Annotated in this window: 53 protein-coding genes and 3 pseudogenes (1 of these 56 running past the window's edge); 23 read left to right on the plus strand and 33 right to left on the minus strand. The window is 72.4% G+C overall.

The window, feature by feature from the left end; translation table 11 throughout:
- Window positions 1-1,785: pseudogene (locus tag AB0I79_RS33310) on the minus strand (serine/threonine protein kinase); the annotation flags it as partial.
- Between the two features lie 119 nt (window positions 1,786-1,904).
- Window positions 1,905-2,075, minus strand: a complete 171-nt coding sequence (locus tag AB0I79_RS33315) for a hypothetical protein (RefSeq protein WP_357881541.1) — start codon at window positions 2,073-2,075, stop codon at window positions 1,905-1,907.
- A 312-nt stretch (window positions 2,076-2,387) separates the two neighbouring features.
- Here AB0I79_RS33315 and AB0I79_RS33320 point away from each other — a divergent pair, with 312 nt between their 5' ends.
- From AB0I79_RS33320 to AB0I79_RS33340, 5 genes are all read left to right on the plus strand, one after another.
- Complete coding sequence (locus tag AB0I79_RS33320; protein WP_357881544.1) at window positions 2,388-4,265, plus strand: ABC transporter ATP-binding protein; 1,878 nt, start codon at window positions 2,388-2,390, stop codon at window positions 4,263-4,265.
- A complete protein-coding gene (locus AB0I79_RS33325; RefSeq protein ID WP_357881547.1) occupies window positions 4,262-5,263 on the plus strand; it encodes a MauE/DoxX family redox-associated membrane protein in 1,002 nt (333 codons plus the stop codon). The genes AB0I79_RS33320 and AB0I79_RS33325 overlap by 4 nt, the downstream gene beginning before the upstream one ends.
- Before the next feature lie 269 nt (window positions 5,264-5,532).
- The gene (locus AB0I79_RS33330) at window positions 5,533-5,955 is read left to right on the plus strand and encodes a helix-turn-helix domain-containing protein (RefSeq protein ID WP_357881550.1); all 423 of its coding nucleotides are present in this window, start codon (window positions 5,533-5,535) and stop codon (window positions 5,953-5,955) included.
- Window positions 5,956-5,989: 34 nt separating this feature from the next.
- Entirely contained in the window at window positions 5,990-6,472 is a 483-nt protein-coding gene (locus tag AB0I79_RS33335) for an isochorismatase family cysteine hydrolase (protein WP_357881553.1), read from the plus strand.
- A gap of 189 nt (window positions 6,473-6,661) precedes the next feature.
- Complete coding sequence (locus tag AB0I79_RS33340) at window positions 6,662-7,168, plus strand: STAS domain-containing protein (RefSeq protein ID WP_357881556.1); 507 nt, start codon at window positions 6,662-6,664, stop codon at window positions 7,166-7,168.
- Between the two features lie 105 nt (window positions 7,169-7,273).
- Here the strand turns inward: AB0I79_RS33340 and AB0I79_RS33345 are convergent, their stop codons facing one another.
- A complete protein-coding gene (locus AB0I79_RS33345) occupies window positions 7,274-8,536 on the minus strand; it encodes an MFS transporter (RefSeq protein WP_357881915.1) in 1,263 nt (420 codons plus the stop codon).
- A gap of 148 nt (window positions 8,537-8,684) precedes the next feature.
- Window positions 8,685-9,473 carry an MBL fold metallo-hydrolase gene (locus tag AB0I79_RS33350; RefSeq protein WP_357881559.1) on the minus strand — a complete coding sequence of 263 codons (789 nt, stop codon included), beginning with the start codon at window positions 9,471-9,473 and terminating at the stop codon, window positions 8,685-8,687.
- Window positions 9,474-9,559: 86 nt separating this feature from the next.
- Between AB0I79_RS33350 and AB0I79_RS33355 the strand changes: the two genes are divergently transcribed.
- Window positions 9,560-10,159 (plus strand): ABATE domain-containing protein, encoded by a 600-nt coding sequence (locus AB0I79_RS33355; protein WP_357881562.1) that lies wholly within the window; start codon window positions 9,560-9,562, stop codon window positions 10,157-10,159.
- 138 nt (window positions 10,160-10,297) lie between these two features.
- On the opposite strand, the gene AB0I79_RS33360 is transcribed toward AB0I79_RS33355, so the two are convergent.
- Complete coding sequence (locus tag AB0I79_RS33360; RefSeq protein WP_357881565.1) at window positions 10,298-10,705, minus strand: cupin domain-containing protein; 408 nt, start codon at window positions 10,703-10,705, stop codon at window positions 10,298-10,300.
- 52 nt (window positions 10,706-10,757) lie between these two features.
- On the opposite strand from AB0I79_RS33360, the gene AB0I79_RS33365 reads away from it, so the two are divergent.
- Both AB0I79_RS33365 and AB0I79_RS33370 read left to right on the plus strand, forming a co-directional pair.
- Window positions 10,758-11,735: a helix-turn-helix domain-containing protein gene (locus tag AB0I79_RS33365; protein WP_357881568.1), complete on the plus strand. Its 978-nt coding sequence runs from the start codon at window positions 10,758-10,760 to the stop codon at window positions 11,733-11,735.
- 166 nt (window positions 11,736-11,901) lie between these two features.
- Window positions 11,902-12,666 carry a PASTA domain-containing protein gene (locus AB0I79_RS33370; RefSeq protein ID WP_357881570.1) on the plus strand — a complete coding sequence of 255 codons (765 nt, stop codon included), beginning with the start codon at window positions 11,902-11,904 and terminating at the stop codon, window positions 12,664-12,666.
- A gap of 134 nt (window positions 12,667-12,800) precedes the next feature.
- Here the strand turns inward: AB0I79_RS33370 and AB0I79_RS33375 are convergent, their stop codons facing one another.
- A complete protein-coding gene (locus AB0I79_RS33375) occupies window positions 12,801-15,527 on the minus strand; it encodes an AAA family ATPase (RefSeq protein ID WP_357881573.1) in 2,727 nt (908 codons plus the stop codon).
- 150 nt (window positions 15,528-15,677) lie between these two features.
- On the opposite strand from AB0I79_RS33375, the gene AB0I79_RS33380 reads away from it, so the two are divergent.
- The 3 genes from AB0I79_RS33380 to AB0I79_RS33390 all read left to right on the plus strand — a co-directional run bounded on the left by AB0I79_RS33380 (window position 15,678) and on the right by AB0I79_RS33390 (window position 21,934).
- Entirely contained in the window at window positions 15,678-16,772 is a 1,095-nt protein-coding gene (locus AB0I79_RS33380; protein ID WP_357881576.1) for an alkene reductase, read from the plus strand.
- Window positions 16,769-17,980 (plus strand): MFS transporter, encoded by a 1,212-nt coding sequence (locus tag AB0I79_RS33385; RefSeq protein ID WP_357881579.1) that lies wholly within the window; start codon window positions 16,769-16,771, stop codon window positions 17,978-17,980. The genes AB0I79_RS33380 and AB0I79_RS33385 overlap by 4 nt, the downstream gene beginning before the upstream one ends.
- 189 nt (window positions 17,981-18,169) lie before the next feature.
- Complete coding sequence (locus tag AB0I79_RS33390) at window positions 18,170-21,934, plus strand: hypothetical protein (RefSeq protein WP_357881582.1); 3,765 nt, start codon at window positions 18,170-18,172, stop codon at window positions 21,932-21,934.
- A gap of 22 nt (window positions 21,935-21,956) precedes the next feature.
- Here the strand turns inward: AB0I79_RS33390 and AB0I79_RS33395 are convergent, their stop codons facing one another.
- From AB0I79_RS33395 to AB0I79_RS33420, 6 genes are all read right to left on the minus strand, one after another.
- Entirely contained in the window at window positions 21,957-22,478 is a 522-nt protein-coding gene (locus tag AB0I79_RS33395) for a hypothetical protein (protein WP_357881585.1), read from the minus strand.
- 78 nt (window positions 22,479-22,556) lie between these two features.
- Entirely contained in the window at window positions 22,557-23,444 is an 888-nt protein-coding gene (locus AB0I79_RS33400; RefSeq protein WP_357881588.1) for a hypothetical protein, read from the minus strand.
- A 480-nt stretch (window positions 23,445-23,924) separates the two neighbouring features.
- Entirely contained in the window at window positions 23,925-24,341 is a 417-nt protein-coding gene (locus AB0I79_RS33405; protein ID WP_357881591.1) for a hypothetical protein, read from the minus strand.
- Window positions 24,342-24,368: 27 nt separating this feature from the next.
- On the minus strand, window positions 24,369-24,755 hold the full coding sequence (locus AB0I79_RS33410) for a hypothetical protein (protein ID WP_357881594.1): 387 nt from the start codon (window positions 24,753-24,755) through the stop codon (window positions 24,369-24,371).
- A 206-nt stretch (window positions 24,756-24,961) separates the two neighbouring features.
- On the minus strand, window positions 24,962-25,141 hold the full coding sequence (locus AB0I79_RS33415; protein ID WP_357881597.1) for an FAD-dependent oxidoreductase: 180 nt from the start codon (window positions 25,139-25,141) through the stop codon (window positions 24,962-24,964).
- 6 nt (window positions 25,142-25,147) lie between these two features.
- Complete coding sequence (locus AB0I79_RS33420; protein ID WP_357881600.1) at window positions 25,148-26,227, minus strand: NAD(P)/FAD-dependent oxidoreductase; 1,080 nt, start codon at window positions 26,225-26,227, stop codon at window positions 25,148-25,150.
- A 65-nt stretch (window positions 26,228-26,292) separates the two neighbouring features.
- On the opposite strand from AB0I79_RS33420, the gene AB0I79_RS33425 reads away from it, so the two are divergent.
- Window positions 26,293-26,631, plus strand: coding sequence for a metalloregulator ArsR/SmtB family transcription factor (locus tag AB0I79_RS33425; protein ID WP_357881603.1), 339 nt, complete (start codon window positions 26,293-26,295; stop codon window positions 26,629-26,631).
- 477 nt (window positions 26,632-27,108) lie between these two features.
- On the opposite strand, the gene AB0I79_RS33430 is transcribed toward AB0I79_RS33425, so the two are convergent.
- The 11 genes from AB0I79_RS33430 to AB0I79_RS33480 form a co-directional block, all read right to left on the minus strand.
- Window positions 27,109-27,753: a cadmium resistance transporter gene (locus tag AB0I79_RS33430; RefSeq protein WP_357881606.1), complete on the minus strand. Its 645-nt coding sequence runs from the start codon at window positions 27,751-27,753 to the stop codon at window positions 27,109-27,111.
- A 99-nt stretch (window positions 27,754-27,852) separates the two neighbouring features.
- Window positions 27,853-28,254 carry an arsenate reductase ArsC gene (locus AB0I79_RS33435; RefSeq protein ID WP_357881609.1) on the minus strand — a complete coding sequence of 134 codons (402 nt, stop codon included), beginning with the start codon at window positions 28,252-28,254 and terminating at the stop codon, window positions 27,853-27,855.
- On the minus strand, window positions 28,251-29,357 hold the full coding sequence (gene arsB / locus AB0I79_RS33440) for an ACR3 family arsenite efflux transporter (protein WP_357881612.1): 1,107 nt from the start codon (window positions 29,355-29,357) through the stop codon (window positions 28,251-28,253). Before arsB ends, AB0I79_RS33435 begins: the two co-directional genes overlap by 4 nt.
- Window positions 29,358-29,383: 26 nt before the next feature.
- Window positions 29,384-29,725, minus strand: coding sequence for a metalloregulator ArsR/SmtB family transcription factor (locus AB0I79_RS33445; protein WP_357881615.1), 342 nt, complete (start codon window positions 29,723-29,725; stop codon window positions 29,384-29,386).
- A 226-nt stretch (window positions 29,726-29,951) separates the two neighbouring features.
- Complete coding sequence (locus AB0I79_RS33450; RefSeq protein ID WP_357881618.1) at window positions 29,952-30,887, minus strand: NAD(P)-binding domain-containing protein; 936 nt, start codon at window positions 30,885-30,887, stop codon at window positions 29,952-29,954.
- Window positions 30,884-31,261, minus strand: a complete 378-nt coding sequence (locus AB0I79_RS33455) for a metalloregulator ArsR/SmtB family transcription factor (RefSeq protein WP_357881621.1) — start codon at window positions 31,259-31,261, stop codon at window positions 30,884-30,886. Before AB0I79_RS33455 ends, AB0I79_RS33450 begins: the two co-directional genes overlap by 4 nt.
- Window positions 31,262-31,307: 46 nt before the next feature.
- Window positions 31,308-31,436 carry a hypothetical protein gene (locus AB0I79_RS33460; RefSeq protein WP_357881624.1) on the minus strand — a complete coding sequence of 43 codons (129 nt, stop codon included), beginning with the start codon at window positions 31,434-31,436 and terminating at the stop codon, window positions 31,308-31,310.
- A complete protein-coding gene (locus AB0I79_RS33465) occupies window positions 31,433-31,705 on the minus strand; it encodes a hypothetical protein (RefSeq protein WP_357881628.1) in 273 nt (90 codons plus the stop codon). The genes AB0I79_RS33460 and AB0I79_RS33465 overlap by 4 nt, the downstream gene beginning before the upstream one ends.
- Window positions 31,706-31,720: 15 nt before the next feature.
- The gene (locus AB0I79_RS33470) at window positions 31,721-33,118 is read right to left on the minus strand and encodes an FAD-dependent oxidoreductase (protein WP_357881631.1); all 1,398 of its coding nucleotides are present in this window, start codon (window positions 33,116-33,118) and stop codon (window positions 31,721-31,723) included.
- Window positions 33,119-33,404: 286 nt separating this feature from the next.
- A complete protein-coding gene (locus tag AB0I79_RS33475; RefSeq protein ID WP_357881634.1) occupies window positions 33,405-33,791 on the minus strand; it encodes a helix-turn-helix domain-containing protein in 387 nt (128 codons plus the stop codon).
- Window positions 33,792-33,920: 129 nt separating this feature from the next.
- Complete coding sequence (locus tag AB0I79_RS33480; RefSeq protein WP_357881637.1) at window positions 33,921-34,886, minus strand: AraC family transcriptional regulator; 966 nt, start codon at window positions 34,884-34,886, stop codon at window positions 33,921-33,923.
- 82 nt (window positions 34,887-34,968) lie between these two features.
- On the opposite strand from AB0I79_RS33480, the gene AB0I79_RS33485 reads away from it, so the two are divergent.
- Together AB0I79_RS33485 and AB0I79_RS33490 are read left to right on the plus strand one after the other, a co-directional pair.
- A complete protein-coding gene (locus tag AB0I79_RS33485) occupies window positions 34,969-35,811 on the plus strand; it encodes an NAD(P)H-binding protein (RefSeq protein ID WP_357881640.1) in 843 nt (280 codons plus the stop codon).
- Window positions 35,799-35,993: a hypothetical protein gene (locus AB0I79_RS33490; protein WP_357881643.1), complete on the plus strand. Its 195-nt coding sequence runs from the start codon at window positions 35,799-35,801 to the stop codon at window positions 35,991-35,993. Before AB0I79_RS33485 ends, AB0I79_RS33490 begins: the two co-directional genes overlap by 13 nt.
- Window positions 35,994-36,197: 204 nt before the next feature.
- Here the strand turns inward: AB0I79_RS33490 and AB0I79_RS33495 are convergent, their stop codons facing one another.
- Window positions 36,198-36,503 (minus strand): hypothetical protein, encoded by a 306-nt coding sequence (locus AB0I79_RS33495; protein ID WP_357881646.1) that lies wholly within the window; start codon window positions 36,501-36,503, stop codon window positions 36,198-36,200.
- A gap of 652 nt (window positions 36,504-37,155) precedes the next feature.
- On the opposite strand from AB0I79_RS33495, the gene AB0I79_RS33500 reads away from it, so the two are divergent.
- The 5 genes and pseudogenes from AB0I79_RS33500 to AB0I79_RS33520 all read left to right on the plus strand — a co-directional run.
- Complete coding sequence (locus AB0I79_RS33500) at window positions 37,156-38,118, plus strand: NADP-dependent oxidoreductase (RefSeq protein ID WP_357881649.1); 963 nt, start codon at window positions 37,156-37,158, stop codon at window positions 38,116-38,118.
- 57 nt (window positions 38,119-38,175) lie between these two features.
- The gene (locus AB0I79_RS33505; protein ID WP_357881652.1) at window positions 38,176-38,940 is read left to right on the plus strand and encodes an SDR family oxidoreductase; all 765 of its coding nucleotides are present in this window, start codon (window positions 38,176-38,178) and stop codon (window positions 38,938-38,940) included.
- 286 nt (window positions 38,941-39,226) lie between these two features.
- Entirely contained in the window at window positions 39,227-39,805 is a 579-nt protein-coding gene (locus AB0I79_RS33510; RefSeq protein WP_357881655.1) for a DUF6230 family protein, read from the plus strand.
- A 64-nt stretch (window positions 39,806-39,869) separates the two neighbouring features.
- A complete protein-coding gene (locus AB0I79_RS33515) occupies window positions 39,870-40,445 on the plus strand; it encodes a DUF6114 domain-containing protein (protein ID WP_357881658.1) in 576 nt (191 codons plus the stop codon).
- Window positions 40,442-40,690, plus strand: a pseudogene (locus AB0I79_RS33520) (hypothetical protein); the annotation flags it as partial. The gene AB0I79_RS33515 and the pseudogene AB0I79_RS33520, both read left to right, overlap by 4 nt.
- An 81-nt stretch (window positions 40,691-40,771) precedes the next feature.
- Here the strand turns inward: AB0I79_RS33520 and AB0I79_RS33525 are convergent.
- Both AB0I79_RS33525 and AB0I79_RS33530 read right to left on the minus strand, forming a co-directional pair.
- A complete protein-coding gene (locus tag AB0I79_RS33525) occupies window positions 40,772-42,568 on the minus strand; it encodes an alkyl sulfatase dimerization domain-containing protein (protein ID WP_357881661.1) in 1,797 nt (598 codons plus the stop codon).
- A gap of 248 nt (window positions 42,569-42,816) precedes the next feature.
- The gene (locus AB0I79_RS33530) at window positions 42,817-44,658 is read right to left on the minus strand and encodes an alpha/beta fold hydrolase (RefSeq protein ID WP_357881663.1); all 1,842 of its coding nucleotides are present in this window, start codon (window positions 44,656-44,658) and stop codon (window positions 42,817-42,819) included.
- Between the two features lie 113 nt (window positions 44,659-44,771).
- Here AB0I79_RS33530 and AB0I79_RS33535 point away from each other — a divergent pair, with 113 nt between their 5' ends.
- Together AB0I79_RS33535 and AB0I79_RS33540 are read left to right on the plus strand one after the other, a co-directional pair.
- Complete coding sequence (locus tag AB0I79_RS33535; RefSeq protein ID WP_357881665.1) at window positions 44,772-45,182, plus strand: GntR family transcriptional regulator; 411 nt, start codon at window positions 44,772-44,774, stop codon at window positions 45,180-45,182.
- Window positions 45,179-46,294, plus strand: a complete 1,116-nt coding sequence (locus AB0I79_RS33540; protein WP_357881669.1) for a hypothetical protein — start codon at window positions 45,179-45,181, stop codon at window positions 46,292-46,294. Before AB0I79_RS33535 ends, AB0I79_RS33540 begins: the two co-directional genes overlap by 4 nt.
- A gap of 85 nt (window positions 46,295-46,379) precedes the next feature.
- On the opposite strand, the gene AB0I79_RS33545 is transcribed toward AB0I79_RS33540, so the two are convergent.
- The 3 genes from AB0I79_RS33545 to AB0I79_RS33555 all read right to left on the minus strand — a co-directional run bounded on the left by AB0I79_RS33545 (window position 46,380) and on the right by AB0I79_RS33555 (window position 50,672).
- Window positions 46,380-47,237, minus strand: coding sequence for a hypothetical protein (locus AB0I79_RS33545; protein WP_357881671.1), 858 nt, complete (start codon window positions 47,235-47,237; stop codon window positions 46,380-46,382).
- 68 nt (window positions 47,238-47,305) lie between these two features.
- The gene (locus tag AB0I79_RS33550; RefSeq protein ID WP_357881674.1) at window positions 47,306-49,915 is read right to left on the minus strand and encodes an ABC transporter permease; all 2,610 of its coding nucleotides are present in this window, start codon (window positions 49,913-49,915) and stop codon (window positions 47,306-47,308) included.
- Between the two features lies 1 nt (window position 49,916).
- Window positions 49,917-50,672: an ABC transporter ATP-binding protein gene (locus AB0I79_RS33555; protein WP_357881678.1), complete on the minus strand. Its 756-nt coding sequence runs from the start codon at window positions 50,670-50,672 to the stop codon at window positions 49,917-49,919.
- Between the two features lie 141 nt (window positions 50,673-50,813).
- Between AB0I79_RS33555 and AB0I79_RS33560 the strand changes: the two genes are divergently transcribed.
- Together AB0I79_RS33560 and AB0I79_RS33565 are read left to right on the plus strand one after the other, a co-directional pair.
- Window positions 50,814-51,305: a MarR family transcriptional regulator gene (locus tag AB0I79_RS33560; RefSeq protein ID WP_357881681.1), complete on the plus strand. Its 492-nt coding sequence runs from the start codon at window positions 50,814-50,816 to the stop codon at window positions 51,303-51,305.
- A gap of 334 nt (window positions 51,306-51,639) precedes the next feature.
- Window positions 51,640-51,867: a hypothetical protein gene (locus AB0I79_RS33565; RefSeq protein ID WP_357881683.1), complete on the plus strand. Its 228-nt coding sequence runs from the start codon at window positions 51,640-51,642 to the stop codon at window positions 51,865-51,867.
- A 376-nt stretch (window positions 51,868-52,243) separates the two neighbouring features.
- Here the strand turns inward: AB0I79_RS33565 and AB0I79_RS33570 are convergent, their stop codons facing one another.
- The 4 genes and pseudogenes from AB0I79_RS33570 to AB0I79_RS33585 form a co-directional block, all read right to left on the minus strand.
- A complete protein-coding gene (locus AB0I79_RS33570) occupies window positions 52,244-52,684 on the minus strand; it encodes a nuclear transport factor 2 family protein (RefSeq protein WP_357881686.1) in 441 nt (146 codons plus the stop codon).
- 229 nt (window positions 52,685-52,913) lie between these two features.
- The gene (locus AB0I79_RS33575) at window positions 52,914-53,933 is read right to left on the minus strand and encodes a C-terminal binding protein (protein ID WP_357881689.1); all 1,020 of its coding nucleotides are present in this window, start codon (window positions 53,931-53,933) and stop codon (window positions 52,914-52,916) included.
- Complete coding sequence (locus AB0I79_RS33580; RefSeq protein WP_357881692.1) at window positions 53,920-55,689, minus strand: IlvD/Edd family dehydratase; 1,770 nt, start codon at window positions 55,687-55,689, stop codon at window positions 53,920-53,922. The genes AB0I79_RS33575 and AB0I79_RS33580 overlap by 14 nt, the downstream gene beginning before the upstream one ends.
- Window positions 55,689-55,826, minus strand: a pseudogene (locus tag AB0I79_RS33585) (glucose-6-phosphate dehydrogenase); its annotated part runs 744 nt beyond the window's last position; the annotation flags it as partial. The gene AB0I79_RS33580 and the pseudogene AB0I79_RS33585, both read right to left, overlap by 1 nt.

Here is a 55,826-nt window from a genome sequence, read left to right on the forward strand (position 1 = left end):
CAGCTCGGGCACGGCCGCGAGCCGGGCGGTGGCCAGGAACACCTCCGTCCCGGTGCGCCCGAAGTAGAGGCCGGGCGGCAGGACGGCGGCCGGCATGACGCGTGCCGTCCAGCGGGCCAGGTCGGCGGCGACGTCCTTGCTCTCGGTGTGGTGCAGCAGCTCCATCCCGAGGCCGGCCGAGCCGGCGTAGACGTTGGTGACCGGCGGGGTGCCGCGCCGGGCGTCGTCCGGGCCTTCCATGAGGTTCTCGGCGAAGCGGGAACACTCCCGTACGGTGTGCTCCAGCACCCGCGACAGCAGCTCACCGGTGTAACGGACGGACCTCGCCGCCGGCCCGGGACGCCCGGTGAGCTGCCCGTGGAGCTGCCCGGTGAGCCGCCCGGCGCGCAGGTCGGCGGCCGCGGCGGCGCGTGTGTCCGCATCCGGGCTCATCAGCCGTGGCACCAGCCCGACGACTCCCGTCGTGACGCCGGGGAAGATGCGTTCCAGGCACATGAGCGTGCGCTCGGCGTTGGCGGCGGGGTCGGGGTCGATCATGAGCGGGTTCATGCCGGTGCAGGCGAAGAAGAGCGTGGCGCCCAGCGAGAAGTAGTCGTCGGCGGGTTCGGAGTCGCGGCCGGTGTGCTGGTCGGGCACGCTGTAGCCGCGGGTCCAGCCGGGCAGTTGCAGGCCGTCGTACCTGCTGTTGCCGAAGTCGATCAGGGTGCAGCCGCCGTCGTCGCCGAGGACGACGTTCTTGGGCGACAGGTCGCGGACCACGACGCCGCGCGCGTGCACGGCGTCGAGCACGGCCAGCAGCCGCGCGGCGAGCGCGCCGAGATCGCGTGTGGCGCTCCCGTCGGCGAACAGGCCGTTCTCACCGACGTAGCGGTTGAGGTCGAGGCTGCCCGCGTCGGTCATGGCCAGGAACTCGTCCTCGCCGTGCCGGAAGTGGTCGAGCGGTGCCGGCACGCCTTCCAGCCCGCGCAGCGCGCCGAGCACGCGCAGCTCGTTGCGCAGGTACATGCGCAGGTCCCAGCCTTCGGTGTTCTCACCGACGTACGCACGCGCCTCCTTGACGATGACGGGGCGGCCGTCCGGGGCGGTGGCGCGGTAGACGTTGCCGCGCGGGCCGCGCACGACTCCCGAGGTGATCCGGTAGCGGTTGCCGATCAGGCGAGCGGGCTCCGCTGGCCGGTCGCGGGAGGACTCTCCGGGCTGGTCGCGGGAGGGAGCGCGGAACGGGTCGGTGGCCCAGGGCGGGCAGGAGAACTCCGGGCCGGCGGCGCCGGGCACCCGTTCGCCGTCCGGGCCGACCACGACGAGCTCGAAGTCGCCGTTCTCGTCGACGCGGTACTGGGGAGCGAAGGGCGCGTACCTGTAGTAGACGGGGGCGTCGGCGCGTACGCGCCGGTCGCTGACGATGCGCGGGGCGGCCAGCCCGGCCAGTGCGTCGGCGAGGGCGTGCCCGAGCGCGACCACCCGGTCCTGGGCAGGGTAGGCGGTGATGGCCTTGCCGACCGCACCCGCGTCGAGGTCACCGGAGTTGAGCTCCCTGAGCGTGTCCGGAGACCGGGCGACCTTGAAATCGCAGCCGTGGGCCAGCAGCACCGGCAGCGCGCGTGCGAGGGTCTCCCCGAGCGTGCCCGGACGGGCCGACACGTGGATCTTCCACCCCTGTGCCGGCATGCCGCCTGCGGGATCGTGCACGCTGATCCAGGTTTCGTCCTGGTGAACGTCGCGGCCGTGCGCGGCGGCGAACTCGGCCAGGACGTCCGGCACATTGACAACGGCGGACGCGCTCATATCTCTCACCCCGGTAACCGGCTCGAACTGAGGTCGACCCAAAGAAATTCGGCCTTTTCCGGCCACGGTGAACGTGCGGTTCCGCATTACCGCGGATCCGCACGCCGGTTACCGAGGGGTCACACGATGGAAGGGCAGCAGGGGAAGCTGCTGCACACCGTGCGCTTGCAGGTGTTGACGCAGGCCTGAGGGCCGTGCAGGAGCTTGGCCAGCTCACCGTCGAAGTCGACGTCGAGGTCCTCGAACTCCAGCACACCGGCGTCGCGGGGCTCCAGAGCCAGTACCGACATGAAGTCTCCTTCCCTGACCGCTGTGAGCGGTCGTAGCAGGTACGGGCATGGCACGTGCACACGATGGGTGCCGTGACCGCTGCCCTGACCATGACTCACGATGAGAGTCACGGCCAAACGGAGGCATTATGAGCATGTCTGCTCTGATATGTCCATAAGCATGCAGCAATGCGTTGTAACAGTGCGAATTGTGTTTGCGGCGCACCTTTACAGGCCCGCAAGGCTGACCTAGATTGACGGGATGATCTGCCCTATTTCGTATGCGGTATGAGGTTTTGGGGAAAAACGCGGCGTAAGGCCTCCGGCCCGCCGATGGGGGACCGGTTGGGGCTGGCGGCGGCGTACTGGGAGAGCCGCGACGAGGAGCTGCTGACCGCGAGCCTCGGCAAGATCGCTCGCCGCCTGCCGTTCCTGGTCGGCTCCGCCCTGCGGCTGGCATGGCAGGCCGCCCCCTTCGACACGGTGGTCGCCCTGGCGGGCAACGTCCTGGCCGGCGTGTTCACCGTCTACGGGCTGGTGGCGACCTCGGACGTGCTCGCCTCGCTGTTCACCGGCGGCCCCACTCCCGAGCGGGTACGGGCCGCGCTGCCCGCCCTGGTCCTCGTGGCCGTCGCGACGGGGCTGCGGGGTGCGCTGCTCGCCGCCGCCGGCTGGGCGCAGGCCCGGCTCAAGCCGCAGGTCGAACGGCTCGCGGAGACCCGGCTGTTCGAGCTGACGACCCGGGTGGAACTGGCCGCGTTCGACGACGACGACTTCCACAACGCGATGCGCCGCGCCCGCGACAGCGGGGTGCCCGACACCGCGACGGTCGTGGAGACCACCGTGTCCGCGCTGACCGGAACGGTCGGCGTGGTGGCGGCGACGGCCGCGCTGGGGTTCCTGCACCCGGCGCTCATGCCGCTGCTGCTGGTCACCGCCGTGCCCGCGGGCTGGGCCGCGATTCGCACCGCCCGGCTCGGCTACCAGGCCTTCTACCGGTTGTCGGTCGCGCGGCGGCGCAAGTTCATGCTCTCCGACCTGATGGCCGAGCGGCAGCCCGCCGCCGAGGTGCGCACGTTCGCGCTGCGCGACTTCCTCCTCGGCGAATACGCCAAGGTGGCGGACCTGGAACAGGACGTTCAGCTCGACGTCGCACGCAGCCGCACCATGGTGAAGGCCGGCGGCGACCTGCTGACCGGCGCGGCCACCCTCGCTGTCTACGGCGCGCTGGCCTGGCTGCTGGCCGCCGGCGTCATCCCGCTCGCCGTCGCGGGCACGGCCGTGCTCGCCCTCAGAACGGGCCAGTCCTCGCTGGCCGGGCTGGTCCAGACGCTGAACCGCCTGTACGAGGCGGGCCTGTACTTCGGCGACTACCTGACCTTCCGCGAGGAGGCCGAGACCCGCACGGTGCCCGCGCCCGCCCTGACCCCATCGGGACTCACCCGCCTGGCCGCCGACGGGGTGACCTTCGCCTACCCCGGGGCCGACCGGCCCGCGCTGCGCGAGGTGAGCGTGACCGTCGCGCGTGGCGAGGTCATCGCGCTGGTCGGCGAGAACGGTTCGGGCAAGACCACGCTGGCCAAGCTGCTGGCGGGGCTGTACCGGCCGCAGTCCGGCACGATCCGCTGGGACGGCCGCGACCTGGCCGGCCTGGATCTGCGCCGGATGGTCTCGGTGATCGCCCAGGACCACACCCGCTGGCCGCTGACCGTCCGCGAGAACATCCTCATGGGCCGCCCCCTGGAGGAGGAGCGGCTGGCCGCGGCCGCCGCCGCGGCGGGGGCGGACGAGGTGGTGTCGACGCTCTCGCTCGGCTACGACGCGCTGCTCGACCGCCGGTTCCGCGGCGGCCACGACCTGTCGGGCGGGCAGTGGCAGCGCATCGCGGTGGCGCGGGGCTTCTACCACGACGCCGAGCTGGTGATCTTCGATGAGCCGACCTCGGCCATGGACGCCCGCGCCGAGCACGCCCTGTTCGAGCGCATCCGGCTGCACGCCGACGGCCGGGCCGTCGTCCTGATCACGCACCGGCTGGCCAGCGTCCGCTACGCCGACCGGATCTACGTCCTGGACCGGGGACGGGTGGCCGAGCAGGGCACGCACGCCGAGCTGATGGCGCTCGACGGGCTCTACGCCGACCTGTACGGCCTGCAGTCCGCCGCCTACCAGCACGACGGGAAGGCGGCGCGACCCCAGGAGGCGGTGCGGTGATCCACGACGGTGTGGCGACGTCGGGCGGTGCAGTGGTCGGGGACGGTGTGGCGACGCAGGTCAGCGGTGCGGTAGTGCCGGACGGTGTGGCCGCAGTGCTCGGAGCCGCGTACCAGGACGCCCTGTCGCCGGGATCGGCCGTCTGCGCCGCCGCGTCCCTGGGCCTTGTCGTGGTGTTGCTGGCCGCCGCGCTGAGCAAGGCCCGGGACGTGCGCGCCTTCGCCCGCGACATCGCCGGCTACCGCCTGCTGTCCGGCCGGCTCGCCACGGCCGCCGCACCCGGCGTGATCGCGGCGGAGGTGGTCACGGCTGCGTTGCTGGGCTTCCCCGGAACCCGGCGCTGGGGCGGGGTGCTGGCCGCGCTGCTGTTCACCACGTTCCTGACCGCGATCGGCTCGGCGCTAGGACGCCGGCTCGACGTCGCGTGCGGCTGTTTCGGTGGCGCGGCAGACCGGGTGAGCGTGCGCACGCTGGTGCGCACAGGGCTGCTGCTGGTCCTCGCCCTGATGGCGGTGCTCGCGGGGGACGCGCCGTTCGAGCCCGTGCACGTGCTGCTGGCGCCCCTGCTCACGGCGGCGGCGCTGCTGGCGCCGGCGCTCCTGCCGGCCCGGATCTCCTCCCCGGCCCTCCCGCCGGGACCGCGCCCGGGTGAGCCCTTCATCCTGTCCGGCCGGCAGGCCGGGCCCCGTCCGGAACCGGTCCTGTACGCGCTGATCTCTCCCGCCTGCGGGTTGTGCACCGGCGTCCTCCCGGCCCTGACCGACGCCGCCCGGCGGATGAACGTGGTGCTGGTCACCGCCGCTGACGCGGAAGAGGCCCGCCCCTATCTGGCTGGACACGGAGTGGACCTGCCGCTGGTCGTCGATGCGGGAGTCTTCGAGGCGAACGGCATCCCGTGGCCGCCCTACGCGGTGGTCACCGGACGGGACGGGCGCGTCCTGGCCGCGGGCGGCGTTCCCGCTCCCGCCGACGTGGCTTCCTTGCTCGCCCGGGCGTAGGTGAAGTCGGCCGGCGGGGGAGCAAGACGGACGCGCCGACCCGCGGTGGCCGGCACTCCCGAAGAGCGCCGGCGGCTACGCGCCCGCCGGCGGGTGGCCATGGGGACCTGAGAGTCATCCCGGGGAAGACGCGGACATCAGGCCGAGGTCTGACAACGGGCATGGTGCACCTCCTTGCGAGTTACTTTTGGTCACCGATGTACTCTTCGATAACCGGTAACAGCAACGTGACCTGGTCACTTTCGGGACACGGAGGAGGCGGGAGCCCCATGTCGCACCAGGCCGAGGCGGACAGGGTGCTGCGTTCCCTGGGCAGGGCGTGCCTTGATCACGACCCGGACGTCCTGCGGTCCGTGCTGGACCGGGTCGGCGACAAGTGGAGCCTGATCCTCATCGGGCTGCTCGACAGCGGGCCGATGCGCTTCACCGGGTTGCTGCGGACGGCGCCCGGCATCTCCCGCCGCATGCTGACGCTGACGCTGCGCAATCTGGAGCGGGACGGGCTGGTCAAGCGCGTGGTCTTTCCGGAGATCCCGCCCCGGGTCGAGTACGAGGTCACCCCGTTCGGGCGCACCCTGTCCGAACCCGTCCTGGCGATCGCCCGGTGGGCGGCCGACAACCAGGACACGCTCCGCGCCAACCGCCGCGCCTTCGACCAGGCCGCCGGCCACGAGCCCGACGATCTCGACTGAGACCTCGCCGGACCTGACCTTCCGTGCAGCCGTCTTGCTGGTCGATCCGTACAACGATTTCCTGTCGGAGGGCGGCAAGATCTGGCCGCGCGTGCAGCCCGTTGCCGAGCAGGTCGGCCTGCTGGACCATCTGCGTTCCGTGGTCACCACCGCCCGGGAGGCGGGCATCCGTGTGATGATCGTGCCGCACCGCCGCTGGGAACCCGGAGACTACGAGACGTGGGACCATCCCAATCCCACCCAGCGCGGCATCATGGAGCGGCACAGCTTCGCCCGCGGCACCTGGGGCGGGGAGTTCCACCCCGACTTCCAGCCGCGCCCCGGCGACATCGTGATCCAGGAGCACTGGGCACAGAGCGGGTTCGCCAACACCGACCTCGACTTCCAGCTCAAGCAGCACGGCATCACCCACGTCGTGCTGGTCGGCCCTGACACCGACTCGGCCCGGTGGCGCGGGGACGGCAGTCCCCCGCGGCGATCCGGGAGACGTGATGCTGAAGGATGCGGTGTCGGGTGACATCCAAGCCGGCCTTTGATCATGGCGTGCCCTCATGTTGCGTTCACCGGCTGGGCGCGACTGTATGGGGGGTATCGGCCATGGGACATCAGCGCATTTCTCGCCCATGGCCCGGAAACGGAGGAAGATGGCCGCCGGACCTCTGTCAGGCGGCGGCGGTCTCGAAGGGGCGGAGGTGCGTCAGTCGTGATGCCGCTCTCCATACGGCTCGTTCCCGTCGGGGACACCACCCTGGTGATCGTCCTGGCCGGAGAACTCGACGTGACCACGCGGCCCATCCTGGCCGCTCCTCTTGCCCCGATCGCGCAGACCCTCGTCGTCTACGTGGTCGTCGCCGCCGCGGAGCTGTCGTTCTGCGACCTGAGCGGGCTCGACCAACTCGCTCGCACGCACCGCGCCCTGCGGGCCAAGGGCGGACACCTGGCCGTTGCCGAAGCCCAGCCGCCGCTGTGCCGGCTGATCGCCCTGCAGGCCGAGCACGACACCGCGCCCGCCATCGCCGCATACGCCAGCATGGCCGCGGCCCTGTCGGCCACGGATGTGGAGATCTGCCAGCTCGACGGCCCACCTGCCCCGCTGCCCCGGCACCTGCCCCGCGTCCGCGAGCTGCGCGGCGCCCGCGTCCCCAGCAGCGGTCGTCATCTCAGGTACTTGCACCGCCGCACGAGCTCTCAGGGCGACGGCTGCGGCGAGTGAGAACCCCGGCCGGGCTTGAGCCGGTTCGGCGGCAGTAAGGGACGGTTCGTCTGCGGTCGCGGACGAACTCCAGCCGCACGGGATCTCGACCGGATCGACGCCCGCTCACCGGCCACGCGCTGCGGCGACAACCGCCGGCACGATGACCAGCGCCAGGATGCCGCCGCCGATGGCAAGAAGGGGATAGCCCGCAACGGCGACGACGAGGCCCGAGGCCATGCCGCCGGCGGCGCCGGCGATGGAGATGGAGACGTCCACCAAGCCCTGGGTTCTGGCGCGGCCGGCCAGCGGGACGGCATCGGTGATGATCGCGGTGCCGGTGACGAGACCGAGGTTCCACCCCAGCCCCAGCAGCGCGAGGGCCACCGCGAACGCGGCGACGGAGTCGTCGGGGGCGCCGGCGGCGACGATTCCGGCGGCCAGGAGGGTCAGTCCGGAGGCGGCGGCCATTGGCAGGCGGCCGTAGCGGTCGGCGAGCCAGCCGGTCAGGGGCGAGGGCAGGTACATCGCGCCGATGTGGACGGCGATGATGAGGCCGGAGGCGGCGGTGCCGTGGCCGTGGTCGTGCATGTGGACGGGTGTCATGGTCATGAGCGCGACCATGACGAACTGGGTGAGCACCATGATCAGCGCACCGACCGGCACGCCGGGGCGAGGCCTTTCGACCGCCGGACGCGACCGGCCGTCGGCATCGCCGGGCTGGGCGCGCGGCGCAACGGCGAGTTCGGGCTCCAGGGCGCGGGCCAGCAGCAGCGGATCGGGGCGCAGCCAGACGGCCAGGACCGCGGCGGCCATCGCGTAGGCGGCGCCGGCCAGAAGGAACGGCCCGGCCAGGTAGGGGATGCCGAGGCTCTGTGCGAGGTCGCCGGTGGGTGCGGCGAGGTTGGGGCCGAGCACGCCGCCCAGGGTGGTGGCGACCAGCACGGTGGACACGGCGCGGGCTCGGCGTGCGGGGGTGGCCAGATCGGCTCCGGCGTAGCGGGCCAGCAGGTTGGTGGCCGTGCCTGCGCCGTACACGAACAGCGCGAGGAACAGCAGGACGGGGTTGCCGGCGACGGCGGCGGCGATGACGCCGGCGCTGCCGACGGCACCGGCCAGGTACCCGGCGGCAAGGCCGGGGCGGCGGCCGCGGGACTGAGAAAGGCGCCCGACGGCGACGGCCGCCAGCGCGGAACCGGCGGTACCCACGGCACTGGGCAGGCCGGCGAGGCTGGTGGAGCTGAGCATGTCCTGCGCGAGCAGGGCGCCGACGGTCACGCCGGCCGCCAATCCGACGCCGCTGAGGACTTGGGCGGCGACCAGGACGATCAAGGCGCGGCGCTGCGCCTGAAGGCGCGGGCCGTCCCCGATCCGGGCAGGCACGTTCATCGTCACGAGGGAGTTCTTTCGAGAGGGGTGACCCGGGGCCGGCCGCCGCCGGTGGCGCGGTTCCGACAGGTCAGGCCGGCGGGAGCCGACGTGGCGGGGCCCGGCGAAGAAGCGGCGGCGCATCGCCCCCGGCGCGCGCCCGGGGCCATCAGCCCCGGTCGCCCAGGTCCAGGCGGTCGGCCAGCCCGGCCTCGGTGAAGGCGGCCACCAGCTCGTCACGGCCCTCGGTGAAGTGGGCCCAGCTGTCGTAGTGGACGGGAACCACCCGGCGGGCGCCGAGGATCCTGGCGGCCTCGGCAGCCTGCGCGCTGTCGATGACGATCAGCTCGCCGCCGAACAGGACGGGGAATCGGGGGGCTCCGGCGAACAGGATGGCGGTGTCCACGGGGCCGAATCGGCCGGCGATCTGCTTGACCAGGTCGAGCGAGGCGTTGTCGCCGCTGACGTACACCGTGGGCAGGCCCTCCCCGGTCAGGACGAATCCGACGACTTGACCGGTGATCGGTTCGACCTCCTCGCGCGGGCCGGGCCCGTGAATGGCGGGCACGCCCGTGACGGTGATCGTGCCGCCGCCGGGGCGGTCCAGCTCGATCGGCTCCCAGTCGGCCAGCCCTCGGGCCCCGTCCCCCAGGCGCTGACCGCCCCCAGGCGTGGTGAGCGTGAGCGTGACGTCGGCGAGCAGCGCCCGGCCGGAGTGGTCGAGGTTGTCGGGGTGCTCGTCGTGGGAGAGCAGGACCACGTCGACACGGCCGAGGTCGGCAGGTACGGCGGACGGGGGAGCCGTCTTGGTCAGGCTGCCGCCCGGTACGTGATAGTCGCCGGGAGCGTCGAAGGTCGGGTCGGTCAGGAACCGCAGGTCGCCGTACTCGAAAAGGGCGGTGGGGCCGCCGAAGACGCGGACGGGGAACTGCTCGGTGGCCGTGCTGAAGCGAGACATCCAGGCACCTCACGGATGAGAAACGGTTTATCCGTGATGAACGTAGCGGTGTCTCACGGACGAATGCAAGCCGTACCATGAGAGCCATGAGCGAGCCCTCCATCGCTGAGTCCGTGTTGCCGCCCGCGCCGGGGGCGGAGGACTACCTCGCCCTCGACTTCGTCAACAGCGCCATCGCGCTGCCAGGAGGGCAGTTCATCGACCTCCTCGGCACCCCGGAGACGACGAACCGCTGGCTCGCCGAACGCGGCCTCGCGCCGGCCGATGCCGGGGTGCAGGAGATGTGCACCACGCAGCTGCGCTCGCTGCGCGAGCACGTCAGGGCGTTGTTCGCCGCCCGCGTTGCCGGGCTGCCCGCCCTGCCCGCGGCTCTGTCCGCCGTCAACGTGGCGCTGAGCAAGGCCCCGACGGCTGCCCTGCTGCAGTGGGACGACAAGAGCGGCCCCTACCGCGCGGTGCCGTGCCCCACCGACGAGATCCTCGACCACGCCCTGGCGACCCTTGCGGCCAACACGGCCGACCTGCTCACCGGCCCCGACGCCGAGCGCCTCACCGCCTGCGGATCCTCCCCCTGCAACCGCTACCTGCTGCGTCACGGCCGCCGCCACTGGTGCTCCACCCGCTGCGGTGACCGCGCCCGCGCCGCCCGTGCCTACGCCCGACGCGCCCATGCGAAACCACGCTGACGGGCTCCGCGTCTCCTCGGCGTGAGCGGGCACGGCCGTGCCCACTCCCTGAAGGAAGCTGAAGGTCTCGCCCAGGAACACGGTGGCGCAGACGACGCCGACGACGGGAGGGATTCCCCGCCCGCTTCGGTACCCGGCTCATCCGGACGCAGGCCCGCCCAGCACGTGACCGGTCGTGTTGTCGATGCGGGCGGGCACGGGCTCGTGCCGGTCGCCGACCGTCGGGGTGCCGGTCGGTTCGAACATCAGGATCGCGGCGCCGGCCTGCGAGGACGGTTTGTGCTCGACGCCGCGCGGCACCACGAACACCGAGCCCGCCGGCAGGGTGACGGTCCGCTCCCCGCCCTCCTCGCGCAGGGCGATGCGCAGCTCGCCGTCGAGGACGAGGAAGAACTCGTCGGTGTCGTCGTGGGCATGCCAGATGTGCTCGCCCGCCACCTTGGCGATGCGGACGTCGTAGTCGTTGACGCGGGTGACGATCCTGGGGCTCCAGAGGGCGTCGAAGGCGCTCAGAGCGGTCGTCAGATTGATGGATTCGCTGGTCACCGGCCTATCGTCGAGGTTGGCGGGCGGCCGGCGCGAGTGCTAGGAATTGCACATGTCGCATCGATCCTCGCATCGCGTGGTGGTGATCGCCGATGAGGGCTCCAACCCCTTCGAGCTGGGCGTGGCCACCGAGCTGTTCGGCCTGCGCCGCCCGGAGCTCGGCCGCCCCTGGTACGACCTGACGATCTGCACCCCGCGCCCGGACGTACGCATGCACGGCGGCATGTTCACCCTGTCGGGCACCGCCGGCCTGGAGGCGGTGGACGGAGCCGACACCGTGATCGCGCCCAACCGCCCCGACCCCGAGATCCACCCTTCCCCGCCCGTGGTCGAGGCCATCCGGCGAGCGGCAGCGCGAGGCACACGGCTGGTGAGCTTCTGCACGGGAGCGTTCACGCTCGCGGCGGCCGGCGTGCTCGACGGACGCCCGGCCGCCACCCACTGGCGCTGGGCGGAGCTGTTCGCCGCCCGCTACCCGTCGGTGCTGCTGCGCCCGGACGTCCTGTTCGTGGACGACGGCGACGTGCTGACGGCCGCGGGCAGCGCGGCAGCCCTGGATCTGGGCCTGCACCTGATCCGCCGCGACCACGGCGCCGAGGTGGCCAACTCCGTCAGCCGCCGCCTGGTCTTCGCCGCCCACCGCGACGGCGGCCAGCGCCAGTTCATCGAGCGCCCGGTGCCGGCCGTGCGCGACACCTCGCTCGCGCCCGTGCTCGCCTGGGCCCAGCAGCACCTGGACCGGCCGCTCACCGTCGCCGACCTGGCCGCGCGGGCGGCGACCAGCCAGGCCACCCTGCACCGCCGCTTCCAGGCCGAGCTCGGCACCACGCCGCTGGCCTGGCTGACCGCCGAGCGGGTCGCGCTGGCCTGCCGGCTCATCGAGCGCGGCGAACTGCGGCTGGACACGGTCGCGCACGCCAGCGGCCTGGGCACGGCCGCGAACCTGCGCACCCAGCTACGGCGCAGGACGGACCTGACCCCCACCGCCTACCGCCGCCGCTTCGGCAGCGGCGAGCCGGTCACACCTTGACGATCATCCGGCTGCAGGTGGCCGTGACCCCGTGCTCGCGGACCGAGCCGAGAGCGCCAGCAGGGCGACGGCCGGCGTGTCGAGTCGTTCCACGTGCCGGAACGGCGGTGGAACGCCCTACTGACGAGGGCTCCATCGCAGGAGCCGGAAGTAGGAGAAGAGGCCGATGAACCTCAGACGCGTGTTCGGCGTGATTGCGGGCACGGCGCTGGCCGCGGCCGTTGTGGCGGGGCTGCCCCAGCCCGCCTCGGCGGCAGCGGCGGCACTGCCCTTCGCGACCCCGACCACCTGCACGTTCAAGACATTCAACACCGGGAACTTCCTCACGGCGGTCGGCGGTGGGGGACGTACGACCGACGTCATCCACTCGGACGCGACCGTGGCCCGGTCCTGGGAGCGGTTCACCCTGGTCGACGCGGGTGACGGCGTTCACTTCGGCATCAAGACCCGGACCGGGCACTTCCTCACCGCAGTCGGCGGGGGCAACCGGACCACGGACGTCGTCCACTCGGACGCGACCGTCCTGCAGGCCTGGGAGAAGTTCGCGCTGATCCGTCAGGGCGGGGACGGGTTCGCCATCCGGACCGTCGACGGCCACTACCTCACCGCCGTCGGCGGGGGCGGCCGGATCACCGACGTCGTCCACAGCAACGCGACCCTGATCCAGTCGTGGGAGATCTTCCGCGTCCAGTGCGGCCTCACGGCCGTGCCGGACGTGCAGAGCTTCGACGACGCGAGCGCTCGGCAGGCGATCGTGGCGGCCGGTCTGACGGTCGGGGCGGTCACGTTCGACAACACCTGCAGGGACGTGTTCGGAACCGTACTGTCCTCGACCCCCGGCGCCGGTACGACGGTGGTACGGGGATCGGCGGTGAACCTCAGGGAGTCCAGCGGGGTGAACGGCCAGGGCCGGCCCTGCGTGTTCCCATGATGTCCGTCATCGATTGATCGCCTGCGGGGCGGGCCGGGACGAAGACTGGCGTCCCGGCCTGTTCTGCGAGCGCGCCGAGCGCCGGCACATCGCCGCCACCGAGCTCGCCTCCATGGACAGCTTCCCTGCGTGGTTCAGGCGAGGTCGAGGCGGGTCAGTTCCCGGCGTGACCGGATGCCGAGCTTGCGGTAGGCCCGATACAGGTGATGCTCGACCGTGCGCGGGCTGAGGAACAGGTGCGCGGCGATCTCCCGGCTGGTGCTCCCGTCCTTGGCCAGGCGCACGACCTGGAGTTCCTGGGGCGTGAGCCGCTCCAGCGGGTCGGCGGCCGCCGGCCGGGCGGGCAGGACGGACTCTCCTGTCGCCTTCAGCTCCGCCTCCGCCCGCGCCCGCCACGGCGCGGCCCGCAACCGTTCGAAGGTCTGCAGCGCCGCCCGCAGCGGGGCGCGGGCATCGGCGCGGCGCCCGGACCGGCGCAGCCACTCGCCGTACACCAGCTCGGTGCGCGCCTGCTCGAAAGGCCGGTCCGCGCGCCGGTGCGCGGCCAGAGCGCGCAGATAGTCGTCCTCGTCGTCACTCAGCAGCCCGCGGCAGCGGGCGCTGACCGCCTCGGCCCACGGCTGTTTCCCGGCGTGCGCCCAGGCTTCCAGGCGGCGCAGGGGCTCCTCGGCCCGTTCGGGCTCGCCCAGCCGTACGGCCGCCTCGACCTGCTCGGCTCCGGCCGTGACCAGCACCGTCAGGTGGCGCAGCGGTCCTCGCGCCGCGGCCTCGAGCCGCTCCAGCACCTGGCCGTAGCGTCCGAGCCCCAGGTCGAGCAGGCAGAGTGCGGCCAGGCCGGTCATGCCGCCGGCGTCCGGGTGGTCGCTGGCGAGCCGGACGCAGCGTTGCTCGTCGCCCTCGATCGCCGCCACTCTGGCCAGCACCGAGTGCAGCCGCGGCACCCGCTGGTGCATCCCGGTGTCGCGGGCCAGCTGGACGGCCTCCTCGATGGACGCCTCGGCGTCACGGTGCCTGCCGGCCTGAACCTGCACTCCGGCCAGATCCTGCAGCAGCTGCGGCAGCGCCCCGACCAGGCTCTGCCGGCGGAACCGGGTCACCTCGGCGCCCGCCAGGGCGGCGGCCGCGTCGTCGTCGGCCATGACCATCGCACAGAAGACGGCCCACTGCATGGTGGCGCCCTCCGGCTGCGTGTCCGGCGCCTGGCCGGTGACGTGAGCCAGGGTGTGCGGCGCCTGGCCGGTGACGTGCGGCAGCGTGTGCGGCGCCTGGCCGGTGACGTGCGGCAGGGTGTGCGCGACGAACTGTCCCAGGAGCGGCAGGCCGCGCGCGTAGTCGTCGTCGACCAGGTGCGCCAGCCCCTGGATCATCGGATCCTGCGCGCCGACGGCGGTCAGCCGTGCCGCCGCGCTCCGGATCACCTCCGCTTCGCCGAACAACCAGGCGTACCCGGCCGCGGTGCGCAGCATGGGCACGACCCGCACCGGATCGGCGGCGGCGCAACGTTCCAGCAGAAGGCGGGCGGCCGGCCGCCCCGCTCCCCGCTCGAACTCCACGGCCGCTCGTATCTCGGTCAGCGTGGCGAGGGACACCGGATCGTCCAGCAGCTCCTCGGCCTGGCCGACGAGCCCGGCGGCGTGGTCGGCGTGCCCGGACGAGAGCGCCAGCGCCGCCGCCCGGCCCAGCCGGGCAGCCCGGTCGCGCGGGTGCGGGGTGAAGAGCGCGGCCTGTTCCCACAGCCCGGCGGCGGCGGCGAAGGCGGTCCGGCCGCGAGCTCGTTCGGCGGCGCGCGTCAACTCCACCGCGAGGTCCTCGTCAGGCGAGGTCGTCGCCGCGGCCCGGTGCCGGATCCGGCAGTCGTCGTCGGTGGCCGCGCCCGCCAGCGCCCGGTGCACGGCGATCCGCCGCGCCAGCGGCGCGCTCTGGTAGGCGGCGGTGCGGATCAGGGGATGGCGGAAGGCGATGGCCGCGGCACTCACCTCGACCAGGCCGGCCTTCTCGGCCTCCTCCAGGTCTTCCGGCCCGACTCCGAGCGCGTCCGCGGCGCTCAGCAGCATCGGCAGGTCGCCGCGGCCCTCGGCGGCGGCCATCAGCATCATGAGGCGGGTCCTGTCGGGCAGCAGGGCGATGCGCGAGCGGAAGGACGCGAGCACCCGGTCGGCGATCGGGACAGGGCCGGCCGCCGCGTGGTAGCGCCTGCGTTCGCCGGAGAACTCGATCAGCGCCAGCGGGTTCCCCTCGGACTCGGCGATCACCTGCTCCCGCGCCGCGGGGGTGAGGCCCCGGTGGGTCAGAACGCGTTCCGCGTCCTGCTGCGACAGCCTCGATGGACGGATCTCTGGCAGACCGGGGGCGGCGAACCCCTCCTCCCGCGCGGCGAACAGCAGCGCCACCCGTTCCTGCGTCAGCCGCCGGGCGGCGAACAGCAGCGCGTCGGCGGTGGCGTGGTCGAGCCAGTGCGCGTCGTCGACCAGGCAGAGCACCGGCCCGTCGTCGGCGAGCTGGGCCAGCAGCATCATCACGGCCAGCCCGGACAGGAACCTGTCCTGCCCGGCCGCGCCGCCCGAGCCGAGCACCGCGCGCAGGGCGTCGGCCTGTGTCGCGGGCAGAGCTTCGAGGCGGTCCTTGACCGGCCAGAGCAGCTGGACGAGCCCGGCGAAGGCAAGATCCGCCTCCGTCTCGATGCCGGCGACCCGCAGGACGCGCACGCCGCTGCCGGTGCAGTGCTCGGCGGCCCAGTCCAGCAACGCCGATTTGCCGATCCCGGGCTCGCCGCGCAGGACGAGGCCGCCGCTGCGGCCGGCACGCGCGGCTTCCACGAGGTCCTCGATCGCGGCCTGCTCGCTCGCCCTGCCGTACAGCAACCGACCATGCCTTTCGTCAGGGGGATACGTACCGCAGCCATCCGGGACACGTACGCGATCTCAGTAGTTCAGTACCGAAACCTTACCGATTCGGCCCGTAAAGACCCATTCATAGCCTCGTAGCGCGAAGACGATCCCGTAACGAGGAGGATGATCGTGAACGAGCTTCTCACGCCGGTGACCGCCGGCGAGCTGGCTCTTCCCAACCGCCTGATCATGGCGCCCATGACGCGCAGCCGGGCCCGCGGCGGGCTCGTCGGTGAGCTGACCGCCGAGTACTACGCCCAACGCGCCGGCGCCGGGCTGATCATCACCGAGGGCACCCAGCCCTGCGTGATCGGCCAGGGCTACATCGACACCCCCGGCCTGCACACGCCGGAGCAGGTGACGGCCTGGCGGCTGGTCACGGACGCGGTGCACCGGCGAGGCGGCCGCATCGCCGTCCAGATCATGCACTCCGGGCGCATCGGCCACCCCTGCCTGTACCCGGCGGGCGAGCTTCCCCTCGCTCCGTCGGCGATCTGCTCCGGAGAGCGGCTCTACACCCCCGAAGGGCTGCTGGACCACCCGACGCCGCGGGAGATGACGCTCGCCGACATCGACCAGGCCATCGAGGATTTCGCGTCCGCGGCCCGGCTGGCGATGGACGCCGGCTTCGACGCGGTCGAGCTGCACGGCGCCAGCGGCTATCTGATCCACCAGTTCCTGTCGGACAACACCAACCGGCGCACCGACGCCTACGGCGGTTCGGTGGCCGGGCGCCTCAGGTTCGCCATGGAGGTCGTGCAGGCCGTGACCGACGCGATCGGGCCAGGCCGCACCGGCCTCCGGATCTCGCCCGGCATCACCTACAACGGCATGAACGAGAGCGACACGGAGATCCTCTACATGGAGCTGGCCTGCGCGCTCGCGCCGCACGACCTGGCGTACGTGCACGTCTCGGAGAACGACACCCGCGAGGTGACCAAGCTCATCCGCGAGCTGTGGCAGGGCCCGCTCATCCTCAACCCGCACCCGTGGAGCGGCGAGGAGCCGGCGAATCCCGCGGACGGTATCGACGCACTGCGCTCCGGCCTGGCCGACGCGATCTCCTTCGGCCGGCTGTGGCTGGCCAACCCCGACCTGCCCGCCAGGATCGCGGCGGGCGGGCCGTACAGCGAGGCCGACCCGAGCACCTTTTACGGCGGCGACCATCGCGGCTACACCGACTACCCGGTGCTGCCCGCCGACGGGGCGGACAGATGAGCAGCTCGTCCCGCACCCCCTCCACCACCCGCGCCGGCACCACGGATCGCGGGATCCCGGCGGCCTGGCTGGCGCTGCTGGCGGGGCCGCTCTCCTTCGGGATCGCCGGGCCCAGCCTCATCCTGCCGGACGCCGCCCGCGACCTCGGCCTGACGTTGAGCGCCGTGACCTGGATCGTCACCGCCTTCGGCTGGGCCATCGCGATCGGCACCCCCTTGATGGCGAGCCTGCACAGCCACCAGGGCATCCGCCGGGCCTTGCTCACCTGTGCCGCGCTGATCGCCCTGGGCGCGGTGCTCGTGGTGAGCGTGCCCACGCTGCCGTCGCTCGTGCTCGGCAGCGCTGCTCAAGGGCTCGGCACCGCCGGATTCACCACGATCGCCATGAGCCTCACCCGCTCGGCGCGCTCCATGGGACTCGTCACGGCCTCGCTGGCGACCGTCGGCTCCGCCGCACCGCTGATCGCCGACCTGGCCGCACAGCTGCTGTCCTGGCAGGCGGCCCTGGTGTTGCCCGCGCTGAGCCTGCTCGCCGTCCCGGGCGTGCTGCGCCACCGGCCGGACGGCCCCGCGCCGCAGGCACCCTTCGACCCGGTGGGCGCGGTGCTGCTGACGGCACTGGTCACCGCGCTGGTGTTCGTGCCCCACTCATGGCCGGTGGCGGGTGCCGCCGCCGTGGCCGGTGGTGGGCTGCTGGTGCTGCACCTGCGCTCCAGGCCCGACGGGTTCGTGCCCGTGTCGATCGTCCGCGCTCCGGTGTTCCTGCTGGCGTCCGGACTGGCGTTCCTGCTGGCCGCGACCAACTTCGGCATGATCTATCTGCTGCCCGCCCTGCTCACCGAGCAGGCGAACTGGACCAGCGGCCAGGTGGGAGCCGCCATCCTGTGGCCGCTGATGTTCGGCGGGCTGGCGTCCTACGGGATGATCGCCGTCACCGCGAAGGCCCCGGTGAAGAGCGTCGCCGTGCTCTTCCCCGGGCTGGCGGCGGCAGGCGTGGGGCTGGCTTGCCTCAGCACCTGGCCGGCTGTCCTGCTCATCGCCCAGGCCCTCACCTCGCTCGCCGCCGCCTCCGGGCAAGGGGCGTTCGCGGCACGCGCCGCCGCCGCGGTGCCCGACGGCGCCAGATCGACGGCCATGGGCCAGTTCAACCTCTGCTATCTGCTCGGCGCCGCGTTCGGCCCGGCCATCGCCGCCGCACTCGCCGGCTGACCCGGCCAGTCCCCCTCCCGCGGCCGGTGCGCCAGGATGCCGCCCGCGCCCGAGCCGCCCGCCGGGGCGCCGCCCACCGCCTGAACAGGTGGCCGAATCATCAGGAAATACCCGGCTTCTGGACGTCCGTATGCTGCCCACTGATCACTCTTCATCGGTACGGGACGGATCGACTGAGCGGGGGAAGCGTTGGGACGGCGTGAGCGGCCACTGGATCCGGCGGACGGGCCCGTCGCCCGGTTCGCCTTCGAGCTGCGCAAGCTCCGGCAGGAGGCGGGCGGCCCCACCTACCGGGTGATGGCCGGACGGGCCCACTACTCCCCGGCGACGCTCGCCCAGGCCGCCGCCGGGGACCGGCTGCCCTCGCTGGCCGTCGCCGAGGCGTACGCCGAGGCCTGCGGGGGAGACGTCGAGGAGTGGCGGCGGCGCTGGCGGGAGGCCGGCCGGGAGGCCCGGGAGGAGGCCGCCGCCGCGGACGACTCCGCGGCACCGTACCTGGGGCTGACCCGGTTCGAGACCGAGGACAGCGACCTGTTCTTCGGGCGCGCGGCCCTCGTCGAGCGGCTGGCCGCCCTGGTCCGCGAGCACCGCCTCGTCATGCTGGTGGGCCCGTCGGGCAGCGGCAAGTCGTCACTGCTGCGCGCCGGCCTGGTGCCGTGGCTGCGGCAGGCCGCCCGGCCCGGCGAGCGGCCTGCTTCGATCCGCGTGCTGACGCCCGGCGCCGAGCCGGAGTTCCCCGGCCGGACGCACGACGTGGTCATCGTGGACCAGTTCGAGGAGCTCTTCACGCTGTGCGCCGACCCGGCGCGGCGGGCCCGCTTCATCGACGCGCTGCTGGCCGGGGACGGCGGCCGGGTCGTGCTGGCCGTACGGGCCGACTTCTTCGGGCGCTGCGCCGAGCACCGGGAGCTGGCCGAGGCCGTCCGGGACGCGACCACGCTGATGAGCCCGATGAGCCCCGCCGAGCTACGAGAGGCGATCACCGGGCCGGCCGCCAAGGCGGGCCTGGTCGTGGAGCGCGAGCTGACCGCCAGGATCGTCGGCGAGGTGGCGGGCGAGCCCGGCGGCCTGCCGCTGATGTCGCACGCCCTGCTGGAGACCTGGCGCCGCCGTCACGGCCGGGTCCTGACCACGGCCGCCTACGAGGACGCCGGCGGCATCCGGACCGCCATCGCGCGCACCTCCGAGGAGCTCTACACCGGCCTCACCGCCGACCAGCGTGAGCGCCTGCGCCCTCTGCTGCTGCGGCTGGTCACCCCCGGCCACGGAGCCCAGGACACCCGCCGGCCGGTGGATCGGGCCGAGTTGCTGACCGGCGACGACGACACCGAGCCACTGCTGGAACGGCTGGCCCAGGCCAGGCTGATCACCCTCGACGGCGAACGCGTGGACCTGGCGCACGAGGCGCTGCTGACCGCCTGGCCGCGGCTGCGCGGCTGGATCGAGGAGGACCGCGAACGGATCCGCCAGCAGCGCCTGCTCACCGAGGCCGCTCGCGCCTGGCACGACCACGACCGCGACCCGGGCGGCCTGTATCGCGGGGCCCGCCTGTCGATCGCCGCCGAGCAGTTCGCCTCCTTCGACGGCCTGACCCCCTTGGAGCGGGAGTTCCTCACCGCGGGTCTGGCCGCCCGGGACCGCGAGCGGCGCCGGCGCCGCCGCCGTACCGGGGCGGTCTCGGGGTTGCTCGTCCTGACGCTGGTCGCCGCCCTGCTGGCCTGGCAGCAGAGCCGTACCAGCCTGGTGCAGCAACGCGAGACCGCGGCCCGCCGCGCCGTCGGCGTGGCCGAGAGCCTGCGCGAGGCCGACCCGGTCACGGCCATGCGGCTCGCCCTCGCCGCCTGGCACCTGGCCGACCTGCCCGAGACCCGCTCGGCTCTGCTGGCCGCCGCCGGCCAGCGCACCCAGGACGTCTTCACCGACCCCGACGGCAGCGCCGGCACCACCCGCCACCTCAGCGCCGACGGCCGCACCCTGCTCAGCGTCGGCGCCGACCAGGTCACGCTCTGGGATCTGGAGACCCACCGCCGCACCGCGTCCATGCCCGGCCTGCGCACCGACCGGTCCGAGGCCGGGGTACGCCGAGGCGACGCCTGGCAGGTCCCCCTGGAACGGGACGGCGAGATGACGCTGTGGGACCTGCGCGCCGGCCGCCCCGCCACGACCACCCTCGGCCCCGTCACCGGCGGCGTCGAGATGGGGCCGAGCGGCCGCAGCCTGATCACCTACGAAACCGGCCGTTCCCGCCGCCGCGTCCAGGTACGCGACGTCCGCGACGGGCGGCGGCTCATCGAGGTCAGTGTTCCCCGCACCGCGGCGGCCGAGCCGGGCGAGGCCACCTGGGAGCCGGGAGCGGCGCACGTCCGACGCCACGAGGAGGAGCGCAACATGCCGCCGTTCATCGACGCCTCCCTCAGCCCCGACGACCGCGTCCTGGCCGTGTGCGTGCCCGGCCTGCCGCTCCAGCTCTGGGACGTCGGGACCGGCCGCAGGATGCACACGCCCTGGGCCCCTGCCGTCACCATGCGGCAGTGCCAGTACGAGCACGTCAGTTTCACCCCCGACAGCCGGCGACTGGCCCTCATCACCGACGACCGCGTCCGCCTGTGGGACCTCGCCTCCGGGACGGAGCAGGCCGCCGTCCGCCATCCGGGGATCAAGGAGATCGGCTTCAGCGCGGACGGCGCCTTCCTGGTCGCCGCCGACGCGACCGACATCCTGCTCTGGCGGCTCGCCGGCCCCGGCTTCCTGGTGCTGCGTCACTCCCTGTCCGGCCAGTACGCCATGGACCTGCGCGTGGACCCGCAGGCGAACTGGATCCGCTACCTGTCCGGCTCCGGCCGCGCCTGGCCGACGACCGTCCGCACCCTGAACCTGGGCAGCGCGGTGACCTCCGGCTGGCGGCCTCAGGCCGCGCACGAGGCCGCCTTCAGCCCCGACGGCACCACGCTCGCGCTCGCCTACACCGACGAGAAGGCGGGTACCGTCCGGTTCCGGCTGCACGACCGGCACTCCGGGCAGCCCCTCGCCGACCTGCCGGACGTGCCCTGCCCGGCATCGGGCTCGCCGGAACGCTGCTCGGCCCTGCTGGCCTTCAGCTCCGACGGGCGGCTGCTCGCCTTCGGCGCCTCCCCGCCCGGTGTGGAATCGCCGGACCCACGCGTGTCCCTGTGGGAGGTCTCGCGCGGGCGTACGACGGACACGCTGCCGCTGCGGACGCAGGACATCCGGAACGTGGAGGCGATCGCCTTCGCCGCGGGCGACCGGTCGCTGCTGATCGCCGAACAGCCCACGCTGGGCTCCCTGCGGCTCTGGGACCTCGACCGGCGGGTCGCCACCAGGACGCTGGCCGGCACCAGCGCGCACCGGATCGCCCTCAGCCCCGACCGGCGGCTGCTCGTCACCTCGCAGGGAGAGGTCGTGGACCTGCCCTCGGTCACCAAGGCCACCGGCCGGCACGGCCCCGGCGAGACGACCGCGCTGGCCTTCAGCCCCGACGGCCGCCACCTCGCCGCCGGCGACGACACCGGCGCCACCGTGCTGTGGGACGGCCGCGTCCAGCGGCGCCTGGGCGTGCTGACGCCGCCGGGCACGACCGTCCACGACTACGGCAAGCTCGTGACGGCGCTGGCCTTCTCGCCCGACGGCACGATGCTGGCCGCAGGCAGCGGCGACGGCTCGCTGCAACTGTGGGACGTCGCCTCCCGCGAGCCGATCGGCTCACCGCTGCCCGCCGGAGGCGACATCATCCTCGCGCTGGCCTTCGGCCCCGACGGCCGGACGCTGTACGCCGCGAGCGGGCACGTCCCCCTCCAGAAGTACGAGCTCAGCCCCGACGCCGGCGCGGCCACCCTGTGCCGTCGCGCCGGCGGCGGCCTGCCGGCGCAGGAGTGGAAGAGGCACTTCCCCGACCACCCCTACCGGCAGACCTGCCCACCGCGGAAGGGAGCGTGAGCCGTGCCGCTCCCCGGGCGGGTCACTCGATCCAGCTGCCGTCCGCGCAGGCGCTCTTGGTCACCCACTGGTGGGAGGAGATCTTGTTGTTGATGGTCGGGCCGGTGGTCAGGTAGTCGTCGGAGAGGTTGTCGGCGTAGAGCTCGTCGGGGGCGAGGCAGCCGTAGCCGTACCTGTGGTCCTGGTGGGTGTAGTCGTAGAAGGCGACGTACCTGAGCTGCTCGTTGGTGAAACCGTTGTTCATCAGGGACGAGGCCTTGTTGGTGTCGCTTCCCTTGAACGCGCCGACGTTGTCGCCCCAGTCCAGGTCATTGCCGTCGTCCGCGCCGAGCGGGTCCTCACAGTGGGTGCTGCCGAACGCGCGGACCTTCCCGTCCCGGTGCGCCTGCCCGTTCTTGGTGGGGACGTCGAACCAGACGGCGTCGCAGTTGGCCGCCTGCTTGCGGGTGGCGTCCGCCGAGGCGGCGGGGGCGGCCGCCAGCGCGGCCGCGACGGTGATCGCGGCCAGGCCGAGGGCGGACATGGTCGTGGTGATCCTGTGCATGGTGACTCTCCTTCTGCCTGCCCCGTGGCAGGCGTCATGGGGCGCGCGCGCCGGTCGCGTCGCGCGGATGGTCCTCGGTCAGGACCCGGTGATCCGCCTGGCCTGGTCGAGCGCCCGGAACTCGAGGCGGTGGTGCAGCGCCAGGTCTTCGGCGTAGGGCCGGGCCGCCTCGGCGCGGTAGTGGTCCTCCAGCGCGCGGGCGGTGGCCAGCAACGGGGTCCGCCGGGCGCAGGTGGCCTCGGCGACCGCGAGCCGTACCTCGAAGGAGTGGGCCTCGTCCGGGCCCAGGTCCTTGGTGAGGCGGGGCAGCCTGGCCCGGATCTCGGGCGGGTCGGCGTAGCGGTGCCCCCGCGCCGCCATGCACCGCCGCCAGGCGGCCAGCGCGGTGGTGAAGCGGGTGTCGCGCATGATGGCGGGCACGTAGAGCGGCCGCAAGTTGGTGGCGACCTTGTCGGCGCGGAACCAGGTCGCGCGATCCCCGTAGAGCGCCTCGTTGGCGGTGGCGGTGCAGCCGCCCATCACGCTGGTGACGGTGCCGCCGGTGGGCAGCTTGACCGAGACCCGGCTCCTGTCAGGGCCGCCGTCCAGCGCGCGGTCGTAACGCTGCCGATCGGCGGGGGAGAGGGTCGCGTAGTAGGCGACGTTCGGGTTGCGCTGCTTGGCGGCCAGCCACCTATCCCTGATGCGCGTGCCGTACCCGTGCTCGCGGGCCCAGGCGACGTCGGCCAGCACGTACCCGGTGCCCTGCCGTTCCTCGACGGTGGGGGGTGTGGCGGTGTGGTAGCGGAAGCCGTGGCGCCGCATGCACTGCCGCGTCAGGACGTCCTCCGCCCGTTCCAGCAGGATCCGTTCGGTGTCCGTCAGCTCCCTGTCCGGGACCGGCACCCGCGCCGGCCCGCCGCCCGCGGCGGCCGAAAGGAGCAGCAGGACGCCGGCCCCCGTCCCGCGCCAGAACCTCACACTCACACAACCCTCCGCCGGGGATCTCGGGCAACGGCACGGGTCCCCGCACCGGCCGATCGTTCGTCGCGTCACCCAGCTTCCGGGGCGGGGAAATTGTCCGGTACCCCCCTTTGACCACCGCAGACAATGCTCCGGCGGCCTGGAAAGCGACCGGGCGGACTCCTCGGCAAGGAGTCCGCCCGGTCCATCGGCGGTGGGAAGCCGGGAGCGACGCCCCGTCAGCGGCCGACGGAGCGGGCGTCCCGGTGGGGCGAGAACCGGCTCGGCGCAGACGCGTCACCGGTGTGGCTGGTGCGGTCGCGGACGGCACCGCCCGGGGCAGGCTCCCGCCGGCCAAGCGTGGGGAGGCCGCCGGGCAGGGGCGGCTGTACGGCGACGTACCGCCGAGGCGTTCGGGATCTCAGGGTTCGCGCGCCTGGCCACCGGAGGGGATCAGCGGCGAGGCCGCGCGCGGGTCACGTGCGCGGCCTCGCTCCGGCGGCATCAGGAGACGGTCAGGTAGAACGCGGTCTCCGCGGGCAACCGGTAGCCCGCCTGGCTGTAGACGGCGATCGTGCGGTCGGCCGCGCTGTCGTGCAGGTCGTGCCGGACGCAGGCGCGGGCGCCGAGCTCCACCGCCAGCGAGCGCGGGCGGTCGTAGCGGCCGATGGGCGTGACATGGATGGCCACGTCGTCGTCCAGGTCGACGTGCTGGTTCACGATGACGCAGTAGACGCCCCGGGACGGGTGCCAGACGTCTTCGACGTGCTTGCTCTCGGTCACCGACCCGTCCGCCTCGATCATCGCGGAGGCCTGGGCGAACGGAGTCTCTGCGGACGCGGCCACCGGTGCGAGGAGCGTGGCGGACGCCACGGCGGCGGCGCCGAGCGTCCCGGTGGCGAATCGCCTGATGGTGTTCATATCGGTTGTGTGTCCTTTCGGGCCGAGTTAGGAGACCAGCAGGTCGAAGCCGCTGTCCGCGAGGCGCCCGGTGTGGGTGCTGTAGACGTTGATGGTGATGGTGTTGTCCTCCTCGCAGGTGAGCGACGGGTGACGGTAGGCGATGTGCGGCAGGCGCAGCGCGTGGCGCGGGGTGAGCTGGATCAGCGAGCTGCGCGCGTCGATGTAGTGGGCGAGCTGGACGCAGTACCGGCCGGTGCTCGCCCGCCAGGCCTTGACGACGTTCTTGCTCTCGTTGAGCGAACCGTCCGCGTCGATGATCGCCGCGGCCCGCGCGTACGGGGCTTTGAGGTCCGCGTGCGCGGCCGGGCCGGCGATGGTGGCGAGACCTGCGGCGGCGAGCGTGAGGCAGCCCATGAGAGTACGACGAAGCATGAGGAATCCCCCTTTGTTGCGGCCCGAAGTGAAGCCACAACGAAACGTAAGTTCGCGGAGGCCGCCGGGCCGCTCGCCACCCCGTATCGTCCGATCAAGGATTCTTGCCCTGTCGCACGTAAACCTGTGGCCCTTCCGACGCGTCCAGCCCACCCACACGCGCCGGAGGCGGCCCTTCTGCGACGCCGCGGTGGGTGACGTGTTATTTACTCAGGCCTGGATGGGGCGCCGGTAGGGCGTCGTCGTCCCCGTTGCCGGACGGCGGCGCCGGGGCCGGCACCGGCTTCCAGGACGAGGAAGGGGAGCCGGCGTTCGGCCGCGTGGGCGGCGGCGGCCAGCCCCACAGGGCCGGCGCCGATCACGACGATGGGCAGGTCGCTGGTCATCAGGTGTCACAGACCGTAGCCGGCCAGGGCTCCGCCGGCGTACGCGGCGATGGGGGCGGTGACGTGCTGGGCGTCGCGGTGGACGCCGCGCAGGGTGTTGGAGGCGAACGAGCGCTGGAACTCCACCCCGACGTAGCCGAGTCCGAGGTGGGTGGTGGAGATGCCGCCGTCGTGCAGGGGTATGCCGTCCTCGCTGAGCGCGCCGAGCGGGCGCAGGTAGCCGAGGTCGGGACGGTAGCCGGTGGCGAAGATGACCGTGTCGACGTGCTCGCGCTCGCCGTCGGACCACACGATCCGGTCGCCGTCGAAGGCGGTGAAGACGGGGCGGCGGTCCATCCGGCCGTCGGCCAGGGCGGCGGCGTAGTCGCCGGTGTCCAGGACCAGGGTGCCGCCGCCGGCGCGGGCGGTGATCCGGGCCAGCCAGTGCGGCGGCAGGTCGTCGAAGCCGGTGGTGGTGTGCCAGTGGTGCACGTCCTTGCCGCCGATGAACTGCGGCATGAACGCGACCGGGTGGCGGGTGGCCAGGGTGACGGTGGCCACCTCGGCGAGCTCGTAGCCGACCTGCACGGCGGAGTTGCCGCCGCCGACGATGACCACGCGCTGGCCCGTGTAGTGCTTGGGGTTGCGGTAGCCGGCCACGTGCAGCACCTGACCGGCGAAGGTCTCCTGGCCGGGGAACTCGGGCAGGTACGGGTTGCCGAACGAGCCGCTGGCCGCCACCACCCCCATGGTGCGCAGGGTGTCGCCGTCGGCGGTGTGGACGAGGAAGCCGCCCGCGCCGTCACCCTCGACCGCGCTCACCCGGGTGCGGGTGCGGATCTCGACGTCCAGGCGGTCGGCGTAGCGCTGCAGGTGGTCGACGACCTCGTCCCGGCCCGGGTAGTGGTCGGGGTCGCCGGGGAACTCCTGGCCGCCGAGGGTGCTGTAGCGGGCGGGGGAGAACAGGGTGAGGCTGTCGTAGTAGCCGGCCCAGGAGCCGGTGGGCCGTTCGCCCGCTTCAAGGATGACGGGCCGGAGCCCGGCGGCGCTCAGGCAGTGCGCGGCGGCGAGGCCGGACTGGCCTCCGCCGATGACGATGGTGTCCATGCCGCCGCATCATATCCTCATATCCAGAAATCACAATATGATGAGGGTGGGGTGATGCTATGACCATGACGACGAACGGGTTCGAGCTGAGCGACGAGGCGCGCGGCTTCCTCAAGGCGATGGCCAGCGAGACGCGCCAGCAGATCATGGAGCTGTTCGTCGGCGGTGTCGAGCTGACGGTCAGCGAGGTGGCCGAGCGCATGTCGCTCGCCCAGTCGGCCACCTCCACGCATCTGGCCACGCTGCGCGACGGTGGCGTGCTGGCCTCGCGACGCGAGTGGAAGACCGTCTACTACAGGGCCGATTCGGCCCGCATCGGCAAGGCCCTGTCCGACCTGCAGGCGACGCTGCAAGCCTGCTGCCCGCCCGGCGACTGCGGGGCCGGGACCTCAGCGTGTGGCTGATGACGTTCTCGTGCCGCGGGAATGCTGTTCACGCTTCGACGCAGCTCACGGGCCCTGGAGTGCCCTGGTGGAACAGGCGGGCGCACGAGGGTGACCGGGGCTGCCGATCAGGGCGATGTCCGGGATGTCTGCGAGCTGCGCACCGGCCGCGCCGCTCAGTGCCGCGAGGACCGGGTTGCAGAGGTCCGTCTGGGGGAGGCCAGCTCCAGGACGGTGGCGGTCAGCAGGCGGGCCGCTGCCCCCGCGCGTCTCCTTCGTCATCGTTGCCGCCCTTCCTTTACTTAGATGACCTTCTAAGCAACGGCAATCTTTGCATGCTGATGAGAAGCTCGTCATGCTGCCGCGGGGTGGGGGCCCAGCGGATCGCCGAGGTGGAGCTACTGACCGGCCGCTGCACGGAGTGAGGATCCAGCGGGAACGGCAAGCCCGGACCGCGTGCCGAAGACGCTGCGGTCGGCGGCCGAGCCGCACCTCGGGTCAGAAGATCTCCGCCAGGACGCCGGACTCGGCGATGATGACCACGCCGATGGCCATGAACACCAGCGGGACGATCCAGTGGCCGTGTCGTTCGACGACGGCGATGACGGCGCGGTGGGAGCCGAGCCAGGAGGCGGCCAGGCACCATACGGCGACCCCGGCGGCGAACACTGCGATGGTCAGAGCAGAGGCGGCGGGGCCGATGGTGCGAAAGACCGGCGTGTAGACGGAGATGTTGTCGGCTCCGTTGGCGATCGTCACCGCGGCCACCGAGACCACGCCGGTGGCCGGAGGCGGCCCGCCGGACGGCCCGTCGCCGTCGCCGTCGCCGTCGCCGCCGCCGCCGCGTGAGCGCAGCGCGCCGAGCAGGCCGCGCACCCCCAGGGTCAGAGGGATGAGCCCGAGCAGCCCTACCCAGCGATCGGGCAGCAGGGCCAGGCCGAGCGCGGCGATGACCGAGATCGCCACCAGCGCGCCGATGCCGGCGTACTGGCCGGCCCAGATGTGCCACGGTCGCAGCGCGCCGCCGGCGCGGGCGGACAGGAACAGCACCGTCAACACGATCAGGTCGTCGACGTTGGTCCCGGCGAACATGGCGACGGCCGCGGCCAGGGTCGGGGCGAGCTGATCGGCGATCGTGGTCATGACCGCTGAACCTACCGGGCCGCGCCGGCGTGCGTCCTGCCAGGCCGGAGGTGGTGGGGCAGGCGCTCGAAGGGCGGCGTGCTGGTCGTCCTGGCTTCGTCAGCCGGTCAGCTCGCCGATGAGCGTGTCGATGCGGGTACGGATCTGGTCGCGGATCGCGCGGACCGGCTCGATGCCCTGACCGGCGGGGTCGTCGAGCTTCCAGTCCTCGTACCGCTTGCCGGGGAAGATCGGGCAGGCGTCCCCGCAGCCCATCGTGATGACCACGTCGGAGGCCTCGACGGCATCGACGGTGAGGATCTTGGGCTGCTCGGCGGTGATGTCGATGCCCACCTCGCGCATCGCCTCGACGGCGACCGGGTTGACCTGGTCGGCGGGGGCCGATCCGGCGGAGCGCACCTCGATGCGGTCGCCGGCCAGGTGGGTGAGCCATCCGGCGGCCATCTGGGAACGTCCGGCGTTGTGCACGCACACGAACAGCACGCTCGGCTTGTCAGTCACGACATCTGCTCCTTGGATGCGGTGGTGAACAGGCGGCGGCCGGCCAGGCTGACGTAGACCAGGGCGACCAGGACGGGGACCTCGATGAGCGGGCCGACGACCCCGGCCAGGGCCTGGCCGGAGGTGACGCCGAAGACGCCGACGGCCACGGCGATGGCCAGCTCGAAGTTGTTGCCCGCGGCGGTGAAGGCCAGCGTGGTGGTCCGCTCGTAGGACAGGCCGATCGCGCGTCCGGCCAGGAACGAACCGCCCCACATCACGAAGAAGTAGGCCAGCAAGGGGAGTGCGATGCGGGCCACGTCGAGGGGACGCTCACTGATCGTGTGGCCCTGGAGCGCGAAGAGGATGATGATGGTGAACAGCAGGCCGTACAGGGCCAGCGGGCCGACCTTCGGCAGGAAGCGCTCCTCGTACCAGGTCCTGCCCCTGGCGCGCTCGCCCCAGGTGCGCGAGAGGTAGCCGGCCAGCAGCGGGATGCCCAGGAAGACGAGCACGTACTGGGCGATGTCCCACATCGACACGTCGAGCGCGGCCTGCGAGAGGCCGAGCCAGCCGGGCAGGACCTGCAGGTAGAACCAGCCCAGCGCCCCGAACGCGACCACCTGGAAGACCGAGTTGATCGCCACGAGCACGGCCGCCGACTCGCGGTCGCCGCAGGCCAGGTCGTTCCAGATGAGCACCATGGCGATGCAGCGGGCGAGCCCCACGATGATCAGCCCGGTGCGGTACTCGGGGAGGTCCGGCAGGAAGGTCCAGGCCAGCGCGAACATCAGCGCGGGGCCGGCGATCCAGTTCAGCAGGAGCGATGAGATCAGCATCCGGCGGTCGCCCGTGACGGTGTCGAGCCGGTCGTAGCGGACCTTGGCCAGCACCGGGTACATCATCAGCAGCAGGCCGAGCGCGATCGGCAGCGAGATCTCGCCGATCTTCACGGCTTCCAGCGCGGTGTCCAGGCCGGGGACGAAGCGGCCCAGCAGCAGGCCGGCGGCCATCGCGGCGCCGATCCACACCGGCAGGAAACGGTCGAGGACCGACAGCCGGCCGACGACGGCTGTCGTGATCTCCTGTGCGGGAACCTGGGCGCGGGCAGCATCCGAAGACATGTCGTTCTTCCCTGGTGAGATGGCCGTCAGACCGTGGCGGGGATGTTCAGCAGCGCCGAGAGCCGGCTCAGGTTCTCCGGGACGAGCCGGTAGTAGACCCAGGAGCCGCGCCGTTCGTGGGTGAGCAGGCCGACGTCCCTGAGCACCTTCAGGTGGTGGCTGATCGTCGGCTGGGTCAGGTCGAAGGCGTCGGTGATGTCGCAGACGCAGGCTTCGCCGCCCGCGTGGCCGGCGACGATCGACAGGATGCGCAGCCGTACCGGGTCGCCCAGAGCCTTGAACGCGCGGGCGAGTTCGGTGGCCTTGTCGGCGTCCAGTTGCTCGCGTACCAGTGGCGGGCTGCAATCCAGGATCTGCAGCGGCTCCACGTGACCCCCTGATATAGATGACTGTCAAAGTCCTCTTCATATTGACATACATCTATAAGGTGACGCCAATCGGCCCACAGCCGCGAGGTCAGGCAGGAGGGCCCTGGCTGTGGAGATCGTCCGCCAGGTCAGGCCGGTGTTGGACGCGAAGGCGTGACGCGCTGCGGCGAACATCCCGAGGCCACGGCGGGGCGCAGTGGAAGTATCCCGACGCCCCGTTCATCGGCTAGCGACCTCGCCGGGGCCTCGCCTCCCGCATGATCTCGGCGACGGTGTCTCTGGCCGTGCGGCTCGCGCCGATCAGGGTGGCGGAGGCGGGGCCGGTCCAGTCGCCGTAGCCGAGCAGGTGCAGGCGAGGCTCACCCGCGGCGCGGGTGCCCTCGACCGGGATGAGCCCGTCGGGGCCGCGCAGCCGGAGCGGGGCCAGGTGGCCCAGGGCCGGGCGGAAGCCGGTGCACCAGATGATGGCGTCACAGTCGAGGCCGGTGCCGTCCGGCCAGGTGACGCCCGTGGAGGTGATGCGGCTGAACATCGGCTGCGCCTTGAGCACGCCGCGGTCGCGCGCCTCGCGGACCGGCGGGACGGCCACGATGTCGCCCAGCGAGCCCACCCCGTCCGCACCCCGGGTACGGCGGGTGGCCAGGGCGAACAGGGCCCGGCCGTCGACCTCGTCGGGCAGTAGGCGAGGCGGGCGCAGGGTGACCCAGGTGGTGTCGGCGACGGTCGAGACGTCGGCCAGGATCTGGGCGCCGGAGTTGGCGCCGCCCACGACCACGACGCGGCGGCCGTGGAACGGCTCCGGGCCCCGGTAGCCGGCGGTGTGCAGCTGCTCGCCTCGCCGTACCGCATGCACGGTCGTGGGCCGGATGATCGGGAGCTGGTAGCGCTGTTCGTAGTCGGCGAGGTAGGCGACGGTGTCGGCGGCGCCGGGGTAGCCGCCGCCGGGTGGGGTGGGCATCATGCGGCCGGGCAGCGAGCTGTACTGGGCGGGGGAGAACAGCCGGAGCGACGGCCACGCGTGCCTCCACGCCCCACCGGGCTCCTCCTGGGAGTCCAGGATGACGAAATCGGCCTTCGCGCGGCGCAGGTGGTAGCCGGCGGCCAGGCCCGCCTGACCGCCGCCGACGACCAGGACGTCGACCGGGCGCGGAGCTCGGGTCATACGGGCAGGAGCTCGAGGTCTCCCGGCCTGCCGGGTGAGGGCTCGGTCAGCGGGGCGAAGAGGGCGCCGAGCTTGTTCACCGCCTCGGGGATGATCCGGTAGTACACCCAGGTGCCGCGCCGTTCGCCGTCGATCAGGCCTGCGGTGCGCAGCACCTTCAGGTGGTGGGAGATGGTCGGGGCAGTCAGGTCGAAGGCGTCGGTGAGGTCGCACACGCACGCCTCGCCGCCCGCGTGGGATCCGATCATGGACAGCAGGCGCAGCCGGACCGGGTCGGCGACCGCCTTCAGCATGACCGCGAGGTCGGCCGCGTCGGTTTCCGACAGCGGCTCGCGCGCGATCGGTGCGCAGCACGGGGTCGTGGTGGCGGCCATCCGGCTCCTCCTTCTAATTCGAACCTTGTCGAAATTATAGGCGGTGTCAGGCGAGCAGGGGCTCGGCGTAGCCGACGGCCTGGGGTGATGGCCAGGCCGGCGACGATGCGCCGGCCCTGGCCGCCGCGCTCCCCGTGGAGGCGGCGGCCGAACCGCTGGCCGTGGTGGAGCTCACGGGCTTGCGCCCGGGCAGGCGATCAGCGCGCGTCCCGTGGAGGTGGTGCGCCAGGCGTCGGTGCCGTTGGCGGTGATGAAGCCTTGCGCCTGCAGCCGCCAGGCCAGGGTTCCGGCCATGCGGGTGATGGCGCGGGCGTGGCCGGGATCGGTGCTGGGTTCGCGGGCGGCGAGCAGCCGCTCCGCGAGCCGGTCGGTGGGCATCGGCTCGTGGTCGCAGATCGGGCTCAGGGCCTCTTTCTGCGCCGCGGTGGGGTAGCCGTCGGGCATCGCGCTCTTCCCCGTTCAGCCGCAGCAGCCGCCGCCGGACGAGGCGGTCACCAGGGGGAGTGGGGTGGACAGCAGGCCGCCGCTGATGCCGGTGGCCAGGCCGACGCGCTGTTCCTGGGCCTCGGCGAGGCCGGAGGAGCAGACGCCGGTCTCGGGCAGGTCGAGCTGCACGTCGCGGGCGGCCTCCCAGTCTCCGGCGAGGGCGGCTACGACCGAGCGGGCCTGCTCGTAGCCGGTGGCCATGAGGAAGGTGGGCGCGCGGCCGTAGCTCTTGACGCCGATCGCGTAGTAGCCGGGCTCGGGGTGGGCCAGCTTGTCCACGCCGTGCGGCGGGACGGTGCCGCAGGAGTGCTGGTTCGGGTCGATCAGCGGCGCGAGCGCGCGGGTCGAACCGAGCACCAGGTCCAGGTCGAGGCGCAGCTCGCCGGCGATGGAATGGTCAGGACGATATCCGGTGGCCGACACGATGCGGTCCACGGTGATCGCCTGCTCGGCGCCGGACGGGTCGCGGCTGACCACCTCGACGCCCTGGTCGGTGCCGCGGACGCGGTGGGTGTAGAAGCCGGTCAGCAGCGTGATCCGGCCGGACTCCACCAGGGCGTGCAGGCGGGTGCCGAGCGCGCCGCGCGCGGGGAGGGCGTCGGCGTCGCCGCCGCCGTAGGCGCGGCCGGCGTCGGCCGCGCGGATCGCCCAGGTGATCGGGGTGTCGGCGAGCTCGGCGAGGGCCAGCAGCGTGGTGGCGGCCGAGTGGCCGGCGCCGACGACCAGGGTGTGCCTGCCCTCGTAGGCAGCCCGGTCGGCGCCCAGCACGTCGGGCAGCGCGTGGTCGATCAGGGCCGCCACGTCGGCCTCGCCGTGCGCGGGCAGGCCGCTCGCGCCGAGCACGTTGGGGGTGGTGTAGGTGCCGGACGCGTCGATGACCGCCCGGGCGTACAGCTCCTCGCCATCCCGCAGGCGGATCAGGAACGGTACCTCCTCGCGGCCGTTGGTCCGGACCCGGTCGAAGCCCAGCCGGGTGATCGCGCTCACCGCCGCGTTGACCCGTACCCGGTCACCCAGGACCTTGGCCAACGGAGCGAGGTAGCCGTCGATCAACTCCGCGCCGGTAGGCAGCCAGTCGTCGTCCGGCGCCTGCCAGCCCGCGGCGTCGAGCAGGCGGCGAGCGGCGGCGTCGATGTTGTAACGCCAAGGGCTGAACACCCGTACGTGCCCCCACTTGGCGATGGACGCGCCGGCCTGCCCGCCCGCCTCCAGGACGAGGAAGTCGAGGCCGCGCTCGGCCAGGTGGGCGGCGGCGGCCAGGCCGACCGGGCCCGCACCGATGACCACCACGGGCAGCGCGCTGGTCTCCAGGGCGGCCGTGGGCTGCTCTGTCTCCAGGGACGTGGTGGTGCTGCAGCATCCGTTACCCATGATTGCCTCTCAGGTCTCGTCGTCTCCGGTCAGCGGAGCATCAGGCGCGGGCGTGATCGGTCATCGCCTTGGTTCTGCAGGGCATCGCGGGTCTCTTCACGGCTGCTCGCCGAGCGTGATCGTGTTGTCCCTGCGCCGTGGCCGATGAGAGCGCGCACCGCACCAGCTCTCTGATTAGATAGTTGTCGAAGTAGTCAGCAGCATGCCTTACTGATTAGAGAGATGTCAAACTAGCCTTCCATGGGGGCCGACCGGGAGGGATGCCGGCTTCGGGTCGTCCCCCAGGTCATCGGGCGTCGAAGGACGTCCTTGACTCCAGGATGCCGGCGGCGTTGTCCTCCGCCCAGCCGGCCAGGGCGCGAACGACCTCGAGCAGGCTGATCCCGCGAGGGGTCAGCGCGTAGTCGACGCGCGGAGGTTTGGTGTCGTGGACGGTCCGCGTCACCAGGCCGTCGCGCTCCAGCCCCCGCAACGTCGCGCTGAGCATGCGCTGGGTGATGGGCTCGCTCATCCGGCGCAGCTCGTTGAACCGCCGGGTGGTGTCACCCAGCTGGCAGATGACGACCACCGACCACTTGTCGCCGATCCGTTCGAGCACGTCGCGAATCAGGTCACGGCCCTGCTCGCACAGCCCTGAGGCGGTGTCGTCCGTCTCCGTGATCGGATGCGCCATGGCGCCAGTATACGAGAGATACCTGGTTCCTCCCGGGCGCCGCTTCTCGCCTCTCAGAAATGTTCAGGTGTGAGAGTCACCGTGCGCGACGGTCATCACGCTGCACGGCGCCTACTGGCATGGAGCGATTCACTCCTGGGCCCGAGCCGCGCCTGTTCGGTGCTCGGTCGGGCTGATGCCGCGAACCCTCTTGAACGCGACGCTCAGGGCAAAGGCGCTGGAGAAGCCGACGCGTCCCGCGACGGCGCCGATCGTCGCACCGGGTTCGCGCAGCAGCTCGGCGGCCTGGGTGATCCGGCGCTCGCGCAGATAGGTCATGGGAGGCCGGCCGACCAGGGCGGTGAAGCGCCGGGCCAACGCCGCGCGGGACACGCCGGTCTTCGCCGCCAGGGTCACAACTGTCCACGGATGGGCCGGATCGGCGTCGAGCAGCCGCAGGGCCTGCCCCACCACGGGGTCGCTGTGCGCGCGGTACCAGGCGGGGACTTCGGCGCCGGGGCGGGTGAACCAGGCACGCAGGGCAGTGATGAGCATGAGGTCCAGCATCCGGTCCAGCAGGACCTGCCGGCCGGGGGCCGGACGGGCGGCGTCCTCCAGCGCCGCGGCGCTGACGGGACAGGGCCCCTGCCCGGCCGGGATGACGGCGAGCGGGGGCAGCGCGGAAAGCAGCAGGGCAGGTGTGCCGGACTCCACGGTGTAGAGACCGCTGACCATCACCGGGTCGTCCGGCCCCGGTGCACCCCGGCTGCCGAAGCCCGGCGAGGTGCCGTGCGCCCGCCCGTCCAGCACGGTGCGGCGTCCGCCGGGGCGGATGACCACATGCGGCTCCGCGGACGGGCCGCCCGCGATGACGTACGGGGCTCCGCCGCAGAGCACAGCGACGTCGCCCGCGTCGAGCCGCACCGGCGCACCGTCGTGCGGGGTGACCCAGGCGGGACCGCGCAGCGGCACGGCCAGCGCCAGCGGGGAGCCGTCCTCGAAGCGCGCCGCCCACGGGCCGGCCAGGGCGGACTGCTGGAACAGCGCCCCGGTGGTCCGCACACCGTTCAGCAGGTCCGCGAGCGGGTCCGTGCCGGTCGGCGCCTGAGCGTTCATGCTGGTCAGCGTAGACGAACGCGTATGGGTGCGAGCGTGCTCGCCATGGCCGCCGATCTCGTCGGCTGGTTCGCTGGAGGGCATGAGCGACGAGACGATTCTGGTGACCGGCGCCACCGGCAAGACCGGGCGCCGGGTGGCGCAGCAGCTCCAGGACAAGGCAGTGCTGGTACGGGCGGCATCCCGCTCCAGCCAGGTCCGCTTCGACTGGGCCGATCACGCCACCTGGGCACCCGCCCTGCGTGACGTCACCGGGATGTACCTGGTCGCCCCCGATCTGGGCAGCTCTCAGGCGGCAGAGAACATCGCCGCGTTCGCCCGCCGGGCCGCCGAGGCCGGGGTGCGGCGCGCGGTGCTGGTCTCCTTTCCCCACACCGGCGCCCCGGGCCTCGATCTCGGCCATGTGGCGGCGGCCGAGCAGGCACTGGGCACGGCCGGCCTGGCAGCGACAGTGCTCCGGCCGCGCTGGTTCTTCCAGAACTTCAGCGAGGACTTTCTGCGCGACGCGGTCCGCTCCGGTGACGTGCGGCTGCCGGCCGGGCAGGGCAAGGAGGCCTTCGTCGACGCGGAGGACATCGCCGCCGTCGCTGTCACGGCCCTGACCGAGGACGGGCACGCCGGGCAGTCGTACGAGCTCAGCGGCCCGCGGCTGATGTCGTTCGCCGACGCTGTGGCCGACATCGCCCACGCCACGGGCCACGACATCCGCTACACCGCGCTGAGCGCCGAGACCTACGCCACCGAGCAGCGCGCCCACGGCGTGCCTGAGGAATGGGTGCAGCTGACCATCGGCCTGTATGCCGACGTCCGCTCCGGGTCCCTGAACACGCTTACCGGCGACGTGGAGAAGGTGTTGGGCCGCCCGCCGCGGGATTTCACCGACTACGCCCGCACCGCCGCCGCGCAGGGTGCTTGGACCGCCTGACCCGCTCCGGCCTCTCAACCCTCGTCGTCTACGTCGACCCGCCCGATGGCATCGATCAGCCGGACAGCCTCACCTACCTGTCGCGCACGCCGTTGCGCCGCTGGAATCCCGGGGACGACGACACGTGGCCCACCCAGGTTCTTCCGGCGGCCGATTTCTTCAGACCTGTCTCGACGGGGTAGTGGGCCGCTACCGGGAGCTCGGCGGGTGACACGGTGCAGCACCCCCGGCCGGGGTGAGGGCCGTTACTGGCCGGAATGACCCAGAACCTCCACGAGCACGAGCCGTACTCAGGACGAGCGTCACCTGCCGGCGCCGGCGGTGTGGCTGACGTCCTGCCGGCGGCTGAGGCTGGGCCCGCTGGTATGCGGGCCCAGCCCTCTCTTTCAGTCTTCGCCGCTGTAGGCGCGCAGCTCGCGGCGCGCCTGGTGACGGTTGCGGCGACGCTCTTCGCGCCGGAAGTAGTACCACTCCTGGCCACCACTGAGGCTGCCGCAATCGAACAGGTAGTAGTCGGTGGCGCCCCAGTAACAGCCGCTTCTTCCGCGGCGGTTCATGGACGCGCTGTCGGCGTTGATCTCCTCCGGCAGCGTGCACGGCCCGAACCGGTGATCATGCACGGGCCGGCAGTTCACCATCGGCGCTTCGGCCATCCCCACCCACCAGGGCCGGGTCTTGTCAGTCTTGCTCATACGGTCACCTTTCGGCTCCGCGACGCCCCGGGATGGGGCTGTCACAAGACCGGATGCACCGTGATCACCTCCGACTTCGCGCACGACGTACCGGGACCAAGAGCGACCTTGCCGGTGCTCGGAGAACCTGATTCCGACATTACCGCGAGCCGCGGGAGCTCGAGTGGCGAGCCAACGTTGTCAGCCCCTGGCGGCCACGGTCGGCGGTGCCTGGAGAACGATGGCGAACACGGATCCCCATCTCGCCACTCGATCTGAGGCATCCCAGCTCAAAGCTTCATTTCTGCCTTGACCCCATCGTCACACGACACCTGCTGCCGCTGGTGGAGAGGCTTTCCATGGTCATGGGTCACCGAGTCCGCTGCCATCGCCACGGGTGAGAAGGCCTGCCCCGTTTCGAGCGCCCGGTCGACCGGATGTTGTCCACCCCACCGCCGCCCCGCCCGCCGGGCAGGCCCGGACGCCACGGCCGCCGGACGAGGGCCGCGGACGGAGGCCCGCCCGGCCCATACCGCGCAGTGCCGCCCCCGGTGGAGTGGTTCTCCTGGTGATACCTGAGCACATCGAAGTGCTCTCTTGTGGGGCTCGCGGCAGCGATGCGATGGTACGGACAACAGACCTGGTATCAAAAGAGAACTGCCTTGGAGCTGCCATGATGCGAGCGATCGGCTTGTACGAGTTCGGAGGACCCGACGTGCTGCGGGTCGTCGACCTGCCGGAGCCGCATGCCGGGCCCGGCGAGGTCCGGGTGCGGGTGCGCGCGGCCGCGGTGAATCCGGCGGACACGCTGCTGCGCGCCGGCGTGCACGCGCGGGCGTTCGCCGGGGTGCCGGCCCCGTACGTGCCCGGGATGGACATCGCAGGCGAGATCGACGAGATCGGCCCGGGAACGAGGACCGAGCTGTCCCTCGGCGAGCCGGTGATGGCGATGGTGATGCCGATCGGCCCGGCCGCGGGCGGCTACGCCGAGTACGTGGTGCTGCCGGCCGGCTGGGTCGTCCGCGCGCCGGCGGGCGCCGATGACGCGGCGGCGGCGACGTTGCCGATGAACGGGCTCACCGCGCAGCTGACGCTCGACCAGCTGGCACTCGCACCGGGTTCGGTCCTCGCCGTGACCGGGGCCGCCGGAACCCTCGGCGGCTACCTCGTCCAGCTGGGCAGGCACGCCGGACTCACCGTGGTCGCCGATGCCGCGCCCGCCGACGAGGCCCTGGTCCGCCGCCTGGGCGCGGCCGACGTCGTCACCAGGGGGCCCGATGTCGCCGCCCGCCTCCGGGACCGGTATCCGGACGGCGTGGACGCGGTCGCCGACACGGCGCTGATCGGGCCGCGCCTTCTCGACGCCGTACGGGACGGCGGCACGTACGCGCGGTTCCGTAGCGCCGATGAACCCGGCGGCCACGAATTCGGCCACGGCGGCCACGCCACGGTGCGGACGACGTTCGTCCCCGACTACGCGGGGCGGACGGACAAGCTGCACCAGATCCGCCGGCTGGCCGAAGCCGGCGTGCTCACCCCTCGCGTCGCGACCACCCTGCCCGCCGCGGAGGCGGCCGACGCGCACCGGCGGCTCGAGGCCGGCGGGCTCCGCGGCCGCCTGGTGCTCACCTTCTGACCTCGCCCGAACCCTCACCGACCGACATCGAAATCTCTCACTGACAAAGGAGTGGTCGTGTCCGCACGTTTCGCAGAGAAAGTCATCCTGATCACCGGCGCCACCTCCGGCATGGGCCGTGCGACCGCCGAGCGGATCGCGGCAGAAGGAGGGAAGGTCGTCCTGGCCGCACGCGGCAAGCAAGCCGGTGACGCGCTGGCCGCACAGCTCCGTTCCGCCGGTGGCGAGGCCACCTTCGTACCCGCCGATGTGACGGTGGAGGCAGAGGCGGCGGAGCTGGTCCGGCAGGCGGTGGCCCGGTACGGCCGGCTCGACGGCGCGTTCAACAACGTGGGCGCGGCCACCGCGATCGGCGCGGTGACCGAGATCGACGGCGACGCCTGGCAGTCCGACCTGGCGCTCAACCTCAGCAGCGTCTTCTTCGGCCTGAAGCACCAGATCCCCGCGCTGCGGGCCGGCGGCGGTGGCGCGATCGTGAACAACGCCTCCGTCCTCGGCGTCATGGGGCAGGCCGGCATGGCCTCCTACAGCGCCGCCAAGCACGGCGTGCTCGGGCTCACCCGCTCGGCGGCGCTCGACGCGGCCGCGGCCGGAGTCCGGATCAACGCCCTCGTCACCGGCGGCGTCGACACCCCGCTGACCCGCGCCAACCTGGGCCCGACCCCGGAGGAATCCCTGCGCGCGGCCGCGGCGATGCACCCGCTCGGGCGAATCGCCCAGCCGGACGAGATCGCGGCGTTCGTCGCGTTCCTGCTGAGCGACGAAGCCAGGTTCATCACCGGGGCGGCGCTCGCGATCGACGGCGGGATGACCGCCGCCTGAACGATCGATCTCGTCCTCCGGCTGGAACGGGGGCGCGATCGCCGTCCACCGGCCTGCTCGCATGAGCGCTTCCCGGTCGACCGGTGCACGGGGAGCCGCCGTTCTGGTTTTCGGCAAGATTGCCCAGCCGCAAGCCATGAGCTCCACGCGTCCGGCGTGTATGTCGGCGAATGTGGTGGACGTCGCGCATGCTCGGCAATAGACGGACCTGTGACTGTCTGTAAGGGGATTGCCGGCTCGTCCGGAGCTGACGCAAAGGGAGCGCATGATGGCCGAGCAGGGACGCGTGCGATGGAAGCGCTTCGGCCTGATCCTCGTTCCTGTCGCGGCGATGACGTCGCTGCTGATCGGCGCCACGGCCCAAGGGGTCATCGCCGCCACGTTCGTGATCTCCGGCAACGGCTTCAAACTCTTCGCCGGTGAGCTGCGCGGTCAGGGCTTCTCCTTGGCCACCGACGTGGACCGGACCAGGAAGGGCCGGCTGGTCCCCGTCATCGTGGCCGGCGTCCGGCGGGCCGCGGTCACCGAGCTGTGCTCGAGCGCGCTGGTGAAGACCCCCGCGGGCACGGTGACGCTCCGGCTGACCGGCGGCCAGGGCGGCAACGAGGTGAACATCGACAACCTGGTGATCGATGTGACGGCGGGACAGAATGCGGCCTCCATCCGTGACCTCGAGCTGGGCCGGGATGCCGGCACCCTGGACGAGGTTCCCGCCGGCAGGGGGCCGGCCGGCACTTTCGGCGGCCAGGCCAGAGTGGTCACCCTGCACAACGTCAGGCTGGACGCCAGGGCCGTCACGGCCGCCACGTTCAGCCTGCCCGACCTCGGCCTCAGGCTGTCGCGCGGCGTGCACGAGTGCTACTGAGGCGGAGCCGGCCCCGCCCTGGCCGACGGCGGGCGGGCACGGCGCGAGACGAAGGCGGAAGATCATGAAGTCGTGGCGGCGTTCCCGGCCGTTCTGGGGCGGGCTGTTCATCGTGGTGGCGGGGCTGGAGCTGCTGTCCATCCCGCTCGCGCTCGACGCGCTGCCGGTGGCCGTCATGTCCGGCGCGGTGGGGGCCGGCTATCTCATCGCCCTCGTCCTGATCATCGCGGGGGTGCTCGTCTGGCTGCAGCCCGGCCAGCGGGTGTTCCTCGGCCTGATCGCGGTGCTGCTGTCGATGGCGTCGTTCGTCTACTCCAACCTGGGCGGATTCCTGCTCGGCATGCTCCTGGGCCTGCTGGGCGGCATGCTGGTGATGGCCTGGACGCCTGTCAGCCGGCCCGCCGGCCGCCTCGGCACCGTCACCGTCCGGAGCATCCTGGCCGCGGCCCGGACCTGCACCGCACGCATGAGCGTGCCGCGCTGGACGACGGCCGTCGCCGTGGGGCGGCGCTGCCGGCGGCTGGTGCCCATGAGGCGAGCCCGCATCGAGACCGATCCTGTGCCGGCGGACACGAGCTCCATCGCGAAGCTGCGTGAGCCCCCGAGGTGCCCCGCTGGATCGCCGCCATGGACACCATGACCAATCCGAAGATCATCGCTGTGGCGGCCCTGCTCATCGTGGCCAACCCGGTCAACCTCGCCTCGCTGGCCGGTGGCGCCATCGCCGCCGCCCACGAGCCCCTGCCCGCCGGGCGGCAGCTCGTCCTCGCCGCCGTGTTCGTCGTCATCGGCAGCATCGGCGTGCTCGCCCCCTACGCCACCGCGCTCACCGCGGGCGGCGAACAGCGGCTCCAGCGCATGCGCGGCTGGCTGATCCAGCACAACGGCGCCCTCACCCTGCTGCTCATCCTGGCGTTCGCCCTGCTGTTCCTCGCCAAGGGCCTGCGCGGCCTGCTCGCCTGGGGTTCACGGCGTCACGATCGCGAACGCGGGATCCGGGTCGTCCAGGACGGCGGTCAGGCGGCGCAGGACGTCCATGTCGCCCTCGTGCTCGATGCCGTCGGCCTGCCGGCCGGTGAGCAGGCCGAGCAGCTGCTGCTTGGTGAGCGTGAGCGTCAGGTCCGCCGGCTGCCGCGGCGGGTCGGCCTGGTGGATGAGCGCGCCGTTGGACAGCGTGATGCGGTGGCGCTGGTTCAGATCCGTCAGCCGCCAGTCGATGACCAAACTCTCGTTCCACGCCTTGGGGCCGTCGACGCGGATGGCCAGGGAGTCGAAGACCTGCTCGACGGTCAGGGCCGCGATCATTTCCGGCGAGGTGCTGTTGAGGTTGGCAGGGACGACGTCGCCGGTCAGCTCCAGAGCGCCGACCAGGTAGAAGTTGCGCCAGGTGCCGTTCTCCGCGCCCTGGCCGAGCCGGGTGTAGACCTCGGCGAGCATCGAGCGTGCCTGGCTGTCGTGCTCGTCGGCGAAGACGGCGTGGTTGAGCAGCGAGGCGGCGAAACGCAGGTCGCCGTCGTCGAGGTAGCGGCGGGCGTAGGCGAGGACGCCGTCGCGCCCGCCCATGCACTCGACGTAGCGGCGCGCCTGCTCCACCGGCGGGTGCTCCCACAGGTGGGCCGGGTTGCCGTCGAACCAGCCCAGATAGCGCTGGTAGATGGCCTTGACGTTGTGGCTGACCGAGCCGTAGTAGCCGTGCGTGTGCCAGGCCTGCTCCAGCGCCGGCGGCATCCGCATCGCCTCGGCGATCTCGGTGCCGGTCATGCCCTTGTTCATCATCCGCAGCGTCTGGTCGTGCAGGTAGGCGTACAGGTCGCGCTGCTGCGACAGGAAGGTGACGATGTTCTCCTGGCCCCAGGTGGGCCAGTGGTGTGAGGCGAAGACGACGTCGGCCTGGCCGGCGAACAGGGCGATCGCCTCGGTCAGGTAGCGCGACCAGACACGCGCGTCGCGGACCAGCGCGCCGCGCAGCGTGAGGATGTTGTGCTGGTTGTGCGTGGCGTTCTCGGCCATGCACAGCGCCCGGCGGCCGGGGATGAGGAAGTTCATCTCCGCCGGCGCCTCGGTGCCGGGGGTGAGCTGGAAGACGATCCGCACGCCGTCGAGCGTCTCCTCCTGCCCGGTGCGCGTGATGTCCTTGGACGGCGGGATGAGGGAGATCGTCCCGGTCGAGGTGGTCATGCCCAGCCCGCAGCCGATCTGCCCTTCCGGCGAGCGGGGCAGGGCCGGGCCGTACATGTAGGTGGCGCGGCGGTTCATCGCGGTGCCGGCGTAGACGTTCTCCGACACCGCGTGTTCCATGAACCCGGCGGGGGCCAGGATCGGCACGGTGCCGTCGGTGACGCCGCGTACCCCGCCGAAGTGGTCGGCGTGGGAATGGGTGTAGATGACCGCGGTGACCGGGCGGTTCCCTCGCTGGTCGCGGTAGAGCTTCAGCCCGGCCGCCGCGCACTCGACGGACAGCAGCGGGTCGACCACGATGACGCCGCTGTCGCCCTCGATCAGGGTCATGTTGGACAGGTCCAGGCCGCGCACCTGGTAGATGCCGTCCGTCACCTCGTATAGGCCCTGCTTGACGCACAACTGCCCCTGCCGCCACAGGCTGGGATGCGCGGTGTCCGGGCACTCCTGCGCCAGGAAGCCGTAGGAGTCGGTGTCCCACACGACACGGCCGTCGGCCCTGACGGTCGCGGGGCTCAGCGCGGCCACGAATCCGCGGTCGGCGGCGTCGAAATCGGACCGGTCGCCGAAGGGAAGGTCTGCCATGACTCCGGCCTTCCCTCCGGCACCCCGATCCGCCACCACCAGCCGGGACCCGCACCCGCCCGTGACCATCTCTTTGACGAGCTTCGCCGTGCTCTCCGCATGGAACGCGCCATGCTCCGCGGCCGGCCCAGGACGGCCGAAGCCTGCCCGCGGGGTCGGCACTGGGGACCAGCCACGGCCCGGGCGCTGTCGTCACCCCCCGCACCGTTGCTCAAGCCGGCCCGGGCTGGCCCTCATGACGGGCTTCCCTACCGGCCGATCTGGCGGATGTGGCGCAGGACCAGCGCCGGCTCGGCCAGGTGCAGGTAATGGTCGTCCGTGGGCGCGACGGCATGGCGTCCCCGGGTCGACAGGGCCGCGATCTGCCGGTGGTGGGCGATGGCCGGCTGGTCACCACGGGCGCTGATGACGGCCAGGGGCAGCGAGCCCCACGAACCGGCCGTCCGGGGCAACGCGCGGACGAGGCGCGTGCTGGTGTCGTAGGCGCGCATCTCGGCCGCGGCGGCCGCCCAGGTGGACGGCCCGAACACCACGGGGACATGGCCGCGGGTGAGCCGGGATTCGCGCGGGTCGACCATCCATGCGCCGGTGCGCAGCAGACCCACGGCGGCCGCCGCGGACCACACCCTGGCCTGGATGCCGGCCAGGGTGGCGAGATCGTCCGTGCTGTGCTCGTCGGCGACGTCGAGCAACACCATGCCGGCGACGCGGCCGGGCCACCGCGCGTGGAACAGGCGTGCGACGTGTCCACCCCATGAGTGCCCGACCAGCACGAACGGTCCCGGCTCGCTCGCGCGGGCAAGCAGCGCGGCGAGGTCGTCCGTCTGAGCGGTGAGGCCGGGGTCACCGGGGCCGGGGCTGCTCCAGGCGTAGCCGGCGCGGTCGTAGGCGCACGAGCGCCGGCCGGTGGCGGCGAGCGCGTCCTGGAGATCCGCCCAGGTCGTGGAGGAGTCGCCCCATCCGGACGCGAACACCACCGTAGGGCCGCCGGCGCCGAGGCAGCGCAGGTGGAGCTGGTGCGTGCCCAGGTCGACCAGGCGGCCAGGTACGGGGTGGCGCTGGAGGTCGCCGGGCGACAGAGACTGCTCGACGGCCGCGCCGGTCAGACAGGCCGCCACGACGAGGCCGAGGGCACCCGCCCCGGTGCGCCGCAGCCGTCCGGCGCGCCTCCTCGTGCGGACCGGGACCGGCTCGCGTGCGGCCACGCGGCGGAACGAGCCGCTCACCGCCAGGGTGGCGATGACCGTGAGCATGACCAGCCAGCCCGGCCACCCGCTGATCCCGACGGTCCAGGGGTTGCCGAGCGCCTGGGGGTCGTCGGCGGCGAACAGGACGTTGACGAAGCCGGTGATCAGCGTGTTGTTCGCGGCGTGGGCGACCACGCCGGGCCAGATGAGTCCCGAGGCCAGGCGCAGCCAGCCGAGCAGCACGCCGAAGAGCACCGCGGTGACCAGGAAGGGAACCAGGCGGGAGGTGGTGCTCGTGCCGACATGTCCGGGCAGGTGCCACAGTCCCCAGATCAGGCCGCTGAGCAGCAGCGCAGGCCAGAGCCCGAGTGGCCGCAGCCGAGGCAGCAGAAAGCCCCGCCAGGCCCACTCCTCGCAGAAGGCCAGCGGCAGCAGCAGGGCGAACAGCCCGAGATTGGCGGCCAGGGCGGACAGGATCGTGCCGGCCGGCACGCCCTGCTCCCCGGCGGTGTCCGGCGCGTAGACGGCACGCAGCCCGGAGAATCCGGCCAGGTCGACCGGGTACACCCCGGCCAGCGCACCGATCGCCACGGCCAGGAACGCGAGCAGGAGCGGGACGCCCAGCCCGATCGCGCAGAAGCGGACGAGCCGGCCCGCCGGGCGCAGCGGCGCCAGGGCGGTGTCGCGGGGGAGGCTGCCGGGCCGGCGGATCCAGCGGACGACCACGAACGTGGCCACGCCGGCGCCGAGCATGCCGCCGGCCGCGATGACATCGACCCCGGTGACCAGCCGTACCAGCCACAGCAGCCAGGGGAGGGTGAAGGCCAGGACCAGGAAGACGATCAGCTCCCGGGGCCGGAACGCGGACGGGGCGAAGCGGGCGCCGGCTTTCGTGGGCGACATCGGTGGCGAGTGCATCGTCACAGTCCCTTCGCAAGGCGGGGGAGCAGGCAGCTCGGGCGCTGTCCTACCTCTGCCATCTGTTATACAACATCTATATCAGATAGACTGCGGATGTGCTTCTGACGATCGACCTCGACAGCGAGGCGCCGATTTACCAGCAGATCCGCGATCGCGTGGTGGAGGCCATCGCCGACGGGGAGCTGACGGAGGGATCGGCGTTGCCCTCCACCAGGCAGCTGGCCGCCGACCTGGCGATCAACTTCCACACCGTCAACAAGGCCTACGACCTGTTGCGGCAGGAGGGGGTCATCCGGATCAGCCGCAAGAGCGGCGCCGTGGTCCGCCGCGACCCCGGCTCAGGGCCGCCGCAGCCCGAGTACACCGACGACTGGCAGGCGCGGCTGCGCACGCTCCTCGCCGAGGCCGTGGTGCACGGCGTGCCCTCCGAGGAGGTGCTCCAGCGCTGCGACGGCGTCCTCGCCTCCTTCCACGCCCAGCGGACCATGAAGGGAGCACCCGCATGACCATGCTCGTCCTCGCCTGCCTCGCTCAGGTGGCACTGCTCACCGTTGCCGCCTGGACGCTCCCGGTGCTGGCCCGCCCCACGCTGCCCTTCGGCGTACGGGTGCCGGCCGCCCGGGTGGCCGACCCGGCCGTGACCGCGCAACGCCGCCGCTACTCCCGTGCGGTGGTGATACTCGGCATGCTGACCGCCCTCGTGTCGGCCCCCGCCGTCGCGATGCGCGGCAGCCTGGACTCGCTGACGGTCACCGCCGTGCTCCTGGGTGCCGCCTTCGTCGCGCTCTACGCGGCGGCGCACCGGGTCATCCGCGCCGCGAAACGGCGCGGCGACTGGTACGCCGGCACGCGCCAGGCCGTCACCGCCGACACCACCTGGCACACCCATCCGGTACGCCCGCCGTGGCCGCTGCTGACTCCCTCGCTCGTCCTCCTGGCCGGCACCGCCGCCATCGGGCTCCAGCGATACCACAGCCTGCCCGACACCCTGCCCGCCCTGCGCGGCCTCGGCGTGGACAGCGCTCACCGCGTCGCCACCACCCCCACGACCGCCTTCGCCCCGGTCCTGGCCCAGCTGGGGATCACCCTGCTCGTCCCCGTGCTGCTGGCGGCCATCATCCGCGCCCGACCGGAGACGGACGCCGAGCGACCGGCGGGCTCGGCCCGGCGCTACCGCGTCTACCTGCGGGGAATCGCGACGCTCCTGCTGGCAGGCGCTGCCTGTGCCAACCTCACCCTGCTCCTGCTGGCCCTGCAGCAGTGGCACGTCACCCCGCCCTCGCCGCTGACCACGGCGGCGACCTGGGCGCCCATGGCCGCCGCCGCGACCGCCTTCCTGATCTTCGGCGTCCGAGTCGGGGAGGCAGGCCATCGGCTCCAGCCGCTGCCGGGGGAAGCCGGCTCCGGCTACGTGCAACGCGACGACGACCGGTACTGGCACCTGGCCGGAACCGTCTACGTCAACCGCCACGACCCCGCGATCCTCGTGCACCAACGTGCCGGCAGCCGGTGGACGCTCAATCTCGGCAACCCCGTGGCCTGGATCGCGCTGGCCGTGGTGGCGGCACTCGCGCTGCTGTCACTCCTCGGCGTCATCGACCTGCCGTCCACCGGTTGAGGCGGCGGGAAACCGCAGGGACACCCTGGCCGCAGCAGTACGGCCAACCCCGCGGCCCCCGAGGCAGGCGGCCGTCCGGTGCTGCTCAGCGAGGCACGCGCGGCCGGGGGAGCGCCGGATCGGCCACGTCCACGGTGAGACGGACGATGTTCGGCCGGTGCCGCGAGCCGAGCATGCCCAGGCTGGTCACGAGGAGCCCGTCCGCGACGACGGCGATCGCGGTGGGACCGTCGAGCCCGTCGGCCTCGGTCGCCAGGACGGTCATGGCGCCGCCCGGTGCGATGCGCACCACGGTGTCGCGCGGGTGGACGGCGAGGTAGAGCGCGCCCGAGGTGTCGAAGGCGAGGTCGTCGGCGGGGATGCCGGTGTGCACCTGCTTCACCTCGCCGGGCCGTCCCTCGTCCAGGGCGATGCGCAGGACGGTGCCCTGGGCGGTGTTGGTCGCCCACAGGGCGCCGTCCCAGACCTTGAGCCCGTTCACGCCCGTGGACGACACCGGGTCGTCCGGCGACAGCGGCGCCAGGAGGGGCTCGCCGCCCAGCCAGAGGCGTAGCGTGTCGTCACCGGGAGCGCAGCGCAGGATCTCGCCGTTGACGGAGTCCGCCGCGAACAACGTGCCGTCGCCGGCGAAGGTGATGCCGTTGAGCCCGGCGCCGGCCTGCGCGGCGGCGAAGCGGACCCAGCGGCGGGGCGCCTCGCGCCGCCAGATCCCCGCCACTCCCTCGGCCGTGCCGCGCACCGCGGCGTACAGCCGGTCCTCGGCGTCGGCGGCGAGCCCGACCACGATCGCGCCGGCCGGCTCCGGGACGACCCGCTCCTGCTCCCCGCTCGACAGCCAGACGGTGCCCGCCAGCAGCAGCGTCGCGCAGACCGTGCCGTCGGCGAGTACCACGATGTTCTCCGCCAGCTCGCCGGCGCCGTGCTCGAACGTTGTGAGGATCATGAGCCCACCCTGCAACGATCCGGGGCGCGATGGGGCGGCGTTCGCCTTCGGCGATCCGCGACGGCCCGCTACTCCGCCTTGGCGGCCTCCAGGACGGGCACCGCCGCGGCCCGGCGCGCGGGCAGCGCCGACGTCACCAGCGTCGCCACCGCCGCACCCGTCAGGACCAGCGGGAACAGCCACCACGGCGGGTCCGGCCGCAGGAACGAACTGCCGCTCATCACATGCAGCAACCCCAGCGTGCCCATCGCGATCGCCAGGCCGAGCAGCGTGCCGAGGACGACCACGGTGGCCGCCTCCCAGCGGATGATCGCGCGGATCTGCCGCGTGGTGGCGCCCACAGCGCCCAGCAGCCCGAACTCGCGGGTGCGTTCCGCCACGCTCATCGACACCGTGGTCGCCATCCCGAACAGCGCCAGCAGCAGCGCCATGCCGACGAAGACGTACGTGGAGCGCAGGGCCCGGGTCTGCGACTGCGAGGCCGCGTCCACATACGCGTCGCGGCCGAGGACCCGCACCCCCGGCACCCCGGCCACGGCGCGGGTCAGCGCCTCCGTCGAGCCGCCTCGCACGAGCACCGCCCGGGTGGGGGCGTTGGCGTCGAGCCGGTCCATCGTCTCCGCCGCCACCAGCGCCTGGTCGGCGAACAGGTGGGACGGGTCGTGGTAGGTGCCCGCCACGGTGAGCGTGGTGCGTCCGTGCACGCCGCGCACGACGATCTCCTGGCCGCGCCGCAGCCCCTGCCCCTTCATGACGGCCGACGACAGCGCGATCTCGCCCGTGCCGAGCGCGGGTGGCCGGCCGCCCAGCCTCAGGACGTCACGCAGCCCGCTCTGCTCGGCACCGCTGACCAGGAATCGGAACGGCTCGGGCCGCTCCTGCGGCGAGCCGTCCGGCACCGGCGGCACCAGCGTGACCTCGGTCTGGGTCAGGACGGCCGCCCGGGACACCCCCGGAGCCCCGGCCAGCTTCGCCGCGACGTCCCGGGCGATGGGCGCGGGCGCGCCCTCGGCGGTCCTGGCGGTGGAGGTGATCGCGTGTTCGGCCGCCATCACCTGCCGTCCCGCCTCGCGGAACCGGTCGTGCACCGAGATCGTGACCAGCGCCACCGAGGCGACCAGCGCGACGCCGAGCATCAGCGACGAGGCGGCCGAGGAGACCCGTCGCGGGCTGCGGGTGACGGTGGCGTGCGCCAGCCGTCCGGTCTCCCCGCCGACCAGCCTGCCGACGCGCCCCACCAGCCCGCCCAGCGGCTTGACGAAGAACGGGGTGAGCACGGCCAGCCCGGTCACGGCCATCAGCGACCCGAACAGGACCATCAGGGCGATGACGAACGTACGGTCAGGACCGGGCGGCTCGGCGGCGCGGATCGCCGCCGCCACCGCGTACCAGGCCACGGCCCCGGCCAGGATCGCGCCCCCGAACAGCAGCCGGGGCAGGCGCCGCTCCCGGGGTTCGGCGACCGTGCTGCGCAACGCCTGGACGGGCGAGACGCCCGCGGCGCGGTACGCCGCCTGCCAGGCGGCGCCCTGGGTGACCAGGATGCCGGCCACGGCCGGAAGGGTCAGCGCGATCCAGCCGGTCTGGGGGTCGGAGCCGGAGACGTCGAAGCCGTCCCGCGCGAACAGCCGGATGATCAGCTCGGAGACCGGGAAGCCCGCGGCCACGCCACCCACCGCGGCGATCGCGCCCAGCACCAGCGCCTCCAGCCGGATCAGCCGGCCGATCTGCCGCGGGGTGGCGCCGATCGCGCCGAGCAGCGCGAGCCTGCGGGTGCGCTGCCTGACCAGGGTGCCGAAGGTGTTGGCCACCACGAACAGCCCGACGAAGATCGCCACGGAGGCGAGCATGCCGACGATGCCGGCGATCGTGGTGCCCTCACCCGAGGCGGTGGCGAGCTGCACCCGCCGTACGGACTCGGCGGTGCGCACCGTGACGCCGCCCGGCTCCTGGGCCAGCTCGCGGGCCAGCTCGCCGCGCAGCCGCTCGGCGGGCACGCCGGGGGCGGCCTTCAGCCAGACGCTCTGCCAGGTGCCGGCGGGCAGCATCGCGGCGCGCTGCACGGTCTCGGGCGAAGCCAGCACCAGGTCGCCCGCGGCCACCGCGCCCCGGCCCTGGACGTTGACGATGCCGGAGATCCGCACCTGCTGCGTCCGGTGGGGGAGCGTCAGCGTCATGGTGCCGCCGACGCTCAGCTCCCCGGCGCGCGCCAGGTGCCGGACGACCGCCACCTCGCCGTCACCGGACGGGGCACGGCCGGCCTCCAGCTGGTAGGGGTTCAGCTGCGGATCGGGCACCCAGGGGCGCAGCAGCGTGCGGCCCTCGGCCGCCGCCATGATCGCCTGCCCGTCCGGGCGGGAGGCCGTCACCGCCACGGCGGCGTCCCCGGCGGCCGCCGCCACCCCGGGACGGGAGGCGAGCCGGTCGAGCCGGATCCGGCCGTCGGGCGGCGCGTACACGTTGTCCGGATCCACCGTCCCGCCCTGCACCAGCACGTCCGCGCGGAAGTACTCGCTGGCGTCGCCGCCGGCCACCGCCTCCTGCGCGCGCAGGGCGAACTGCAGCGAGCCCGCGATGAGCGCGATCGATCCCAGTGCCGCCAGCAGCGTGGCAGCCAGCCGCACCCAGCCCTCGGCGAAGGACCGGCGCGCGATGAGCCACAAGGGGTTTCCCATCATGTCACCCTTCGAGCTTGCGCATGCGGGCGTGCACGGCGTCGATGGCGGGCTCGGTCAGCTCGTCCACGATCGCCCCGTCGGACAGGAACAGCACCCGGTCGGCGGTCGCGGCGGCGACGGGGTCGTGCGTCACCATGACCACCGTCTGCCGGTGGTCGTCGACGGCCGTACGCAGGAAGCCCAGCACCTCGGCGCCGGCCCGGGAGTCCAGGTTCCCGGTCGGCTCGTCGGCGAAGAGCACCTCCGGCCTGGTCAGCAGCGCGCGCGCCACGGCCACCCGCTGCTGCTGGCCGCCGGACAGCTCCGAGGGCCGGTGCTCCAGCCGCTGGCGCAGCCCCAGCGCGTCCACGACTGTGTCGAACCAGCCCGGCTCGACCTGGCGGCCCGCCAGCCGCGCGGTGAGCCGGATGTTCTCCTCGGCCGTCAGGATCGGCAGCAGGTTGAACGACTGGAAGACGAACCCCATCCGGTCGCGGCGCAGCTCGGCGAGGCCGGTGCGGGACAGGCCGGTGAGGTCCACGTCGCCGATGACGATGGTGCCGGACGTCACGGTGTCCAGGCCGGCCAGGCAGTGCAGGAACGTCGACTTCCCCGACCCCGACGGCCCCATGATCGCGGTGAACTGGCCACGGGCGAACGTCGCCGAGACCCCGCGCAACGCGCTCACCGCGCTGTCGCCGGTGCCATAGGTCTTCACCACCCGCGTCGCGATCATGACCTGATCGGGCACGCGCTCGCCGGCCGGGGTCGCGATCATCGGGATCCTCCGGTGCGGGCGCGCGCCGGGAACGCGCGGTGGTGGGTCGGCTCGGGCATGGGGGTTTCCTCCTCGACGCGCACGGATCCTTGCTGAGATAATCTCACCTGAGACTATATTGGGTGGCACTAGGATGTGCGCATGCTCCACGACTTGCTCGAACGCCTGCTGTCCGGGAGCGGCGGCCCGGCCGCCGATGACGTGGGGCTCGGCATGCTGCTGGCGGAAGCCCACCACCAGAGCAGGGAACGGCTGGACCAGGCGCTGCGCCCGCTGGGCATCAACATCCGCAGCTTCGGCGTGCTGCTCGCGCTGCCGATGTACGGCCCCGTCAGCCAGCGGGACCTGACCGGGCACATGGGCATCGACAAGTCCACCATGGTCCGGACCATCGACGAGTTGGAGGAAGGCGGGCTCGTCTCCCGCCGGCGGGCGCCGCAGGACCGGCGCGCGTACTCCATCGTGCTGACCCGCCGCGGCGAGCAGGTCCTCGCGGAGGCGCGGCAGATCGCCGAGCAGGTGGGTGACCAGCTCTTCGGCTGGCTCACCGGGCCCGAGCGGCGGCACCTCGTCGAGCTGCTGCGCCGCCTGGCCGGGCACGCCGCTCCCGGAGCGGCACGATCGGCCGGCTGAGCCCGCTTCCACGAGCCGGTCGGCGTTGACGAACTGCTCGGCGCCCTGAGGGACGGCGATCATCGAAACGCCGGACGGCAGCCCTTTGCATGGCCCGGGGGATTGGCGGACAACGTCTGCGGGGAGCAGGTGCGTCCGTCTCTCGCGAACTGCTCCTGTCGGCGGTGGAATGTCCCATGAATGTCCTGCTGGTTACCTGGAGCCGAGCCTTCCTGGACATTAGCGTGAATGACACGCGGGTGACGAAATTACCGGCACCTCCAGACATGCGTCTGTCTTCAATCGCGTGAAAACGAATGGGCGGTCGTATGACGAAGAAAAGGAAGCGGGAGAAATGAAGAAAAACGTCACCAGAAGTATTGCCATTACCGCGGTCGGCGGCCTCGCGGCTCTGCTGCTCTCCGTCAGCCCCGCACAGGCCAAGGAGGCGGCAGGTCACTGGTACGGCCCCTACTCCACCAAGGGAATCTGCGAATACTGGCGAAACGGTGTGCAGGCCGGTGGGACACAGACCCATCCCTGCTTCGATGACCAGGGCTGGTACTTCTGGGCAGCCTCCTGAGCGGTCGGTACTCCTGACCGCACGCCCATCGCCAGGCAGGCCCTCACGAGCCGCTGGTAGATGTGCGACGGACAGATCGCGGCGACGTCCTCCCCGGTGGCGGAGGAGAGGAAGGTGGCGTAGGCGCCGCTGACATGAGGTGCGAGTCCGGCCCAGATCGCTTCCAGGGCCGGACTGCCCGCGACCAGCATCGCGCCGCCGGTAGATCCCCCCAGCCGTAGGGGCCGAATCGGGCCCAGGCGACGAAGGCGGTGAGCAGGAACAACACGATCGTGATCGCGAGACCCTCGGTCTCCTTGCGGCGGACGTGCAGGGCCGCCGCCAGCGCCACGAGGAAGATCTTCATCGAAGGTTGTCTCTCGTGGTCGCGTGGCGGTCAGGGCTCGAGATCGGTCATGCCCTTGCCGCTCTCGACGTCGAGCGGTACCGAGACCTGGTCGTGCGTGATCCACCAGTTGCCGCCGATCTTCCGGAAGCCGAAGGTGACCCTCACCCACATGCCGCTCGTCACCGGCCCGCCCTCCGGCGTGCCGGTGAGCCGGCCGAACGCGTGCCCGAAGGCCACCCCATCGCCCACGGTGAGCGTCAGGCCGCGGATCTCGTAGTTCACGCTCTGGAAGAGCGTGAACACCTTCGCCCAGTTCTTGAGCTTCGCCTCGATCCCCACGTGCTGGAGCGGCGGCTCGATGTCGAAGGACACGATGTCCGTGGCGTAGACCCGCTTCAGGCCCTCGAGATCCTTGGCGCGTAGCCCCTCGACGATCCTGCCGATCTGTCCGCGGATCTCGGCCTCGTCCATCTCATGCTGCGTCACCATCGCTACCCCGTCTCGGGTCGAAGTTCGTCGCTTACAACCAGGCGACGAACGAGGACCCGGAAGGGGGACAACCCGGCTCAGAGATTTTCGAGTCCGCCGGGTGAGGAATCGCCGCCGACATTCCGGCGCTTCGGTCCGCTCGCGGCAGATCCAGCATCCTGCCCGTCCGTAGAGGGTCGGTTCTCAGCCGCTCGAACTCCACCTCGGTGGGAGTGCGGAGTTCCGGCGTTCACCGATCGCGACCGGGAGAGCCGGCCGTCACGTCGTTGACCGGGTATCGGGCGCCCTGCCCGGTCAGGACCCGTACGGCCTCTTCCGCGGCGACGCGCCGCACTGTGGTGATGGCCTGCTCGGAGTAGTAGGCGGCGTGCGGAGTGATGATCACGTTGGGCAGCGTGAACAGGGGGTTTCCTGGCCGCCAGTCGCGCTGTTTCGCGGGCTCCTCCTCGAGGTCGTCCAGTGCCGCGCCGGCGATCCATCCCTCGGTGAGCGCCTGGTGGATCGCCGTATCCTCCACGATCGGGCCGCGAGCGGTGTTGATGAGGATGGCGGTCGGCTTCATCCTGCGCAGCGTCGTACGGTCGAAGGTGTGGTGTGTATCGGGCGTGAGCGGCGCCTGGATCACGAGGTAGTCGGCGCCCTCCACGAGCTGGTCGAAGGACACCGGCAACACGTGGCGCGATCGGAGCTCGGATTCGTCGAGGAACGGGTCGTGCGCCCAGACCTCGACGCCGAACGCTCTGGCGCGTTCGGAGATGAGCTGTGCGATGGCGCCGAAGCCCAGCAGCCCGAACACCCGGCCCCGCAGCCGCCAGATCGGCTCCCCGCTCTGCCACTGCCATTCGCCCTGCCGGGTCGCCCGGTCGTAGGCGCAGATCTTGCGGGCGGCGGCGAGCCAGAGCGCGACGGCGTGGTCGGCGACCTCCTCGGCGCACCACTCGTTCGGCGCGTTGGTGACCTGGATGCCTCGCCGGGTCGCGGCGTCGACGTCGACGATGTCCACGCCCGTGCCGTAGCGGGCGATCACCCGGCATCGGGTGAACGCGTCGATGGCGCGGGAACCGACCCGGGCGTACTGGGTCAGGACGCCGTCGGCGTCCCTGCCCTTTTCGATCACCTCGTCCTCGCTCTTGCACTGTGCGGCGAGGAGTTCGAATCCGGCGCCCTCGACGATCTCGCGTTCGATGTCCACGTCGCCGAAGTCGGAGTCGGCGATCATGATCGTGCCGCTGGCGTCAATGCGAGTCACGGGGAATCCCCTTGGTGTGTACGAGATCCTGGTAGGACACGGCGAGTTCCAGGCAGCCTCCGCTGTCCAGTTGCCCGACCGTGGCGCGGTAGATCTCCTGCCACGGTGTCTGGTTGTCGAGCACCGGCGGCGTGTAGTCGGCCCACCGCGCGGCGATCTCCTCATCCGGCAGGAGGACGTCGACGCGCGCGTTGTCGATGTCGATCCGGATGCGGTCGCCGGTGCGCAGGATGGCGAGGTTGCCACCGGCCGCGGCCTCGGGGCTGGCGTTGAGTATGGACGGGGCGTCCGAGGTGCCGCTCTGGCGGCCGTCACCGAGCGTGGGCAGCGTGGCGACGCCTGCCTGGAGCAGCGCGGCGGGCACCTCCATGTTCACGACCTCGGCCGATCCCGGATAGCCGATCGGGCCGGTGTAGCGGATGACGAGGATGCAGCCCTCGTCGACGCCCAGTTCCGGATCTTCGATGCGGGCGTGGTAGTCCTCGGGCCCGTCGAAGACGATGGCGCGGTAGTCCGACACCGCGCGGAAGTCGTCGCTGAGGACCGAGGTCTTCATGACCGCGGAGTCGAACAGGTTGCCTGTCATGACGAGAAGCCCGCCGCGCGCGGCGAGAGGCTCGTCGAAGGGACGGATGACCGCAGGGTCGGCGGGCGGGGCGTCGGCCAGGTTCTCGGCCACGGTACGGCCGGAGACGGTCACCGCGTCGCCGTGCAGGCGCCCTGCCGTCAGCAAGGTCCGCATGAGGGCGGGGACGCCGCCGGCACGGTAGAAGTCCTCGCCGAGGAACTCGCCGGCGGGGGCGACGTTCGCCAGCACCGGGATGTCGGCTCCGACGCGCTGCCAGTCGTGGATGGTCAGCGGCACCCCGACGTGCCGCGCGATGGCGTTGACATGGATGGGCACGTTGGTGGAGGCGGCGATCGCCGAGGCGACCACGATCGCGTTCTCGAAGGCCCGCATGGTCATGATCCTGCGTGGGGTGAGGTCCTCGCGCACGAGGTCCACCGCCCGGCGGCCGGTCTCGTAGGCCATCTGCGCTCGCCGGCGGTAGGGGGCCGGGATCGCCGCGCACCCTGGCAGGGACATGCCCAGCGCCTCGGCGAGGCTGTTCATCGACAGCGCGGTGCCCATCGTGTTGCAGTGGCCGATGCTGGGCGCCGAAGCGCACACGCGCGCCATGAACTCGTCGTAGTCGATCTCCCCGGTGGCCAGCAGCCGCTTCGACTGCCAGATCACCAGTCCCGAACCCGACGCGGCCATCCGCCGGCCCTGGTGATAGCCGTTGACCATCGGCCCTCCGGACAGGACGATCGCCGGGATGTTCACCGTCGCCGCCGCGGCCAGGCACGCGGGCGTGGTCTTGTCACAGCCAGTCGTCAGGACGACGCCGTCGAGCGGATGTCCGTAGAGCACCTCGACCAGCCCGAGGTAGGCGAGGTTACGATCCAGCGCGGCGGTCGGGCGTTTACCGGTCTCCTGCAGCGGATGGACGGGGAACTCGAGCGGGATGCCGCCGTTGTCGCGGATCCCGTCCCTGACCCGGCCGGCGAGGTCGAGGTGGTGGCGGTTGCAGGGAACAAGATCGCTGCCCGTCTGGGCGATGCCGATGATCGGCCTGCCGGACCGGAGTTCGGCCGGGGTCAGCCCGAAGTTGAGAAAACGTTCGAGATACAGCGCCGTCATCTCAGGATTGCCCGCGTTGTCCCACCAGGCCTGGCTGCGCAGGCGGCCTCCGGCATGTTCCGTCGGCGGCATCAGCTCCTCCTCGCCGGGGCAGGCCCGTCCGATCCGGCCGGGTACTCGGCAAGCGGCACCAGGCCCCTGGACCACGCCGACATGACCGGCGTGAGCACCCGCCAGGCCTCTTCGGCTTCGTCGCCGCGGATGGACAG

Source organism: Nonomuraea sp. NPDC050202 (assembly GCF_040656115.1).
Taxonomy (GTDB): Bacteria; Actinomycetota; Actinomycetes; order Streptosporangiales; family Streptosporangiaceae; genus Nonomuraea.

Coding starts and splice junctions, on each gene's coding strand:
- AB0I79_RS33315 (WP_357881541.1), bottom strand. CDS start 2,075: ATGTCGGTACTGGCTCTGGAGCCCCGCGACGCCGGTGTGCTGGAGTTC.
- AB0I79_RS33320 (WP_357881544.1), top strand. CDS start 2,388: ATGGGGGACCGGTTGGGGCTGGCGGCGGCGTACTGGGAGAGCCGCGAC.
- AB0I79_RS33330 (WP_357881550.1), top strand. CDS start 5,533: ATGTCGCACCAGGCCGAGGCGGACAGGGTGCTGCGTTCCCTGGGCAGG.
- AB0I79_RS33340 (WP_357881556.1), top strand. CDS start 6,662: ATGCCGCTCTCCATACGGCTCGTTCCCGTCGGGGACACCACCCTGGTG.
- AB0I79_RS33345 (WP_357881915.1), bottom strand. CDS start 8,536: ATGAACGTGCCTGCCCGGATCGGGGACGGCCCGCGCCTTCAGGCGCAG.
- AB0I79_RS33350 (WP_357881559.1), bottom strand. CDS start 9,473: ATGTCTCGCTTCAGCACGGCCACCGAGCAGTTCCCCGTCCGCGTCTTC.
- AB0I79_RS33355 (WP_357881562.1), top strand. CDS start 9,560: ATGAGCGAGCCCTCCATCGCTGAGTCCGTGTTGCCGCCCGCGCCGGGG.
- AB0I79_RS33365 (WP_357881568.1), top strand. CDS start 10,758: ATGTCGCATCGATCCTCGCATCGCGTGGTGGTGATCGCCGATGAGGGC.
- AB0I79_RS33370 (WP_357881570.1), top strand. CDS start 11,902: ATGAACCTCAGACGCGTGTTCGGCGTGATTGCGGGCACGGCGCTGGCC.
- AB0I79_RS33380 (WP_357881576.1), top strand. CDS start 15,678: ATGATCGTGAACGAGCTTCTCACGCCGGTGACCGCCGGCGAGCTGGCT.
- AB0I79_RS33385 (WP_357881579.1), top strand. CDS start 16,769: ATGAGCAGCTCGTCCCGCACCCCCTCCACCACCCGCGCCGGCACCACG.
- AB0I79_RS33395 (WP_357881585.1), bottom strand. CDS start 22,478: ATGCACAGGATCACCACGACCATGTCCGCCCTCGGCCTGGCCGCGATC.
- AB0I79_RS33405 (WP_357881591.1), bottom strand. CDS start 24,341: ATGAACACCATCAGGCGATTCGCCACCGGGACGCTCGGCGCCGCCGCC.
- AB0I79_RS33410 (WP_357881594.1), bottom strand. CDS start 24,755: ATGCTTCGTCGTACTCTCATGGGCTGCCTCACGCTCGCCGCCGCAGGT.
- AB0I79_RS33415 (WP_357881597.1), bottom strand. CDS start 25,141: ATGACCAGCGACCTGCCCATCGTCGTGATCGGCGCCGGCCCTGTGGGG.
- AB0I79_RS33420 (WP_357881600.1), bottom strand. CDS start 26,227: ATGGACACCATCGTCATCGGCGGAGGCCAGTCCGGCCTCGCCGCCGCG.
- AB0I79_RS33425 (WP_357881603.1), top strand. CDS start 26,293: ATGACGACGAACGGGTTCGAGCTGAGCGACGAGGCGCGCGGCTTCCTC.
- AB0I79_RS33430 (WP_357881606.1), bottom strand. CDS start 27,753: ATGACCACGATCGCCGATCAGCTCGCCCCGACCCTGGCCGCGGCCGTC.
- arsB (WP_357881612.1), bottom strand. CDS start 29,357: ATGTCTTCGGATGCTGCCCGCGCCCAGGTTCCCGCACAGGAGATCACG.
- AB0I79_RS33450 (WP_357881618.1), bottom strand. CDS start 30,887: ATGACCCGAGCTCCGCGCCCGGTCGACGTCCTGGTCGTCGGCGGCGGT.
- AB0I79_RS33455 (WP_357881621.1), bottom strand. CDS start 31,261: ATGGCCGCCACCACGACCCCGTGCTGCGCACCGATCGCGCGCGAGCCG.
- AB0I79_RS33465 (WP_357881628.1), bottom strand. CDS start 31,705: ATGCCCGACGGCTACCCCACCGCGGCGCAGAAAGAGGCCCTGAGCCCG.
- AB0I79_RS33470 (WP_357881631.1), bottom strand. CDS start 33,118: ATGGGTAACGGATGCTGCAGCACCACCACGTCCCTGGAGACAGAGCAG.
- AB0I79_RS33475 (WP_357881634.1), bottom strand. CDS start 33,791: ATGGCGCATCCGATCACGGAGACGGACGACACCGCCTCAGGGCTGTGC.
- AB0I79_RS33480 (WP_357881637.1), bottom strand. CDS start 34,886: ATGAACGCTCAGGCGCCGACCGGCACGGACCCGCTCGCGGACCTGCTG.
- AB0I79_RS33485 (WP_357881640.1), top strand. CDS start 34,969: ATGAGCGACGAGACGATTCTGGTGACCGGCGCCACCGGCAAGACCGGG.
- AB0I79_RS33495 (WP_357881646.1), bottom strand. CDS start 36,503: ATGAGCAAGACTGACAAGACCCGGCCCTGGTGGGTGGGGATGGCCGAA.
- AB0I79_RS33500 (WP_357881649.1), top strand. CDS start 37,156: ATGATGCGAGCGATCGGCTTGTACGAGTTCGGAGGACCCGACGTGCTG.
- AB0I79_RS33515 (WP_357881658.1), top strand. CDS start 39,870: ATGAAGTCGTGGCGGCGTTCCCGGCCGTTCTGGGGCGGGCTGTTCATC.
- AB0I79_RS33525 (WP_357881661.1), bottom strand. CDS start 42,568: ATGGCAGACCTTCCCTTCGGCGACCGGTCCGATTTCGACGCCGCCGAC.
- AB0I79_RS33530 (WP_357881663.1), bottom strand. CDS start 44,658: ATGTCGCCCACGAAAGCCGGCGCCCGCTTCGCCCCGTCCGCGTTCCGG.
- AB0I79_RS33540 (WP_357881669.1), top strand. CDS start 45,179: ATGACCATGCTCGTCCTCGCCTGCCTCGCTCAGGTGGCACTGCTCACC.
- AB0I79_RS33545 (WP_357881671.1), bottom strand. CDS start 47,237: ATGATCCTCACAACGTTCGAGCACGGCGCCGGCGAGCTGGCGGAGAAC.
- AB0I79_RS33550 (WP_357881674.1), bottom strand. CDS start 49,915: ATGATGGGAAACCCCTTGTGGCTCATCGCGCGCCGGTCCTTCGCCGAG.
- AB0I79_RS33555 (WP_357881678.1), bottom strand. CDS start 50,672: ATGATCGCGACCCCGGCCGGCGAGCGCGTGCCCGATCAGGTCATGATC.
- AB0I79_RS33560 (WP_357881681.1), top strand. CDS start 50,814: ATGCTCCACGACTTGCTCGAACGCCTGCTGTCCGGGAGCGGCGGCCCG.
- AB0I79_RS33565 (WP_357881683.1), top strand. CDS start 51,640: ATGAAGAAAAACGTCACCAGAAGTATTGCCATTACCGCGGTCGGCGGC.
- AB0I79_RS33570 (WP_357881686.1), bottom strand. CDS start 52,684: ATGGTGACGCAGCATGAGATGGACGAGGCCGAGATCCGCGGACAGATC.
- AB0I79_RS33580 (WP_357881692.1), bottom strand. CDS start 55,689: ATGCCGCCGACGGAACATGCCGGAGGCCGCCTGCGCAGCCAGGCCTGG.